Source organism: Deltaproteobacteria bacterium, assembly GCA_016208165.1.
Lineage (GTDB): Bacteria > Desulfobacterota > Desulfarculia > JACQYL01 > JACQYL01 > JACQYL01.
The window spans coordinates 1-57,671 of sequence record JACQYL010000098.1 but is presented as its reverse complement, the minus strand read 5'-3'; the positions used below and the strand labels follow the sequence as shown (position 1 = coordinate 57,671).

Here is a 57,671-nt window from a genome sequence, read left to right as displayed (position 1 = left end):
GCGACGAAACGGCAATCAAGGATATCACTGCCAAAGACAGACATACCATCGGAATATCGCACTCCCGGAATTTCGGCTCTCAATCCGCCTTTTTAAGCGGCATGGAAGTCGCCTCCGGAGACGCCGTGGTGCTTCTCGACGGAGACCTGCAGGATCCGCCGGAGGTCATCCCGGATTTCATTAAGAAATGGGAAGCGGGATACAACATCATCTACGGACAAAGAACCAACCGTGTGGCTCCTTTGCATATGCGCGTTTTCTACAAGCTCTTTTATCGCGCCTTCAAGCTTCTGTCCGATATCCCCGTTCCTGTGGACGCCGGCGACTTTTCTTTGATGGACAGAAAAGCGGTCGATCAGATGCTGAAATTTCCCGAGAAGGATGCCTTTATCCGCGGATTGCGCGCATGGGTGGGATTCCGTCAAGTCGGGATTCCATATGTACGTCCGGAACGCCTCTTCGGGAGAAGTACAAACAGGTTTCTGAAAAACATCTGGTGGGCCAAAAAGGGAATCTTTTCTTTCAGTATGAAGCCTCTTCATCTCATTCAGGGTCTGGGTCTGGCGATGTTTTTCGTATCGGTCGGACTCTCGCTGTTCTATCTGACAGCGTATTTCATTGATCCGCCGAGCGTAAAGGGCGTAACCACGGTGGTTTTGCTGGTGTTAGGCCTGGGGAGCGTTCAGCTTATCTCGCTTAGCGTACTGGGTGATTACATAGGGAAAATCACGGAAGAGGTAAAGAATAGGCCACGGTACATCCGGAGGAAGGTAGTCTTCGGCGGAAATGAGTATGACTCCGTTGAAGCGCTTCGCAGAAAATCGGATAGGGGCGAAGAGGCCGCCGGCTCCGGAAGCGTCCGGGCGCATTCGTGAACATTAGGTACGGAGCGTGCTTGTCAATGTTCCACTTCGGACTGCATTCTCGAAGAAGCGGGCCGGGAACAGGCTGCAAACAACGGATGTTCAAAAAACAAATACAGATGCCTAAAGAAGCCAATATCGATAGGTTCAACCGAGATGTCGCCACGAGCGGGGGATACCTCTACACTCGAAACGACAAATTCTCGGCGTTAACGGCCAACCAGAGAATGTCCAGGGCTGTGCTGGCCTTGACGGATATCAAAGGAAAGCGGCTCATCGACGTCGGCTGTGGGGATGGCAAATACAGCTTGGAGTTATTGGCTGAATCACCGGCCGAGGTGGTCGGAGTGGACGCAGCGCAAAACGCGATCCGGTCGGCTTCTGAAAAGTCCGAGGGCCGAGGCAAGATTTCGTTCCAGGTTCTTAGTATCTACGAGCTCTCGAGCCTGGGTGCGTGTTTTGATGTCGCCGTTGTCCGTGGCGTACTGCACCACCTATACGACGTGGAGCGGGCGGTTGGGGAGATCATGAGCATCGCGAACGAGGTGGTTGTGGTGGAACCGAACGGGTACAGCCCAATTCTCAAGATTTTGGAAAAGGTATCTCCTTATCACCGGCAACACGAGGAGAGGTCTTTTTCACCCCGATTTCTTGTACGTCTGTTTGAGAGACACAACGGCCTATTGGAATCGTCGTTATATTGCGGCCTGGTGCCGGTCTTCTGTCCTGAGCCCGTCGCACGGTTTCTGAAAAAGCTGGAGCCCTTCCTGGAACGAACACCTGGTTTGCGGAAGATGTGTTGCGCGCAATTTGTATTCAAAGTCCGCCGGAGAAGATAATGCCTTTCTTTTCCGAAAGCCGCTTTCCCCGATTATGGGACATATTCCAGTTCTGGATGGGTGGAACAGTGGACAAACGGAAGCTGGCCAAGAGAAAATGGACAACGCAACATAGACACGTCCTTGAAATCGGTTGTGCTACGGGGAACGTGGCTAAAGCCTTCTTTTCCGATCCGTCCGTTTCCTATACGGGTATCGACATCGATTGCGGGGCCATATTCGTGGCAAATAGAAGATACGGCCGACGATCGAACATTCGATTTATATGCGAAGCCGTGGAGCTGTTTGCGAAGTCCGGCGCGGTCTTTGACTACATTCTCTATTGTGGAGTACTCCATCACAACGACGCCGCCACTTGCCTTTCTTTACTTGCCGCCTCCCAGAGCCTTTCGAAAGACGGAACAGATGTGATCATTCTGGAGCCTCTACTTCCAGAGCCGACCGACAAACCTGTCGTCCATTTTTACAGCTTTTTGGAACAGGGCAGGTTTCTCGGAAGCGCAAGGCGACTATGCTCATTTCTGAGTGATATCTCGTTCTTGAGAGTAGTGGATATGGAGATTCATCCTGTTGGAGCGACACCTTTTCGGAGTTGGCCGACATGTGCGCGGTTCGCACTTATACACTGTAGAGTTGCGAAACCGGAGATCTGAGTCGCGGGAGACGGCCGAGCACATGCCATGGGAGCGAAAACGGCTCAGTCCATATTGTTCTTTACACAATCCTGCATCTCGGGTATACGTATTTCAATCACCATAAGACAACGAGGACGGACTCATGGCTGAACAGTCAGGCTCAGGAAGAGGAAAAGGAAGAAAGAACGTAAGCCTGGATGAACATGAGAAAAAGGCCATTTTGGACACCGTTTCCCAATCTGAAAAACCGGTGGCGCAGATTTTGCGCGAACTGGGTCTTTCGAGGTCGACGTATTACAACTGGCTATCCAGGTACGAGGAAGAGGGTCTGGAGGGCCTGAAGGACAAACGGGATTCCGAGAAACCGTTGTCTGCTGAGGAAACACCGATACCCGAGGCCGAAGAGGTAACAACCGGCGCGGGCGAATTAGAAGAAGATAAGCCCACTCGTCCTGAAGCAGAGACGAAACCCCCTGAGATCGCCGAAGTAACCCAACGGGAACAGGTGCGCGGCTCGTCGCCGTATTCGGATACCATTGCTCCTAAAATGCAGGAAACGCCGAGGTGGAAGGCTCCGGAACCCACAGTCCGAGCGCCCGAAGCCACAAAGCCTGAAATGGATGCCGCCAAAGTTCCGAAATCCGGAACTCGCCGGATGGAGTCTCGAGTTGAACCGAAAAAGGAGGAACCCAAGTTGGCTGAGAAAACCATCAAACCGCAAACTCCTAAATCCCCTCCCAGTGATTTGGGCGGTAGCAAACGGCGCTCGACATTTTTCACATTGCTGGTGATCATCGCGGTTATCGCGGGTGTTGTGATCACCATCAGCATGTATAACGCAAGCGGGTACTTTTTCAAATCTTCTGACGGTACGCTCACGCTGTGGAAGGGTAAGTTCGCACCCTTTGGAACAATGGAAGTGTCCGGATTCAAGAGGCTGGATGTAGGATCCATAGACGTTTCCCCCGTGTTGAATCACCGGTATTACGGGGAATGGGAAGCGGTGAATGCGCTTTTCAGTCACATCATGAATCAGGCTGAGCTTTCCATGGAAGAGGCCGATGCTTCTGGTGTCGGGAGCCCCGGTCCGTTTCTTGGCCTGGCCGAGGAACTCGCCAACGGCGGAGAACCGGGAGCCGAGCCGAATCGAAGGAGCCTTTCCTTCAAGTACCGGCTTCTGCAAAAGCGCATCTCTCACATGGAAAAGTCGCTTGCGGCTATGTATCGAGATTTGACAGGGGTTTTGTCCGATTTGAAAGTGCAAAACGTGCCCATACCGGGCAATATCGAACAGATGATCAACGAATCGACCGCCAGAGCCGTCGAGTTGGAGGGCTGGATTTCCCCCGGCGCTTCCGCCGAAACGGCTCAAAAGACCAGCCCGGCCCAACCTCCGACCGAGGAGCCGGCGGCAACCAAAGTTGGCCCCGAAAGCAAAGAGGGTACCGACTAGAACGGTAAATCGACGGTAGAAAGTCGCACACCGGCCCATCGAGATGGATCTCGCTTCCCTCGACACACGGCGCGGGCTCGACATGCGTTTTGAGTGCCGGGAGAGGTATCCCCTACTAGCCACTGGATCCGTGCGTTCCTGTGGCTAATTTTATTTGTTGGATTTCAAGCGGGTCGGTTTTCAGACGAAACCATCGGAATGCTCGTTCGTCTGTCTGCATGCACTGATGTGTAAAGGGAGAAGGGTTTGCAAGCTTCCAAAACAAACACGGTCGTAACGCGTGATGAGTCGTCTTTCGAGCGGATAACCGAGCTTCAGAAGCAGCTTTTGGACCTGACGGGCCAAATAGAGAGGACGTTCGGTTCCGACGATCGGCAGATCAACTCATGGCGGGAATCCTTGTCGGGCGCCGCCAGGGAACTCGAGGAGAGAGACACGCGGATATCCATCGTGGGACCGGTGAAGTCGGGGAAGAGCACCTTCGGCAATTACCTTCTTGGAGAAGACCTTCTCAAGCGAGGCGCGGGGATAATAACCGCTATTGTGACCAGAGTTCGGTTCGGCAACAGCCTTCGGGCGGATCTAACCCTGAAAGGATTGAATGAAATCCAAACGGAAATCAGGGATGCACTCGAGTTCCTGGCCCCGGCCGGCGAAACGGTCTCACCCGGAAAATTTCGAATCGACAACTCAGAAGACCGACGTCTGCTCGATCGATTTCTGACTAGCCTGAATCGGGAGGCGGACGCTTCGGAGGACTTTGTAAAACAGACCAATCTACTCAAAGCGTATCTTGACGGATATGAAGATATTGCTCAATACCTGAAGCCGGAAGAGAGTTCCATCTATCTGTTGGAAGACGAAGCGGCCGCACATCGGGAATACGTGGGGCGTGAGTCAAAGGCCGTATATTTGAAGCAAGCCCTGTTGACGGTTCCCGCCCGAAGCCTGCCGGCCGGTCTCGAGATCGGAGACTGCCAGGGCAGCGACTCTCCCAACCCCGCGCACATGGCTGCCGTCCTGGAATATTTGATGGAAAGCCATTTTGTCATCTATCTCGTGAGTACGCGAACGGGAATCCGGGAAGCGGACGTTCACCTGATTCAGGTCCTGAAGACCCTCAGGATGTTGGATCAGATGTTCATCGTGTTCAACCTGGATCTCGGTGAACATGATGGAAAGTCATCCGTACTCGAACAGGTGGAACGAACCAAGTCCGAGATGCGGCAGTTGGGGGTGGAACCTAAATTATACACCTTTTCGACTTTATATCACCTTCTGGTGCGCGTGGGGGATGATGCGCTCGACAAGAAAGATCAACTCAGACTGGCGCTGTGGGAGCAGGACGAGGAGCTGACTCGATTTTCGGAGGAAGAGAGAGACCGCTTCGAGCAAGACTTCAGGAGGGTTCTGGAAAGAGAACGGTATGGTCTCAAGGTGCAGAGGGGGATCTCCGTCATGTCGCGACTGTCCGACAGGATCGAGGAGTTTCTCGAATTCCGCAGCGCGATCGCTTCAAAAAACAGAGACGAAATCAATCAAGCCACATCGGATCTCGAGGAGAAGCAGAAGACCATCGGTGACACTCTCAAGGTGGTGCGTAACGCGCTCGACGGCGTGCGAATCAAGCTTGACGGCGAATTGAAGCTCGAGGTGGATCGTTTCTTCGATCCAAGGATCGGGAAATCCGTCTCGAGTACGCTGTCTTTCGTGGAGGACTTCGGAAGAGCGTCCGATGCTTCCGAGGCCGCCGGCGGATCGTTGACGGAACTGGCGCGTTTCTACCACAGCCTGAGTGAAGGGCTCCTGCGTCGTATCCAGGAGGAATTCAATCTAAGAATTATAGAATTCACCAATCGTAAAGAAAAGGAACTGCGAAATTATTATGTCCGGCAGGTCGACTCTTATGTGCAACTGCTTCAGCAGTTATTCGAGAACTACGAAAAGAGCATGCAGGACTTGATCCCGGCCGCGCCCAGGCGAACGGTTCAAGCGCTGTCTCCGAATTCCGCGGTCAAGTGGAAGCCGAAGTTGTTCAGCCCTTCCTTTCACTACCACGTGCGCGCCAAGGCCTTGGTGCTTTTGAAAATGGGCTTGGGCAAGACGGTCGAGGGAGTGAAGAAGGTGGCTCAGCGTTTGATGGGGAAAGAAGAATCATCTGCAGCTCAAGAACATGCAAAAACGACGCTCGAAAGTCAGAGCGTCATCCGGAAATGCATATCCGACGAGCTGATTGAACAGATCATGGATTATCGGGAGAATCTTAAGTACACCTATTTTCTCAAAATAAACCAGATGATTTCAGATCGCCTCTTTTCCGAACTTGAAGGATATGTCAACGATCATCTGGTGGATCTGTCCAATATGAGCAGGATAGGGCGAGCGGAGGAACAGCAACGGGTCAAGGAAAGGCTTGAGGTTGAACGTCTGCTGGAACAGGTGCGGTCTTTCCGGCGGCAAATCGATGACCTGAGTACGGTCTGATACGGGTCTGACTTTGGTGAACGACGAGAACGAACCAATTCGTAGTCTCCTGGAATTACTGCCAAGCGTGCGCTTTTCCGGGGGTTCCCAACTCCATGCTCGATTCGTACGCGAACGGGATCGATTCATACCGCAGGTCAGAGCGCTTCTTTTCAAGATCGATTACGAGGATGTTTTGGCGCCTGTGGCCGTTTTCGAGGGCGGTACGGGCACCGGCAAATCTACCATTTTCAATTCTTTGTTGGGCTTCCCGGTCAGCCGAACCGGGGTCCGACGCCCCCAGACATTGAATCCGATCATCCTGTTGCCGCGGCGAATGGAAACCGTGTTTCAAGAAGCGGACCTGTTCCCGGATGTGCTGTGCAGGTGGCGCAACCTCATGCAGGCGCCTCAGGACAAGGATGAGCAACCCCAGGATTTGCTTTTCATTCTTCACGATTTCGCCGCGTGGCAGGACATGATTCTGGTGGACAGCCCTGATGTAGACAGCGTGGTGTCGACCAACAGGACAATGGCTGAAGACCTTTACGGTCTGGCTGACCTGGTTGTTTTTGTCACCAGCCAGGAGAAATACGCCGACAGACTTCCTTTTGAATGGATCAAACAGGCGGAACGCACCGGAAAACCCTATGTTTTGATCTTGAACAAGCTCGAGTCGGATGGAGGATTGGAGGACCTTGAAGCCAAACTTCGTTCGAAAGGGCTTCATCCTTCAGGAAAAATCGTGGCGCTCCCAAGGGTTGGGCGAGACGATGCAAGCCTTTTTCAGACGCGTGAGCTGGCTCCTTTTGCCGCCTTGCTCGAATCGTTTGACAAGGGGAAACTACTTCGAGCCGGAAGACGTTCGTTGATGAAAGCGGCAAGGGAGCGGCTGGATGCTCTGGTTTCGATGGTCGACGATGAACTGAGCATAGCCGCCGGACTTTTCAGGGGTATCGAGTCCGTCTCGAACGAGACGGAGGAGCGTTTACTGAAATCGCTGAAGTTCCAGCTTGGCGAAGAAACCAAATCCAAGATCAAGAATCACGTACGGCAGTTGCTCCGCAAGTACGATTACTTGCGCAGTCCGAGGAAATGGATCCGAAACCTCATCCTCTTTCCACTCGACTTCATCGGATTCAAAAGACGCGATGCGGATGATGAAGAGCAGCCGTTTGAACGGATCCTGCACCGGCTTCCTCTGGAACCGCTGCACGACGCCCAGGCGTTTTTCCAGCAGGGGATAGCGACAGTGATACGGCGCGAGGCGCCGTCTTCGGCCATGTATGCCGAAATGTTCGAGGCCGGCACATTCCTTTCGAGGGAAGAGTTTCAAGTGCACTGCGCCCGCGAACTCGGCGCTATTGACGTTTGGATTCAGGAGCGTTTTGAACAGGTCAGGCATGGACTCTCAAGGACCAAAAAGGCGGGTATTGTTTCCGCGTCCATACTTTCCGGATGTATGCTGCTGCTTCTTGAAACGGTCGTTGGCGGAGGGATCACTCTTCTCGAACTCCTTCTGGATACGGCCATCGTGCCCTTGATCCCAAAGGGGGTATTGGAGGTAGTGGTATACGATGAGATCAAGCAGATCGGGCGCGATTTGGACGAAAGATACAAACGGGCCTATAAGACAGTGTTGGCGGAACAGCGCCAGAGGGTGATGGACTTCTTGATGGATCGATTTCCAAAAGGCTCCGACTCGAGCGATTTGAAACGCGCCGGCGAGTGGATTCGAGCCCGGATAGAAGAGATGGAGTTCGAATCATGAGCGTGCGCTCGGTGGTGGCGGAGCGAATCGAAAGCACTCGGCAGGCGCTTCGCGCCGTTGCGGAATTGCTCCACACCAGAAAACGCATTGCCGGATTTAAGTGCCCCAAGAGGTTTCGCGAGCCTCGGACCGACGACCCCATACGGACCGGATTGTGGTCTACCGCCACAAAGCTCAATCGATAGAGGAAGCGCTTCCGGAGCTGGTGATCCAACCCCATCAGACTCATCAAAACGAGGCGATCCGTGACCTGGTGATCTACGATCTTCCCGACTTTGACAGTGTCCTGCCTGAGAACCGTGTGCGCGTACTTCGGTTTCTCGAACGCCTGGACGTGGCGTGCTGGGTGGTGAGCCCCGAGAAATATGCGGACCAGGCTCTTTATGACATGCTGCGGATCAGCCCTCAGCATCCCGAAAGCTTCATATTCATCTTAAACAAGATCGATCAGTATGTGGACTATGAGGGCCGGTTCGATTTGGAGAAAACAACGGGTGTCCTGGATGACTTCCGACACAAATTGGGTGAGGTGGGTGTCCTGTCGCCGAAGCTATATGCGCTTTCTGCGATGACGGGCGGAACGAACCTCCCCAGCGCCGGGGATTTTCAGAATTTTCGGGATTTATTGTATCGAAAGCGACGGGAAAAAGAGATTCGGTCGATAAAATTAGCCAATATCGAGCACGAATTGAACGGGCTGATTAGCGCCATGAGCCATTATCCCGATCTGGAAGGGTTGACGCGTACAATCGAAGCGCTGCTGAGTCAGGTCAAGAAGGAATTCGATCAGACTCGAACCATTTGCTCCCAAATGATACGATCCGACCTGGACGACTCCAGTCGCATGGTCATGCGACCTCTGTGGCTCAAGCGAGAGAAACGCGGCGGGGTGGTCCTGAGCCTTTTGCGGTGGACCGTAGCTGTCCAGAATCTCCTCGGCTCGAAGAGGCAGGATGGTTTTGAACGGCTTCTCCCCGCGGACAAAGAGGCTGTGGAATCCATGGTTCATAGGATGGATTCCCTCTCGAACCGGGTGAACGCTTCCTTGGCGCGCTTTCCCAAAGCCGAGTTCGTGTGGAGCACCAAACCCGAATTTGCTCGGGTGCATGATAGAATCTCCGCTACGAGAAGGGAATGGATCGGGGAGATTCGAGCCTGGTTTGCGGAAGGAAAGCTTCCCAACGTCGTTTCCGGGTACCGCAGGTTCAAGTATCGAGTAATACTCGCTTTGCCGGTGCCGGCAATGCTCTTTTATCTGGCGGACCCGAGTCTGTTGGCCGTGTTTAGAGAGCATCCCTCGTTCGCGATTGCATCCAGGATCGTGTCAGGCGTACTCTTTGCCTTCTTCCAAAGCAAAGGCCTGGTGGCCATGTTCAGCCTGTTCCTCATCGAGGCGCTGCTGGTGGTGATTCTGGCGCGCCGAGTCTTGGATTGTCTTGACGCCAGGATTGATGATTTCTATGAACAGGTCCGGCATCGATACGAAAAAGCGTTGGAATCCGTGATCGCAGAGTTTGAAGAAGACGTCACTCGATCATTGTTGAAACTGCAGGCAGCCGCTGCTAAGTTGGCGCGCCTGGAGGCGCGGGCCGGAGGTCCGAACGAGGGCGGACGTGACGCCCACGCAGAGGCGTCCGAGTGAGATTCATCATGGGTAATCCGTCAACCCCATCCCATTTTCAAGTCGTTTGATCGGGTTGCGCCGCTCTCCGTCTCGGCCCTCCGTTACCGACGGGTCTCCGGTTGCAGAGGAATGCACCGCAACGCCGCGGGTGTGCATATGTGGGGACGTTTATTCAACGGATGCTACTGGTGCCGCATGACGGCGTCCATCATCTTACTCAGATAACCGCAGCTTCTCCGCTGAAACTCATCGTCAGGGGAGGGTTCGACTTTCAGCGGAACCCGCTCCGTGATGGACAGACCGAACCCTTCCAGACCCGCTATCTCTTTGGTGCTGTTCGTCAACAGCCGCATTTTCCGGATACCCAAATCCACGAGGATCTGGGCGCCGATCCCGAACTCTCTGAAAATAGCTTCGCTCTCCAGTTGGTGTTTCTCTTCCCAATTCTTGCCTTGGTCCTCCATCTCATAGGCTTTCAGTTTGGAGATCAGGTTCTGGTAACGGCCTTCTTTGTGGAGGTAAAGGATAACACCCCGGCCTTCCTCTTGGACTTTGCGCATGGCTGCTTCCAGTTGCTCTCCGCAATCGCAGCGATAGCTTCTGAAAACGTTTCCGGGGATGCATTCTGAATGGACTCGAACGAGGGTCTCCTGATCCGACTTGATTTCACCCTTGACCAGGGCGACGTGTTGCTGCTGGTCCAGTTGGTTTTCATAGGCGATGGCCTCGAACTCTCCATACAGCGTCGGGAGAATGGTGCGCGCGGCCTGAAACACAAAGGATTCCCTGCGCAGGCGATAGTGAATAATATCCGCTATGGATACGATGCGCATCTCGTATTCCCGGGCCAGTTTTTCCAGCTCTTCGAACCGGGCCATTTCTCCTTCGTCATTCATGATGCTGCACATGGCGGCCGCGGGTTTAAGACCGGCGACGCGAATCAGATCCACGGCTCCCTCGGTGTGACCTGTCCGGAAGAGCACACCCCCGCGACGAGCCCGAATGGGAAACACATGCCCCGGTTTCACCAGATCATCCGGCCCGGCGTGTTCAGAAACCGCCGTCAAAATGGTCGTGGCTCGGTCCGCCGCGGAAATCCCCGTGGTCACTCCTTTCCGGGCCTCGATGGACACGGTGAAGGCGGGCTCCGAGTCAGACCGTTTTGCGGTCATCAAAGGCAGCCCGAGTTTTTCGAGCAGCTCCGAAGTACAAGGCATGGTCACAAGGCCTCTGCCGTGCAGAGTCATGAAGTTGATCGCCTGCGGCGTCACCTTTTCCGCCGCCATGACGAGTTCGCCCTCGTTCTTGGGGTTAGGCGCGTCCACAAGGATTACCATCTTGCCGTTTCTAATATCTTCCAGCGCTTCCTCTAAACGAGCGACAAACATATCAATGCTCCTGATGTTACGCTTTAGACAGCGGGGTATGAGGCTCCCATCTCGGCCTGTGGAGTTGGACAAACCCGAGCGCCACCAGGCGCCGTGTGTCCGAACCGAACCCCTTCTTTATATCATTGCCGGGTGGAAAGCAAGCGGCCGGCGTTGGGCCTGCAATGGGCGAGATGTCCGGGAAAAAGCCTTTGACCCGCAGGCGTGTAGGCTCGATGGGTTCTGTAAGGGCTTCCGGATGGGCTACCCGAACCACGAAACCACGACGAGGATCCGGAAACGCTTCAGGTCACGATGAACATTCCGATGGCTTAATCCTATTTATCCGGCGGAAACATAGAAGACTCACGGCCAGGAACAGCAGTAGGAAGCCGATGATGGCGGCGATATAGATGAAGATATCGAAATGCACGGGCAAAGGAGCCGATACCACCCTTTCAATACTGTTTTCCGCGGGCAGGAAATGGGGCCGGGCCGAGATATCCCAAGGAATTTCCATCTTGACCGTCTGGAGACCAAGCAGGAAGAGCCCTGCCAGGCTGAGTGCGCTGCCTGAAAGAATGGATACACAGAGCAGAATCATATTTTCACCGATGAACTGTTTCTTGAGATCAAGAATACGCCAACCGAGCATCCGTAAAATCGCGATTTCCCGTTCCCTTGATTTCACGTTGAAGATGGTCAACAAGCCGAAGGCCACCGCCAGTACACCCCCCAGAATAATGAAGAGCAGTCGGCCCGCCGTCGAAACGATGCCGAGCTGTTCGCTGATTTCCCGAGTAAACGTTTTTTCGCTGAATACGAGGAACTTGTCATCCACTTCCATGATCAGCGTTTCCTTGGCGCCCCGCCAGTCGGGGTTGCCCCTGAGCAGCACGACATTGCCGAAATCACCGTCATCGAGTCGATAGATGTTCTGCATCTCCACTGAATCTCTGACCACCTCCAGGGCATCGGCTAGGTCCATGTAAACGTCGGCCGGAATGATATTACCGCTTATGTTCGGTCGTAGAATAGCGCTGACCACGTAGGCCTTATCTCCGAGGGCTACGGTATCCCCGACGGTCAGTCCATGCTTCTCGCCGAAGGATGCGGTTATGACTATTCTTTTTTGTCCGAGCTGAAGGGCGCCCCGGTCGATGTTTTTCTCAAGGATAGAGAAGAATAGTTGATTTTTTTGATCGACACCCAGGACCGCCTTGAAAAAGGCGGTATCGAAGTACCAGAAGTAAAGGCCCAGATCCGCTTCTTCCACAAAAGGCAGGCCGACGAGCCGGCTGAATTGTTCCTTTGAAACCGGGGCGTTGGAATGGGGAAAAACGGCGCCGACCATCCGGCCGGGTATTTCACCGGTTTTCTGGACTATCGTCTGCACGCCGATTTGCTTGAGCGGCAACCGGGCGATTTCCGGGATGGCGCGGTGCAACGTGGCGGCTATGACCACCAGAGCAAAATAAAAAGCGATGCTCAGGCAAAGCGCCATGGTCTTGATCTTGTTTGCCCGCAAAAACGCGAGAAAATATTCAGTCATCATAATTGAAATCCCTGGTCAAGCAATGGCGCTATCTGCAAATGGGGCAAAACGAGAAAATAGAGAATCACGCAAAAGATTCCGGCGATCAGCAGTCCTCCAGCCAGGAGATAGCCCATGTCCAAAGCATGCCAATAACGCAGATCGCCTTTGGGCCATCCCAGGGTTTTGAGTATGTTGGTCTGCCCCGCAAATTCCAGCCGGTGCATTTTCAACAACCAGAGAAGAAGCAGGAGCGCCAGGGGCATGACCAGCAGCACAAGCAGGCGGCCTCCCTGATAAATCAGGCGATTGAATGCAGACAAGTTTTTATAGAGACTGTCGCGGCTGATCAGGGAAAAACCGGGAAAGACGCGGTTAAGTTCATTGCTTATCCCACCGATATTGGCGGAGGAGCCGAGGGCGATGAAGACCTGGTTGGCAACCCGCTCTTTCTGTTGGGAGAGATTGAGTGCGGTCTCGTAGGGGACAAAGACGGCGGCGTTGCTCAGGTTGCTCTGCTCCATAAAATCAACCAGGCCGACAATGGCGAGGTTGCGACCGGCCAACGGAAAGCGCCCACCAGGTTTATAGCCGAAGAGTATGGCGAAATGACGTTCCAGGATCACTTCATCGGCGCTGCTATTTGAGAAAAAGCGGCTGCCTTCCATGAGAAGGCTTTCGATTTTCCTGAGTCCCACCGGGGGGTCAGCCGGGTCGAGGCCAACCACGGTCAAGGTGTTCTGTGGATCGAATTGCCAGAGAACGAGAGCAGTGGAATATTGATAAATGCCGCTGATCTCCTTTAAACGCCCGCCGGCACTTTCCGTGTTGAAATGGTGCAGATTGAAGGGTTCAACCAGTCCCCTGGTTTTGACCGAGGCCGACTCCTTGGCGCCGGTGTCTCGCTGCATGATCAATTCGGTGTCCAGGGCCGCCAGGGGCCGGTCGGCAAGAATGGTAATGTGGCGGACCAGGAGATACGAAGCCGCCGGAATCAGGATGATCAGGCCGCATAGAAACACAACCGGCAGGGTTTTTTTCCGGTTGAAAACCAGGTTCCGCAGCACGATGCCCGGCAGTTTCATCACTTTTCTCCGGCAAGACCGGCAAGAATCGTCCGCAGGTCGGCATAGTCCCACTCTCCGGTAAACATAGGGACGAAAGAGTCTCCTTTCGGAAAATTCCGCAACCGCAAGGCACGGCCATCAACCGTGAAGCTGTCCTTCCCGTTGATAAAAACGACAACCGGCACGTGTTCAGTCAGGTGATATTTGGCTACCATTTTACGACTGTTCGGATCATCGAAGCTGTATTTGTGCACGGTCACGCCGGCAAATTCTCCTGCAATCTGCAACACTTTGCCGACCACAGTCATGGCCGGCCGGTGGGGAAGATAGAAGATCTCCATTTCGATTTCAGCGGCCCGCGCAGATACGTTCTCAAAAGAAAGAAGGAGGCATATCAGAGCAAGCAGACCGGCCGGCGTCTTCATAATTCGATTCATCACGTCAGAGCTCCGTCTTTTAGCGTTAAGATTTTTTGGGTATGGGCGGCGATGTCCCGGTCATGGGTGATGATTAGAAAGGTGGTATCCATGGATTCATGCAGCTTTTTGAAAAGGATCATGATTTCAGCGGCCGTGGCCGAGTCCAGGTTGCCGGTGGGTTCATCGGCCAGAACCAAACCGGGATGGTTAACCAGGCTTCGGGCGATGGCTACCCGTTGTTTCTCTCCTCCGCTCAGATTGTCGATTGGCTCATTCCGCTTGCCCGCCAAGCCGACCTGTTCGGCAAATTCCCTGACCCGCTTTTCCTTTTCGGCAGTGGCGATATCCCGGCGGGGGTAAATGCCCAGCAGGATATTATCATGCACGGAGAGCGAGGGAATGAGTTTGAAATCCTGAAATATAAAACCGACATGATGGAGTCGGAAGGCTGCCAATTCTTCTTCGTTCAGGTCGCTGATATTGCCGGCGTCATACAGGACCTGCCCGGTGTCCGGCCGGACGAGGCCGGCTATGATGGCAAGCAACGTGCTCTTACCGGCCCCGGATTTTCCCATGATGCTGACCATCTCCCGTTCCCGGACTTCAAAATTGACCTCGGTCAGGACCCGTTGATCCCGGTACGCCTTGGTAACGTTTCTTAACTCAAGCATTATCCCGTGTGTCCTCTTGCCAAAGGTTTTGAAAAGAACGCCAAGCAGGATATCGAGAAGCGCCTCAAAAAGGTATCCCAAGTTTCCCGTTGGTTCTGGAACTCACGACTTCGAGACCATCACATACATACACGGCATCAAGAACAGAGCCACCAAAATTTCCATCCCCAGTCCGCCGATGGCTGCGACGGCCATGGGTTGGAGCATGTCTCCGCCTTCTTCCAGATTCAGCGCCAGGGGAAGAAATCCTATCATAGTCGTCACGGTTGTCATGATCCGGGGGCGCAGGCGTATCTTCGCGGCGTTCAAAACGGCCCGGCGCGGTTTCAAGCCCTCGTGATCCTGAAGGTCGCCGGCATACGTCAGGAGCAAGACACCGTCGTTGACCGTCGCGGCCACAACAACCAGCACCCCGATGATGACCGTGGCGCCTATCGGCAGATGCGTCAAATACATGAGAAACACCACACCGGCCAAACAGACCGGCACGCTGCCCAGTATCAATCCCGGCAACTTGAGACTATTGAACTGCACGGTAAGAACGATGAAGGAAAAGAACAGCGCGAAAGCGAGAATCGCGAATACCGTGTTTTTCATGTCGGCCATCATTTTGGCCCTTCCGCCGAAGTCGAATTCATAACCCGCCGGTCGGTCCAGCCCGGCCAAGGCGTTCTTCAGTTCTTTAACCGCGCCGGCCAAATCGGGACCCGAGATATCCGCTTCGACGGTGATTTGCTTGATCTGGTCTTCCCGGTCGATCTCCACCGATCCTGATGCGGGAACCACGGCGGCTATGTCCCGCAGCCGCAGAGCATCGCCTTGGGCGCAGGTAAGCGATAGATTCTCCACATCTTGGCGAGCGGTCATGCGCTTCTCCGGAACCAAAAGCCTTACGTCGTAGTACTCCCCGCCTTCACGGTACCGGGTCGCCACCGTTCCGGTGATCAGTGAGCGCAGGGATGTCGCCACATCCGAGACCGACACGCCTAGCTCAGCGGCCTTTACCCGATCCACCTTGACCTGGTATTCGGGTTTTGACAGGTCCATGGAGACATACACGTTCTGAAACCGCCCCAATTCATTGATCGTCCGTACGGTTCGGTTGGAAAGATCGGCCAGGGCTTCCATATCTTGGCCCTGAACCTGAACGACAATATCCGACGCACCCATGCCGTGGACGCCTTTGATGGGCATCTGTTTGACCATGGCCTTGCCGCCCGTGGGCTGAAGCTTGCTTACGCGTTTGCGGAGCTGGGCAACGTATGCTTCCGTGCTGATATTTCGAGCGGTCTTAGGAACGAGTTGGATGTCAACCTCTCCTTCATTGGCGATTTCGTAAGTGGTCAGTCCCTTCACTTGTCCGCCCGCGAGCGCGAAGGTATTTTGAATCAGCGAATCGCCCGCAATCTGCTCTTCAATTTTCCGAAGCGCCCGGTCTGTTTCGCTCACGGAAGCGCCGGTCGGCATTTTAACCTTGACCATGATACGACCGTCATCGATCGACGGCAGAAATTCGCCGCCGAGCCGCCCCAACAACCCGAAGGCCGCGAAAACCGCAAGGAGAAAAACCGGCGCGGCGACCCATCGCAGGTGAATAATTCGTTCCAGCACCCAGCCGTAGCCATCGGTGAATCGAGCAAATAGACCTTCAAACCAGCCGGATCCCCGTTTCCGTCGACCTCCGCCAAACAGGGTCGCCATGATCATAGGGGTCACCGACACGGCCACCGCGAGGCTGATGACAACGATGCCCGCAATGACGAGGATCAGTTCGCGAAAGAGCAGGCTCGTCAAACCCGGAACGAGGAGGAACGGCACGAACAGGGCCAGAAACGACAGAGTCGCCGCAACAAGGGCCGAGCCGACCTCGCTCGTTGCATCCACGGCTTGCGCGTCGGCGTCTTTCCCTGGATCCTTGCGCCGCAAGCGCGAAATGTTTTCGACGACAACGATGGAATTATCCAACACCACACCGAGGGCGACGACGAGCCCGCCCAGAGAGAAGATATTGAGAGAGAAACCGGCGAGCTTCATCAAGCCGAAATTAAGCACCAAAGTCAGTGGCAGGGCGATGACCATTACCACGACTTGTCTTATGCTTCCCAGAAACAGGTAGACCACGACAATCAATAACGCCGCCGCCGCTACCGCGGCATTGCGCACGCCCGTGAGCGCCTGCTTCACGTAAACGGCTTGATCTTCCACATAGTCAAGCTCGAGCCCCTTGGGCAATCCCGCTTTCAAGTCGCCCAAAAGCCGTCTCACCGCCTCGGCCACCTGAACGGTGTTGGCTTCAGCTTCTTTCAACACCGAAAGCTTGACGCATTCCCGCCCATTGAAGCGGGTTATTACCCGAGCCTCCTCATGGCCGTCGATGACTTCCGCAATGTCTCGCAGGTAGACTTTTTGGTGGCCATCCCTTGCCACCACAACCGTTCGAATGTCGTCGAGACTTGCGAACTCGCCCGTGGTGCGGGCAATGATTTCCTTGGAACCGACCGTGACACGGCCGCCCGTCTGCTCGATATTCTCGGCTGCGACCCGCTTGATGACTGCGTCCAGAGAAAGCTTGTGCTTTTCCATGGCTGCCGGATCGAGCAGGATCCGAATCTCGCGCTCGAGTCCGCCGACGATTTCCGTCCCGGCCACGCCCCGGACGGCCAGGATGCGATCCTGCAACCAGTTGTCGGCCCAATCCCTCAGCTTCACCGGACTCCATCGGTCGGAGCTGACCGTCAGTTGCATCACCGGAAGCTGGGACGGATCGGCCTTGAATACATATGGAGCTTCAATGTCCCTGGGGAGTTGCTGTTGGGCGCGAGTAAGGGCGGCGAGGACATCCTGAAATGCGATGTCGACATCCGCGCCATACTCGAAGTACACGTTCAGGGCGTACAGCCCCTCGATCGAAGAAGATTCGAGATAATCCAAACGATCCACCGTGGACATGAGTCGTTCGATGGGATCGGCGATATCCGTGTCGATTTCCTCCGGTGTGGCCCCCTGCCATTTGATTTGAACCTTGACCAGCGGGTAGGTGATATTGGGCAGATAATCCACCGGAAGCCGCCAGAGACCATAGAGTCCAAGAACTACAAGCGCGACAACGATGGCGCTGGTGGCCAGCCTGCGATGTATGGCGTAGCGAGTGATCTTCATTTCGCGTCGCCCCCCGCCTTGATCTTTTCACCGGCGGGCGGTTCAGCCATGTTTCGGAGCTTCCCCTTGCCCGACTTCTCGCTTCCCGAAAGACTCACCGCGGCGCCGTCTTTGAGTTTTTCGTTCCCGGCGACGACGACCTTGTCCCCGGGAACGACTCCGGCGATAATCTGAATGCGGTTACCTTCTTCGATGCCGGTTTCGACGGGGCGCCCGATGGCCTTCCCGTCCTCCACCACGAAAACCACCCGGCCCTTCGGCGTTAAAACGAGGGCTTCCGACGGCACGACAACCGCTTCACTCACTGTTTTCAGCAGCACCCTCAATCGGGCGAACATTCCCGGGAGAAGATGAACGGACTTGTCCAGGACGATTTCCATGGTCCGAGTGCGCAACCGTGGGTCGAGATAGGGATAAACCCGCTCGACTCTCCCTTTGAGAACGCCATCAGGGTATGCGTCCAACCGGACATCGACCGGCATGTCGGCCGCGATGTCGGCCGTGTATTTCTCAGGGACCGCCGCGCGTATCACGAGGCTGGACGGATCGTACATTTCCAGCAATGCAGCACGAGGCGCGACGAACTCACCCTCCTTGACAAGTAAGCCGGAGACCACCCCTTCCCAAGGAGCAGTGATGGTATGGTCCTGGGCCGTTTCCTCCGCGTGGATCAGTTGTGCGCGCACATTTTCGCAGGCGGCTCTGGCCTGATCGAGCTGTTCCCCGGGGAGGGCTTCACCGTCCACCAGTTGGCGGGTTCTGCTCAGGTTGTACTCTTCCTTCTTGAGCTCCTCCCGCAGCGAGGCAATCAGCGCATCGATTCCTTTCTTTCGCCCAACGGAAAGCAACTCATCGCCGGTCTTCACGTGGTCGCCTTCACGGACACGAATACCGAGAACCGGCCCCTCGGCGGGCGAAGCCAATCGGGCGACACGATAAGGATCCACCGAGCCGGTAAGCGCCAGCCCAAGGGACAGGGTTGCCTTTGACGCTGAAACCACCTCGACCACCGGCGGCTGCTTCTGTTTTGACGGTTGGCCGGCTTCCGGCTTGTCGGACGTGACGCCGCGAGCAAGGAAGGTCCCGGACACGGCAAGCATGCTCACGATCAGCGTTATCAAGACAGTTCGATTTTTCATTCTTCACCCATCGCCAGTTTAAGTTGGGCCTGAGCGATCTGAAGCTCGGCCAGCACCCGATAGAAGTTGGTCTCTGACTCCAACAAAGCGGCCTGGGCGTCGAGTACATCCACAATGGCCCCCTTACCGAGATCATATTTCTGCCGCTCGATTCGAAGACTTTCCCGGGCCTGTGCAATTGATTTTCGAATGGCCGCCGCCCGTTCACCGGAAGATTCCACGTTGAGAAGAGCGGTTTCGACCTCGAGCCGCACTTGGAGATCGAGGGTGTGGAGCCGCTCCTGCGCAGCGGCGAGATTGGCGCGCTGTTCGTGGATTCTCGCATCCACCTGGCCGCCCACGAAAAGCGGCACATCCAGGACCAGGCCGACACGGCCCACATCACCTTCGTCTCCTGAGCCAGTTGACGGTCCCGCGGCCCAGCGCCCCCCATAGGCGCCTTGAAGGGAAATGGTCGGCCAATGACCGGACTCGGCCACGTCCACGTTGCGGGCCTGGGCCTCTGTCGCCGACCTTGCCGCCAGGTAGTCTCCGCGTCCTCTCCAAGCTGTCGCGAGAGCTGTCTCCAATTGGGGGGCCGGAGCGGTTTCCTGGGGTTCCAATTCCCCCACCGGAGTTATTTCTTCGATGTGACCTCCAATACCTAAGAGACTGGCCAGGGCACGGCGCTGAATGGCCATGAGATTCGCTTCCCGTACCAGTTGTTGATCGACGTCCGCCAACCGGACCTCTGTCCGCATCCGGTCGACCTTGGCGGCCTTTTGCGCCGCAATCAGCTCATCAATTCGTTTCAGATGCTCCGCCAGTGTGCGCCTTGAAAACTCCAGAGATTCGATGACGCGCCGTTGAGCTAGAATGCTGAAAAACACACTGGACACATTAAAGACAAGCTCTTCCCGGCTGCGAGCGAGTCGATGATCAGCCGCGTCCCGGAGAAGTTCGGCGGCGCTTACTTGGCTAACCAACCGCCCACCGGTGAAAAGCGGCAGGGAAAGGACGAGATCGCCGGAAACGATATCCCGGCTGAAGAGCCCAGGCTCCCCCTCCTTGCCGGCGGCGATCAGCCTTTGTCTATCAAGGTGATGGGTATATCCGCCCGCCAGGCCAAGGCTGGGCAGTCGCGCTCCGACAGCCTGGCCTCGCCGTGCCTCGGCCGCTGTGGTGTCCCAGCCCCGCGCAGCGATTTCGGGGTTATTGGCCAGCGCGATCTCGACAGCCTGCTTCAGGGTCATCGGTCCTTCCGGCGCCTTGAGCGGCGATGCCGCCGGCGGGGTCGGCGAAGCGGCGCGACCTCGTAAGTCAATAGGTCCGTACGGATCGGTTGGACGCGTCGAGGCGCATCCTGCAAGCAAGGCAAGAACCATCAAGGCAGGTAGTATCTTCATCCTTATTCCATCTTTTCTTTGTCCATCGATCCATCGAGAACATGTTGTTTGTCCGGCGCTCGCCCCAAACCACTCCCGGTGAGCATGTCCCCGTCGTAGCGGCACTGCTCGCAGAGTGCTTGAATCAGTTTTATGGATTGATTGGGAGACAGAATCTCCTTTTCCTTGAGTAAATGATCCACGACAAGATTTTGCATGCGGCCTTGCCCGGCGAGGATTTCGTCTTGTTTCGTTCTGATGGCCTTTTCATCCACGGGCGCCGCCGCCAGAAGATCCAGGAGCTCTCTTCGAAGGCGCCTGATCTCCTTTCCATGGTTTTCCGCCGTCTTGCGAAACTGGAGGATCAGAGGCTCGATGTGCTCCCACTGCTCGGGGGTGACGCCCAACTCCCGGTGGAGGGAGGATTGCGCGACCGTTCCCTCGATCCGCTCGCGGACTCCGATCAGCGGCGTCATCCAGCCGGGAAAGGCTTGAATCGACCAGGTACCGACAAAAGCGAGATTGAGACCGATCGACAGCGCCAGAATCGCTCCACGTATTTTACTGAACATGGCTCCCCTCATTTGGCATCCTGTAACAGGGCAAGCGTCGCGGCCTCGATCGAGCCGTCGGGTGTCCCGCTGAAGGCGTCAAGGCCATAGACGTCTCGTTGCATCCGAGTGGTTTGGGCCTTCGAGGGATCCGCGAAAAAGACGCGATCCTCTCGCCCGACATCCCACCCCAGAAACGCCCCCGTGGCCAGCCCGACGATGAGCGCCGCAACCGTTGCGGCTCTGAACGCCCATGTCCAAGGCAGAGATGGTTTGTATCGGGGACGATCAATTTCCGGACGAACATCGGCGCGTCGATAACGTGAGCTCGCTTCGGCCATTATCCTCGATGTGAGATTGGAAGGCGGCGCGGGAGCGTCGAGGGAAAGCAAGGCTGATTCCAATCCGCGCATCTCCGCCAAGGCGGCGCGGCAAGCCGGGCACTTCGCCAAATGAGCCGACACCGCCCTGCGCCGTCTCGATTTCAGCTCATCATCCAGGTAAGCCCCCAGACGTTTTCGGTATCCGAAACACGACAGCATTCTATTCACCTCTCATGGAGATTAAACGAACGACGGCCGAAAACCCCCCGCTCAGGAACAAAAAAATTCATCCCGGCCGCCGAGAATAGCTCGGAGGCGCTCCCGGCCATGCGCCAAAAGGCGTTCCACGGCTTTGGGTGTCGTCTCGAGGGCCGAAGCGATATCTTCGTAGTTCAGCTCTTCATAATAGCGAAGCACGATGGCCATACGTTGGTTGGGAGGCAGGACGTCGAGCGCGGCGCGCACGGCGACGGCCGCTTCTTGCAAAACCATCGCGTCCGCCGCGTCGGGGCGAGGATCGGGAGCGTCAGGAATCGTTTCGAGGTACAATGGCTGTTTCTTTTTCGTACGGTCCAGGCAAAGACGGGTGATGATCCGATAGAAATAGGTTCTGAATTTTGCAGTAGGTCGATAACGCCTCGATGCGTCCAGGAGCCGGAGAAACGCTTCCTGGACGATGTCCGCGGCTTCCGGTTCATCCCCGAGGAAGCGATACGCGATCCTCCAGGCCCAGGAATGATGCCGTTGGACGATCTCCCCGAAAGCTTCAAGATCGCCTTTTCCCGCGGCCTGCATCAAAAATTCGTCACGGGCCGCGGGATCAGGCAATCCAGCGCCCCCTGATATTGCGGAGGCTTACCCCAAATAGACCAATGCAGAATGCTGCGAGGATGGCCAGGTCGAGGGAAAAGGGCATGGCGTGTCCGCCATGAACGGCCCCATGGAGCACGTCGGCCCCATACGTCAAGGGAAGCACATAGGAGATGGGCTTCAAAAATATCGGCAGCTTTTCTAAGGGGAAAAAAAGCCCGCAAAGAAAAATCATAGGGAAACGAAAAAAGTTGGAGAAGGTTTGGGCTTCGAACACTTCACTCACCGCCACGGCGATGAACAGGCCCAGAAAGGTCGAAGATACAGCGATCAGGAAAACCGCCGGAACGAACGCTCCCCATGCCAGCCGAGACAAATCGGTGACAAATGCAGCCATGACGATCGGAACGAAGGCGTTGGCCACGCCAAACAGGATGGCGCCGCCGGTCTTGGCCAGCATCAGCAGTTCCAGTGGAATGGGGGCCAACAGGAGTCGCTCGAAGGACCGATTCTTTTTCTCGAAGGTCACCGTGACAGCCAGCATCGATGTGGCGCCGAACAGAATGGAGATCGACACCACTCCAGGAAGCAATGACGGTATACTCCCCAGGCCGCTTCCCGACTTGATAAAAAACATTCCCGTCCATGCCAGCGGGAAGATCAGGCCCCAGCTGACGTTCGGAGGCTTCAGGTAATAGGTGCGCATGTCCTTGACCAGAATATTCCAAAAAGCGATCCAGAGCTTCATTGCCCCCCTCCCACTTTTTCTTTTTCTCTATGCATGTCGTCCGTCTCGATCCCGGTGATTCTTACGAAGATGTCCTCGAGGGTCGGCCGCATCCTGCGGGCTTCGGAGACCTCGGCCCCATGATCTTCCAGAAAGCGAATCAATGGTCCCACACGAATGGGCTGCCCGGCTTCCACCCGAATCACATCATGCTCTGTGATCGTAAAATCAAGGCCGGGAAATGATTCGGAAAGCCGGATGTGTAAACCGCCTGAGCGGTTGGCGCATGAGATTTGCACGATATGTTTTTCCTGGAACGGCTGGAGCAGATTCTCGACCGTGTCGATTCGCACGATGCGGCCGGACACGATGAAGGCGATGCGGTCGCAGAGCCGCTCCGCCTCTTCGATGTAGTGGCTGGTCAGGAAAATGGTGGTCCCGGCCTTGTGGAGGTCGGCGATGAGTTGCCGCAGGTGTCGAGCGCCGGATACGTCTATACCCGTGGTAGGTTCGTCCAGAAACAAAACTTCGGGTTTATGAATGATACCCGCGGCGATGGTGAGTTTCCGTTTCATGCCCTTGGAATAGCCGCCGAATTTTCGGTCCGCTGCTTTGGTCAAACCGAATGCGTCCAGAAGCTCCCGGGCCCGGGTTTGTCGCTCGGCTTTGCCCATTCCGTAAAGCGCCGCGCAGAAACAGAGATTGTCGAAACCGGTGAGCTCCGGGTAGAGGTTGCTTTCGTCCGGAACCACTCCGATGAGGTGCTGGGCCTTCCTGGGATTGGACGTGCAGTCGATGCCGCAAATCCGAAATTTCCCCGAATCCGGTCGCGCCAAACCGGTGAGTATGCTGATGGTCGTGGTTTTGCCAGCGCCGTTGGGGCCGAGAAAGCCGAAGAGTTCGCCCTGTTGGACGCTGAAGGAGATCCCCGCGACCGCTTCCACGGTTTCGAATCGTTTGGCAATATTTTCAACAACCAGGGCTTCAGTCATTTCGTGGTGTTTCTCCATACAACAATTCCCCAAAACCTATACCGAAAGTTTTTGCCGCCTTAGAAGCCGGGCGATTGCCATCCCTGCGATAAACCCTGCAGCCGGGTTGGACGCCGGAGTGAGGCCCGGAATCAACGTCACGACAAAATAGTCCCTGCATGAGCAAGATTTCCGGAATCTGATTGGCGCCCATGGGCGTAGCGACGGCATGAGTCCCAATGACCTTCCTCGGTCGCACCGGGACCGTTATGCCGATTGTCGATTACTCCTGTTCAGGAGCGGAATCCATTTGTGTGCAGGGTTCCGATTTTGTTTCGTCGTGACATCCGCCGATCTGTTCAGGGCTGCGGTTTTTGGGCTGGTCCTCGAAGTTATGGGGCTCCCGACAACAATTTTGACACAGGTCGGCCTCTTCCGCTTTCGGTTCCTTTGCCGGCGTTTCGCTAGTCCGCAGGCAAATGGTTTGGAAAGGTTGGATTCTCGCGGACATCTCGTTCAGTTCCGCCGCAATCCGGGTTAAGGCCTGTCTATCCACTATGTAATGGGTCCAGTAACCGCGTTTTTCCCCTTTGACCAATCCCGTCTTTCGCAATATCCGTAGATGCTGAGAAACGGCCGGCTTTGAAATTCCCAGATGTTTGGCCAAAGCGCCTACGCACAGATCGCCGGTCAGGAGCATTCTTAAGATCTTCAGTCGCTTATCGTCCGCCAACGCTTTTAATGATGTAACTAGGTTCACGGATAAATCCAATTAAGTATGAAGTTAATCAATTTGAACATTACTAAAATGAATCTGTCAATACAAGATATTGAGCCTTGCCCGAGGCCAAATTAGCGATTCTGAAGCCGACTCCACTCCGGCACGATCTTGTGGCTTGACGAAAGTGCTGAAGAAATAGTAAGTTAGCTACAGAAAAACAACGGTTATGAGCGAAATGCAAGCGGAAAAACTGGAAACTGAGATTTGTCGAGAATCGTCGCACGGATCGATTCCCCTTGTCATTCCCCGGGATAGACATCCCATATCCAGAAAAATGATGGATAATGAGGTACTTAAGGTCCTGTATCGCCTTAAGACACAGGGTCATCTCGCCTATCTCTGCGGAGGCGGAGTACGGGATCTCATGGTGGGAAACAAACCCAAAGATTTCGATGTAGCCACGGACGCCCGCCCCGGACGGTTGAAAAAGCTGTTCGCCAACTCGTGGCTGGTGGGAAAACGGTTCCGAATCGTCCACGTTGTGTTCAAGGGGGGCAAGACGGTAGAGGTATCCACATTTCGCCGTGAGTCCGAGTTCAAAGAGACCGTGGGCGACAGCATGATGCTCTGCCGGGACAATACGTTCGGGACACCCGAGGCAGACGCTCTTCGACGGGACTTCACCATCAACGCTCTTTACTATGACGTGTCGGATTTTACGATCATCGACTACGTCGGCGGGATGGAGGATATTCGCAAGCGGGTGATTCGGTGCATCGGGAATCCGGATATCCGATTTCAGGAAGACCCCATTCGCATCCTGCGAGGAATTCGATTTGGTGCAAATCTGGATTTCCAAATCGAGGAAACCACTTGGGATGCGATGAAGGCCCATGCGAACAAGATTCTCCTGTGCCCGGCTTCCCGGATTCAGGAGGATTTGTTGCGCCTGATGCGCAAGTCCGGCATTGAAAAGGGCTACAGGTACCTCGATGAAACCGGGGTTTTGGCCCATATACTGCCCGAGCTTTCGGTGGTACGGGATGGCGAGGGGCGCTTGCCGGATGTTTTTTGGCGTACTCTGGGAGCGATGGATGTATGCAGAGGAGCGCGGAACAGGGAACTGACGGACGCCGTTTTATGGGCCGGCGTATTTTACTGGCCCCTGAGGAAGGAACTGGAACATCTCGCTCCAACGGCTGATTGTTCCGGAGCCGTACATGATTTGCTCAATGTTCCCGGGGTTCGCCTGAACATCCCAAAGGCCGTCAGGAATCAGGTCAAGCGAATTGTTGCAGGCCAATACGTTTTGTCTGCGGAGACGGAGAAGCCGGGGCTTCGGAAGGGCTGGTTGAAGTTGTTCAAGAGCATGGCCCTCGATGAGGCGTTTGATCTAGCGTGGGTCCTCCGGCATGCCCTGGGCTTGAGCGAAGAGCCGCTGCTCGACTTGAGAAACGAGATGGAAAGTAGCGCCGTCGGACCTCCCAAAAGGCGGAGCGGACATCGGAGCCGCCGCAGATCGAACAGGAAAAAGAAGATCACCACCGCGAACTGATGCACCTTTATTGAAGCACGATCGGCCCCCGTACCGGAGAGGTCGAAAAAAAAGCTTGACTTCAAGTCCGGGAAGAACTACCCTTGCGTAAATTCCTAAGAAACGTATTGAGTATAGCATGAACGCTCGAACCAACATCAACATTATCGGCATTATTCCCGTAGTAGGCGTAGTAGTATGCCTACTGCTGCTGGTTGTTCTGCGGAACACACAGAGGAGCCTGGTAATGTAGATTGGTTCAAGAAGCTCAAGAACAAAATCCGTTATCAGGCTCCTGATAACGGATTTTTTTTTGGAGAGTAAGCATGAGCACGAGCATCACCATCTACGACACGACGTTGCGTGACGGGACGCAAGGGGAAATGGTCAATTTTTCGGCGGAGGACAAGGTCCGAATCGTCCGACGTCTGGACGAGATGGGATTCCATTACATTGAAGGCGGATGGCCGGGGTCCAATCCGAAGGACCATCGATTCTTCCAGATGGCAAAATCCATCCCTTTAGAGCGCGCCAAGCTTACGGCCTTCGGCAGCACTAGAAGGCCTCGCACTCGGGTTGAAGACGACGATAACATTCAATCCCTGATCACTTCCGAAACGTCCGCGGTCGCCATTTTCGGCAAGAGTTGGGACCTGCATGTGCTCGAGGTTCTCGAAATCGATCTGAATGAAAACTGTTCCATGATTTCGGATACGGTAAGCTTCTTCAAGGAGCATGGGCGAGAGGTCATATACGATGCGGAGCATTTTTTCGACGGATACCGACGAAATCCCGATTATGCCATGAGAACCCTCGAAGCCGCGGTCCAAGCCGGGGCGGACGTGATCGTTCTCTGCGATACGAACGGGGGCGGCTTGCCCCACCAGATCTCCGAAATCGTGCGAGACGTCCGGTCCGGAATGCAGACTCCGCTGGGAATCCACGCCCATAACGATTGCGGCCTGGCCGTTGCCAACAGTATTGCCGCGGTTAGGGAAGGCGTCTCGATGGTCCACGGAACACTGAATGGATACGGCGAGCGATGCGGAAACGCGGATCTGATCACCCTGATACCGAATTTGCAGCTCAAGATGGACTACTCGTGTATTCCCTCCGAGCGCATGAGCCAGATAACAGAGCTTTCGAGGTACGTGAGCGACCTGGCCAATCGACCGCCCAATAATCAGCGGCCTTATGCCGGACGAAGCGCGTTCGCGCACAAGGGCGGAGTTCATGTGAGCGCGGTCATGAAGAACCCTTCCGCCTACGAGCACTTGGACCCATCTCTAGTGGGAAACCGGCGGCGCGTAATCATATCGGACCTGTCCGGGAAAAGCAACGTCGCTTACAAGGCGAACGAGATGGGAGTCGCTCTGGGTGGAAACGGTATGGACAGCGCCAAAATCGTGCGCGAGGTTAAGAAGCTCGAGGATCTGGGATACCAGTTCGATGCGGCGGAAGGCTCGTTCGAGTTGCTGGTCAAGAAAGCCATCGGCCAGTTTATCGAGCCGTTTTGCCTCGAACATTTCAGGGTTACCATTGAAAAGAACGGAAACGAGGAAGCTACTTCGCACGCGACCATTAAAATCTCGGTAGGCCAGGAACACGAGATCACCGCCGCGGAAGGCGACGGGCCGGTCAGTGCTTTGGACAATGCATTGAGAAAACTCCTCTACATGTTTTTTCCCGAGCTACAGGAAATGTACCTGGTGGACTACAAAGTAAGGGTCATCGAAGGCACTGAAGGCACGGCTGCCCGGGTCAAGGTGCTCATCGAATCGCGGGATTCCAAGGACATCTGGAGCACGATCGGAGTCTCGAGCAACATCATCGACGCAAGCTGGCAGGCGCTGGTAGACAGCATCCAATACAAGTTGAGCAAATCCAAAAATAACCAGACATGAGGCTACAACATGGACAGAGAAACTGTACGCAGGAGGAGAACTGCCGCAGGGCGACTCGATACGAGAAGCCTGCGGCAGGCACTGATGCCGTTCCTTTCGGATGTTCGTTCGTTTGCAGCAAGAAACTATACTTATTGACGAGATAGAAGGAGCACATCATGTCCGAACGCGTATACATTTTCGATACCACTCTCCGCGACGGAGAGCAGTCACCCGGCGCCAGTATGAATACCGCGGAAAAGCTGAGACTGGCTTCCCAGCTCGAGCGGATGGGCGTGGATATCATTGAAGCGGGTTTCCCGGCAGCCTCGGATGGAGATTTTGCCGCGGTCGAGCAGATCGCGCAAAAACTCGGCGTCTGTCAGGTGGCGGGCTTGGCGCGAGCCAATAAGCCGGATCTGGATCGGGCCTGGAACGCCATCAAGGGTGCGGCCCACCCCAGGATTCATACATTCATCGCCACGTCGGATATCCACCTGAAATACAAATTGAAGATCAGCCGAGAACAGGCGTTGAAGGACGCGGTGGAAGCCGTCAAATATGCCAAGTCTTTTACCGGGAACGTCGAGTTTTCCGCTGAAGACGCGACTCGCTCCGACAGGGATTTTTTGTGCAAAATATTTGAAGCGGCCATAGAAGCGGGAGCCGCCACCATCAATATTCCGGACACCGTTGGATATTCGATGCCGCATGAATTCGCGGAAACGGTGGCGTATGTCCGCACCCACGTGCCGAATATACACAAAGCCATTATCAGCGTTCACTGTCACGACGATCTCGGAATGGCGACGGCCAACACCCTCGCCGGGGTCCGGAGCGGAGCACGGCAAATCGAAGTCACCATGAACGGCATTGGGGAACGTGCGGGCAACACTTCGTTGGAAGAGACCGTTATGGCCATCCGCACCCGTAACGATCTGTTGACGTTCGAAACCGGTATCAATACGCAATTGATCTACCCGACAAGCCGGTTGGTCAGCATGATTACGGGCATTATCGTGCAGCCGAACAAAGCGATCGTGGGCGCAAACGCTTTTGCACACGAGGCAGGTATCCATCAGGACGGCATGCTAAAGCATGAGACCACCTATGAGATTATGCGCCCCGCGGACGTGGGACTGGAAAGCAGTTCGCTCGTGTTGGGAAAACACTCGGGGCGCCACGCATTCAAGAAACGGCTCGAGTCCATGGGATACGATCTCTCGAAGCCGGACTTGGATCGTTTGTTCTTTCGTTTCAAGGAGCTGGCGGATAAGCGCAAGGAGATGCTCGATGAAGACATCGAGGCGCTGGTCGCCGAGGAACTCTTGAGAGTGCCGGATCACTACAAGCTCAACTACCTGAATGTGGTAAGCGGTTCGGTGGCGGTTCCCACGGCTACCGTGAAGCTGGAGGTGGATGGAAAAGAATTCACGGGAGCTGAATTCGGAGTCGGCCCCATAGACGCAACGTTCAACGCCATCGCCAAATTGACGAAAACGAGCGCCAAACTCCTTCGATTCTCCGTGAATGCCATAACCGGAGGCATGGACGCTCAGGGGGAGGTTACCGTCCGGTTGCAGGAAAACGGCACCATTGCCCTGGGCAAAGGCGCGGATCCGGATATCATCACGGCCAGTGCGAAAGCGTTTCTGAACGGTCTGAATCGCTTGAGGTATTTGAGTTTGAATCCGGTTGTCAGGCCGGAACTATAGGAAAGAGAGACCGAGATGCCGATGACTATTACCGAGAAGATATTGGCCGATCACGCCGGAAAAGCGTGCGTAACCCCGGGCGAGATTGTGGAAGTCAAAGTTGATTTAGCCTTGGCCAACGACATCACGGCCCCACTGGCGATCAAGGTGTTCAGAGAGATGGGGGCCGACCGTGTGTTCGACCCGTCGAAGGTGGCCCTTATACAGGACCACTTCGTGCCCAACAAAGACATCGAGTCTGCCGAACAGGCTCGGGTTATGAGGGAATTTGCCGGAGAGCAGGGCGTCGTTCACTTCTACGAGCTAGGGGACAGCGGAATCGAACATGTCTTACTGCCGGAAAAGGGACTGGTTCTGCCCGGGGATCTGATCATCGGCGCCGACAGCCACACCTGCACGTACGGAGCTTTGGGAGCCTTCTCCACAGGCGTCGGTTCCACGGATTTGGCCGGCGTCCTGGCCACAGGCGAGATATGGCTGAAAGTACCGTCAACCATCAAAGTGGTCTATCAAGGTCAACTTCGAAAATGGGTACAGGGAAAGGATCTGGTTTTATACACCATCGGGGTCTTGGGTGTGGAAGGTGCCCGATACCGGACGTTGGAGTTTTCCGGACCGGCCATCCAATCCCTGTCCATGGAGGGACGGCTCACCATGGCGAACATGGCCGTCGAGGCGGGAGCCAAGAACGGCATTGTCCCTCCTGACGAAATCACCCGTGCCTATGTGGCGGAAAGATCCCGCCGTTTAGGAGTGTTCTACGGCAGCGACCCGGACGCAGAATACGAACGGGTGGTAACCTTCCATGTGGAAGACATCGAACCCCAGGTGGCCTGTCCGCATTCCCCGGACAACACGAAACCGGTTTCCGAGGTGAGAGATGTGCGCATCGATCAGGCGTTCGTCGGGTCCTGCACCAACGGCCGTATAGAAGACTTGCGGTCTGCGGCCCAGGTGCTGACCGGCAGGAAAGTCCACGAGGGAGTCCGCCTTATCGTCATACCGGGTTCCAGGGACGTGTACAGAAAGGCTCTGTCCGAAGGCCTGTTCGATATCTTTCTGGACGCCGGGGCAGTGATCGGACCGCCCACGTGCGGTCCCTGTCTCGGGGGGCACATGGGCGTTCTGGCCTCCGGAGAAAAAGCCGTGTCCACGAGCAACCGGAACTTTGTCGGACGAATGGGTCATCCGAAAAGCGAGGTATATCTGGCGAACCCGGCGGTAGCGGCGGCGTCTGCGGTCCTGGGACGCGTCGGCCTTCCGGATGAGATCTGAGCCCGGCCCGCAGGGGAAACGTCTAGTTGCAGTTGAGACAAAACGAAATCCGCTTTTGTCATTTCATGATCAAACGCGTCGCATGAGGAGGAGTTACGTGAGCATCGAGGGTACGGCGATCAGGTTTGGAGACAACGTGGACACGGATGTCATAATTCCCGCGCGGTTTCTGACCACTACAGATGAATCGGTTCTGGCCCGGCACTGTTTTGAAGACGCTTACCCGGGATTCGCAAATCGCATTAAGGCCGGAGACATCATCGTCGCCGGCGCTAATTTCGGATGCGGGTCGTCCAGAGAACACGCACCCCTGGCCATAAAGGGGGCCGGGATTTCGTGTATCATAGCGTCCAGTTTCGCTCGGATTTTTTACCGAAACGCGTTCAACATCGGTTTGCCCCTTCTGGAATCGTACGAAGCCGCCAACGCGATTCGACAAGGAGACCGGCTGTTCGTGGATATCGAAGAGGGAGAGATTCGGAATCTGACCAGCGGGAACGTGTTCCGCTCGGCGCCGATTCCTTCGTTTATGCTGGATCTCATCGACGAAGGCGGTTTGGTTCCCTATATCCGGAAGCGCAAGCTGAGCCCCCATCGGGTCGTGTAGTCCGCGTGCAGGATAGTGAGCGTATATTGGTTATCAATCAAAGGAAGTTCATAAGAGGCGGAATGATGAAACTCGCAAGCCCGGATCGGCGCTGGAGAGTTCAGGGCGCTGGGGTTCACCGACGAGGAATTTGGAAGGCCGCTGATCGGCATCGCCAATTCCGCGAACGATATTATTCCCGGACACATGCACCTGGACAAAGTGGTCGAAGCGGTAAAGGCGGGGATATATATGGCCGGCGGAACACCCGTCGCCTTCGGAACCATAGGGGTATGCGACGGTATTGCCATGAACCACGAGGGCATGCGCTATTCTCTGGTAAGCCGGGAGCTGATTGCCGATTCCGTGGAGATCATGGCGTGCGCCCATGCGTTTGACGCCATGGTGATGGTCCCGAATTGCGACAAGATCATTCCAGGGATGCTGATGGCGGCGGCCAGGCTGGATATTCCCATGGTGGTTTTGAGCGGGGGCCCCATGCTGGCGGGATTGTACAAGGGAAGGAAGGTAGACCTGGTTCAGGTCTTTGAAGCGGTCGGAGCGGTCAAGGCGGGACGGATGGAGCCGGGGGATCTGGCTGAATTGGAGGAGCAGGCGTGCCCTACGTGTGGATCGTGCGCGGGCATGTTCACCGCGAATTCCATGAATTGCCTTACCGAAAGTCTGGGCATGGGTTTGCCCGGAAATGGGACCATACCGGCGGTCTACTCGGATCGATTACGCTTGGCCAAACACGCGGGCGTTCAGGCGGTGAGGCTTCTCGAACAGGGGATTACGCCGAGCCGAATCATGACATCGGAAGCTTTTCACAACGCCTTGTCCGTGGATATGGCTTTGGGATGCTCGACCAACACCATCCTCCACCTGTTGGCCATTGCTCACGAGAGGGGCATTCGTATCGATCTCGAGGAGGTCAATAGGATCAGCGAGTCCTGTCCCAAGCTCTGTTCACTAAGTCCCGCGGGAAAACACCATATCGAAGACCTGCATGTGGCCGGAGGAATCCCTTCGGTGATGAAGGAGCTTTCTCTGCTGGGGGTGCTGCGGGAAGAGGCCATGACGGTCACCGGGAAAACCGTTGGAGAGAACCTGTCCGCCGTCCGGGAAGCCGACGGGGAAGTCATCCGTAGCAGACACGAGCCCGTGTCCCGGCAAGGAGGGCTGGCGGTTTTGTTCGGCAACCTGGCTCCGGAGGGATGCGTGGTAAAGCAGTCCGCGGTGGTCGAGTCCATGCTGCGACACAAGGGACCGGCCAGAGTCTTCGACGGAGAAGAGGAAGCGACGGAGGCCATTTTGTCCGGTAGGATAAAACCCGGGGATGTGATTGTCATCCGATACGAAGGCCCCAAAGGGGGGCCGGGTATGCGAGAAATGTTGACTCCAACGTCGGCCATCGCCGGCATGGGATTGGATGATTCCGTGGCTCTGATCACGGACGGACGATTTTCCGGAGCCACCCGAGGCGCGTCCATCGGCCACGTCAGCCCGGAAGCTATGGAAGGGGGCCTTGTCGCCCTCGTTCGAGAGGGTGATACCGTAGAAATAGACGTTCCCGCGAAACGAATCCATCTTCGAGTGGACACCGACGAAATCGCTCGAAGGAAGCAATCATGGAATCCTCCGAAGCCCAAAATTTCCGGTGGCGTTCTGGACAGGTATGCACGATTGGTCACCTCGGCCTCCACCGGGGCGATCGTTCGCTGAGGGGACGGCCAGGCATACGGTATTGAACGAAAAGGAGTCATCGTTGTCACGACACAATGGAAATGGTCCGGGTTCACCCGGCAAAAAGAGAAAAGGCACAAAGCTGACCGGCGCTAAGATACTCTTCGAGGTGTTGAAAGACGAGGGTGTCGAGATCATCTTTGGCTATCCCGGGGGCGCGGTGATCGACATTTACGACACCATGCCCCAGTACGATATTCGACACGTGCTGACACGGCACGAACAGGCGGCGGTTCACGCCGCGGACGCCTATTCCAGGACGTCCGGCAAGGTGGGTGTGTGCCTTGTCACCAGTGGACCTGGGGCGACCAACACGGTTACCGGAATCGCCTCCGCCTACATGGACTCCATCCCACTGGTTGTCTTCACCGGTCAGGTACCCAGCAGTCTCATCGGAAACGACGCTTTCCAGGAAGTGGACATCGTAGGAATCACCAGACCCTGCACAAAACACAATTACCTGGTGAAAGAAGCATCCCGTGTGGCGGAGACGGTGCGGGAAGCGTTCTATCTTGCGCGCTCCGGTCGTCCGGGCCCCGTAGTCGTGGATCTCTGCAAGGACGCCATGGCGGGCGAGGTGGAATTCGTTTTACCGCCGGCGGCCTGCATGAAAGGGTACAGCCCCAAGTACGAGCCCCACAAAGGGCAGGTCAAGAAGGCGGCACAACTGATCGCCAAGTCCAAACGGCCGGTGATTTTCGGGGGTGGCGGAGTAATTCTGTCCGGAGCGTCCGCGGAACTTCGCACGCTTGCGGAGAAAATCACCGCTCCGGTGACCACCACCCTGATGGGTCTGGGAGGCTTTCCCGGAACACACGATCTGTGGCTGGTCATGCTCGGCATGCATGGTACGTTCCGAGCGAATATGGCCATCACCGAGTGTGACCTGTTGATCGGTATCGGCGCCCGCTTCGACGATCGGGTGACCGGCAGAATCGACTCCTTTGCTCCCCATGCGAAAATCATCCATATCGATATCGATCCAACGTCCATCCAGAAGAACGTTCCGGTGAACGTACCGATTGTCGGGGACTGCAAAATCACGCTCCAGCAGTTGAACGCAATGCTGGATCACGAGGATCTGGCCAATGTTTCCGAAAAGAGGAGACCCTGGCTGGATCAAATCCGAGCGTGGAAAGAGACCGCACCCCTGGCGTACACGCAGTGTAAGAACATAAAACCTCAGTTCGTAGTTGAAAAGATTTATGAACTGACTCGGGGAGAGGCCATCATTACCACGGAGGTGGGGCAAAACCAGATGTGGGCCGCGCAATACTACCACTTCGATCGGCCCAACAGCTTCGTTACCTCCGGGGGCTTGGGGTGCATGGGATTTGGCTTGCCTGCGGCCATTGGGGCGCAGACCGCCTGTCCGGGACGTACAGTGGTCGACATCGCCGGAGACGGAAGCATCCAGATGAATATACAGGAACTGGCCACGGCCGTTGAAAACAAGCTGCCGGTAAAGGTGGCCATCCTGAACAACGGCTACCTGGGGATGGTGAGGCAGTGGCAGCAACTGTTCAAGGACCGGCGATACGTGGCCACGGACATGAGCCACGCGCCCGACTTTGTCAAACTGGCCGAAGCCTATGGCGCGGTGGGAATGCGAGCCACCACGCCGGAAGAAGTGGAACCGGTGATAAGAAAGGCTCTGGAACTCGACGCGCCGGTCATTATGGACTTTGTGGTCGAACGCGAAGAATGTGTTTATCCCATGGTACCGGCGGGCGCGGCCATAAAGGACATGCTTCTCGTGTGAGCGCGACGGAAAGCGAAAGGAAGAAGGGAATGAATCAGGAGGAACGGCATACGATCTCGATTTTGGTGGATAACGAGCCGGGGGTGCTGAGCCGGGTGGCGGGCCTTTTCAGTGGCCGCGGGTTCAATATAGCCAGCCTGAATGTGGCGGAGACACTGGAATCCGAGCTATCCCGGATCACTTTGGTCTCGTACGGGGTGGCTCAGATTCAGGAACAGATCAACAAACAGTTGCGTAAGTTGGTAAATGTCGTTAAGGTCACTGATTTTTCGGACAGCGACTGTGTCGAGCGGGAAATGGCGCTTGTCAAGGTGCAGTCCGATGCCGAGCACCGCGCGGAAGTGCTGAGAATCGCGGATATCTTCAGGTGCAAGGTCGTGGACGTCTCGCCAAACGATTATACGATTGAAGTGACTGGAAACAGGGGAAAAATAGAAGCGCTTATAGACCTGCTGAGACCGGTGGGGAGTCTTGAAATCGCTCGGACGGGAGTTATTGCTATGGCGCGAAGCAAAAAGGGGACAAAAAAATGAACATCTTTTATGAAGACAACGCGGATCTCTCATTGTTGAAGGGAATCAAAGTGGCGGTCCTTGGCTTCGGCAGCCAGGGACATGCGCAGGCACAGAACCTCCGGGACAGCGGGGTAGACGTGGTCGTGGGACAGAAGCAGCCCGGGCCCGGTTTCGATCGAGCCAAGAAGCTTGGCTTTGACGTGTTACCCGTTACTGAGGCGGTAGCCATGTCCAAAGTCATCCAGATCCTGGTGCCGGACGAGCGGCAGGCTGCTCTGTACAGAAATGAAATTCTGCCGGGCTTGACCGAAGGGAAGATGCTGATGTTTTCCCATGGCTTCAATATACACTTTGGGCAGATCGATCCGCCTGAGTTTGTGGATGTCGCCATGGTGGCGCCGAAAGGTCCGGGGCACCTGGTCCGAAGGGAATACGAAAGAGGCGCGGGGGTTCCTTCACTGGTAGCCGTTCATCAGGATTTTACCGGCAAGGCGTTGCAGAAGGCGTTGGCCTACGCCAAAGGTATCGGCGCGACTCGAGCCGGCGTCATAGAGACCAGCTTCCGGGATGAGACGGAAACAGACCTCTTTGGTGAACAAGCGGTGCTGTGCGGAGGGGTTTCCAGCCTGATTTGCGCCGGTTTCGAGACTCTAGTGGAAGCGGGCTACGCCCCGGAGATCGCCTACTTCGAATGCCTGCACGAAATGAAACTCATCGTCGACCTTATGTACGAAGGCGGCATCAGCCACATGAGGTACAGCATCAGCGACACGGCGGAATACGGTGACCTGACCCGAGGTAACCGTATCATCGGCCCCGAAGTCCGCGAAGAGATGGAGCTGATTCTCGACGAGATTCAGTCCGGCGAATTCGCAAGGGAATGGATCCTTGAGAACCAGGCAAACAGGCCCGTGATGAATGCCTGGCGCAAGCAGGCGAAAGAACATCCTATCGAAACGATCGGGCGGAAGTTGCGCTCCATGATGGGATGGCTGAAACAGTCCTGACCCACAGAAACCTCCTTTCCGATTCTTTTCTCTGTGCCTACTCCTCACCGGAAACGGATTCCGTTTAAAGAACACTCTTTAAACGCCGTTTTCGGTGACGTGGGTATGTTGGCGGACCCATTGTGTTCAGCAGGGGCGATTGCGCCCCTCACTGGCGCTCGGGAAGTTACGGCGGGGAATGTCGTTCCGGAGCTTGACCGACTCGGAATGAGGTGGCTACTGTGTTCGGGCTTTCGGAATCGAAGCCGCTGGTCGTATGCCGGGCTTTCAGGCAAAACAACGGCGACGACTGAATAGGAATCCGGCAACGGGAATGGAAACACTTGCGCAGGAATGAAATCATGAAGAACGAATACGACATCGCGTTGGTTCCGGGGGACGCTACAGGTCCCGAGGTGGTTGCGGAAGCCGTTAAAGTACTGGAAGCCGTAAGCCGTGTGACGAATGCATCCTTTCGTTTTCAAATATTCGATCTTGGCGGAGAGCGCTACCTGAGAACCGGCGAGTTGCTGTCCAATGGGATCTTAGATGAACTAAGGAGTTTTGATGCCATCCTTTTGGGCGCTATAGGTCATCCGGAGGTGACTCCCGGCATCCTCGAGAAGGAAATACTTCTCAAGATGCGATTTGAAATGGACCTTTACATCAATCTGCGTCCGGTCAAATTGTTTCCCGGCGTGGAGACCCCGCTGAAGAACAAGGGCCCCGAGGATATCGATTTCGTGGTCGTGCGGGAGAACTCGGAAGGGATTTACACCGGAGGCGGGGGCTTTCTACGGAAGGGCACGAAGGACGAGGTGGCGATACAGGAGTCGATAAACACTCGAAAAGGGGTGGATCGGTGCCTTCGCTATGCATTCGAAACGTGCCGCCGCCGGAACGATAGAAAGAAGTTGACGCTGTGCGGAAAAACGAATGTTCTTACGTATGCTTTCGATTTGTGGCAGCGGGCGTTCAATGAGATGGCGCCAGAGTATCCCGACCTGAGCACGGACTACGCCCATGTGGACGCCATCTGCATGTGGATGGTGAAGAATCCGGAGTGGTTTGATGTGATCGTTACGGACAACATGTTCGGAGACATCATAACGGATCTGGGAGCGATCATTCAGGGCGGAATGGGATTGGCGGCCGGGGGAAACATCAATCCCGAGGGCGTCTCCATGTTCGAACCCATCGGTGGTAGCGCTCCGAAGTATGCGGGCAAGAACGAGATCAATCCGATCGCGGCCATCTGTGCGGCCCAGATGATGCTCGAGCACCTGACTTTGCACGAAGGGGCGGATCGAATATCCCGCGCGGTTCGGAAGGCCGTGAGTGAAGACCTCGGGAGCATGAACGCCGGAAAGATGGGCATAGGCACCCGTGAGGTCGGAAGTCTCGTGGCCGGGTACGTGGAGAATCTGTAAGAGATCCCCGTATCGAGCTGTTCAAGCAGTTCAGCGACAGTCGGTCATTCAAGAAATGGTTGCCGAGTCGTGGGAGTAGAATCGGGAATTTCCGTTCATGCTTATGGCAGGGGCGGACCTGCGTGTCCGCCCGGATCTTCTTCCGATCAAAAACGATAGGTCGCATAGACCCGCCAGGTAAGCGGATCTCCCTCAATCAGATCGAAATTCCCGGGCTGCTCGTATTCTTCATTCAACAGGTTATCGATCTTGATACCGGCAACCAGTCCCTCCAGGAGAACATCCTTGACGTACAGGTTCAGGTGAACCAGAAGAACTTCCTCCGCCTTGGGACGCTCGTCCGTTCCCTGGACAATGCGGGCCACTTCGCGGTCACCGAGGTACCGAAGCCGGATCGAAGAGTTCAACGGACCATAGATATTCCAGTAGGCGCCGGCATTAAACATCGTCGATGCTCCCAGATCGTAGCGGTCCTCCCGAAGTCCCTCCAGTTTCACCGGTTCTCCGGTGGATTCAAGGTAGGTAGCGTTGACATACGTGGAAAGGGCGGGGAAGGGGCGATAATGTACTTCCAGCTCGATTCCGTTAATTTTTTCCGTGTCTCTGTTCGAGACCTCGCCTTCGGAATTCTGCTGAATAAGATCTGAAAGCCGATCATGAAAAATGGAGGCCCGAATCTCCGTTTGTTCGGTAATGGACCAGTAGGCCGCCAACTCCGCGCTCTTGATTTCTTCAGCCTTAAGATCCGCAGCCCTCGTCGCCTGGATATTGGCCGGGGTTCTGAAGGCCGTGCCCAATAGTAGTTTAAAGCTCAACATGTCCGTGGCAAACCACGTGGATCCCGCCCGGACGCTGACGTTGTCGTCGTACTCGCTATGAGAATCGAACCGTCCTCCAAACCAGATATCGAAATCTCCCAACCGTTGGCGAAGTTGACCGAACAGCGAATTCAGATTAGAGCTGTAGTCGATTTCAACCGACTTCCGCCCTTGAAACGGGTCCACGGAAACAAACTCCTCCGTGGCGTCGTTGCGTCTGTGGGATGCGCCCACGGTCATCAATCCGTTTCTCCAAAAGGAGCGGTCATAGAGAAGTTCGAGATGGTATGAAAGGTTCTCCTGAGAGAGCTGGTCGGTGCCTTCCTCTTCGTCCAGATCAAAGTGGTTGAGAAATCCATGGAACCTCAAATCGCCTCCAGCCACTTCGTGTTTGAGGTCTGCCTTGAACATGCTGAAAGGGCTTGACCGCTCGCTGGGTTCAACTCGGCCCGCCTGTGTCTCCAACGTATAGTGGTCCTTAAAGTCGGAAAAGCGTCCGGATATGGTGAGTAGATCTTCATAGGAGCAGCGCGCAACCACCTCTGCGTAATGGTCTTTATCAATCGCGCCTTCGAGAAACGGGTTGTCCGGATCATCGCTGCGAGTTCGGTACCGATCGCGAAAGTCGCCCTTCTGAGTGCCGTTCACCGAGACGAACGCGTCCCATCCTTCGTAGGTATCGCCCCATTGGGCGAAACCTCCATATCGATCCGGATTGCCGCCTGAAGAGCCCACCTCGAAACCCTGGAGGTCTTTGCCCTCGAGGGGTACTACGTTCACCACCCCGGAGAATGCGTCGGGACCCCAGAGCACGGAACTTGGACCCCGAACGATCTCGATGCGCTTGACCCATGAAAGGGAAAGCTCATGATCCAGCGGCGGACTTTGGTTCGAAGAATCGTTGCTGAACGGAATGCCGTCATACAGGAACAAGGTGGCGTCACGGACTCCCCTCAAATACGCCCTGCTGCTGCGATCTTCTTGGGCCACATAGAATCCCGGCACAGTGGAGATGGCTTCTCCCAAGGTGTCGTATCCGTAACGTACACGTTCCGAGCGTGTAATCACCGATGCCAAGGCCGGAGCCTCCCGGACACGTTCCTCGCGTTTGGAGGCAATGGAAAGCACCGAAAGGTCCTCACCCACGAACATCAACCGGGTGCTATCCATCTGCCCCCAGGAATCTCCGTTGGACGCACCGACCATGAACACCGCGAATGCGACACCGATGAGCAGGGTTCGAAAATGTGAGAGACCCGGACGAGAAATCACTCTTCTTCATCTCCGCCAATATTCTTGAGTTTCCTTCGAAACTTCGATCGACTGATACCTAACAGCTTCGCCGCAAGCGTCTTGTTATTGTTGGCGGTCGCGAGGGCCTGGCGCACCAAGTCTTTCTCCAACTCTTCAAGACAAATGCCCCCTGTAGGCAGCTCGAAATCGTCCGCAGGTGGACCGCTCGTATCGCGCGCCAAAAACGACAACGTGGATTCGGTGATTTGCGGATCGCTGCCTGCCAGGATCACGGCCCGTTCCATGGCATTAACCAGTTCTCGGACGTTCCCGGGCCAGGAATGCCTCAGTAACAGCCTCTTTGCTCCTTCGGTCAGCTCGGGCTGTGTGTGCATCTCTTGGCGAAACCTTCGGATAAAGTGCTGCGACAGGGGTATGATGGCCTCCGTTCGCTCTCGCAAGGGGGGGATATGAATCGGGAACACATTGATTCGATAGTAAAGGTCTTCCCGGAATTGTTTATCGGCGACCATCCGCGCCAAGTCCTTATTGGTCGCGCAGATTACTCGAACATCCGCAACGATGGGCTTGTTGCCGCCGACCCTCTCGAACGTTTTTTCTTCGAGGGCCCGAAGCACTTTCGCCTGAGCCTCGAATTGAAGGTCTCCGACTTCGTCAAGAAAAAGTGTTCCACCTGAAGCATACTCGAACTTCCCCACTTTTTGGGCGCTGGCGCTGGTGAACGACCCTTTTTCATGGCCGAACAGCTCCGACTCCACGAGGTTGGGAGAAATCGCGGCACAGTTCAAAGCTACGAAGCGATTTCTCGACCGAGGGCTGTTCGCATGAATAAAGCGGGCTACCAGTTCTTTACCTGTACCGGACTCGCCGGTCAACAGGACGGTGGTCTCGGGTTTGCGGGCGACTTTCATTGCGATCTCCATGGTCCTCTTCATGGCTTCCGACACACAGATCAGATCGCTGAGGCCCGCACGTTCCGCGATTTCCTTGCGAAGCCCTTCATTTTCAGACATAAGCTGGGACATTTTCACGACACGTTCGACGGTCATGAGGATGCGGTCTTCTTCAAAAGGTTTCGTGATGTAGTCGATAGCACCTTCTCGCATCATCTCGACAGCCGAATCCACGGACCCAAAAGCGGTGATAAAAACGACCGGATAGGCCGGATCGATCTTCTTGACGTGCCGGTGGAGCGTGATCCCGTCCATTTTCGGCATCTTAAGATCAAGGATCAAGAGATCGTACCGCTTGCTTTGGATTATGGACAAAGCCTCTTCCCCGTCCCTGGCCTGCTCAACAACATGCCCCTTGAGTTCAAGCATAATGGACAGAATATGGCGTACCTTTTCTTCGTCATCAACCACCAAAATCTGAGCCACTCAGTCCTCCATTCTCCGGGGGTTGCTGAGCCAAGGGGAGGGAAATGATAAAAGTGGTACCCTCTTCCGGCTCCGCGGCAACCTCGATTTTTCCACCGTGGGCGGCTATCGCGTTTGATGCGATGGCCAACCCCAAACCGGTGCCCGTAGCTTTTGTTGTATAAAAAGGTTCAAAAATAAGGTCTGCAATTTGAGGAAGCACTCCCGGCCCCCCGTCCGTAATCTCTACAATCCAGTATGCATCTTTGCTGTAAGAACTCAAGGAGACTACACCATCGTCCTTTGATACTTCCACAGCGTTCTTTAAGATATTTTCGACGGCCCTGGTAAACAGGGTTTCATCCAGCAAAACCGCTGACGACTCGTCGGATGCCGTACACGTTATGCGCGGGCCGGCGTTCGCGATGCCCACCCGGAATTTCTCAGCCACTTGTTCCAGCACTCTGTATCCGCAACAGGGTTTCAGATCCGGTCTCTTGGGCTTGGAGAAAAGGAGAAACTCCTCAATCAGCCTGTTGATACGCTGGATTTCTTCCTCTACATACCGCATCATGAGCGCACTCGTCTCGGGAGGAATTCCCGGTTTTTTCAGGATATCCAAGGAACCCTTAATAATGCTCAGCGGATTCTTGAACTCGTGGGTCAGTACCATACTGAATTTACCCACCTCTGCCATGTTCTTCTGTTTAGCCAACTCCTCATAGGTTTCCCGAAGGGCTGTCCTGCTTTCCCGGATCGCTTTCACCATTGAATTGAAGGACTGGGACAGGTGCACGGTCTCCTTTAAATGACCTCCTTCGACAGCCAGATTGAGTTCTCCATTGGCTACACGTTGCGTGGCCACGACTAGATTTCTCAGAGGCGCCAGAATCGAGCGGGCGATGAGCAGCATGAGAAATGCGCCCAGAAGGCACACGCCGACGGCAATAAGGGTGAATTGCGCGTTCAGGGACCTCACCAGGCCTTTGAGGTCTTCATCCGTGTAAAATATGGTGACCTTGCCGAGGATTTTTTCGTTCTGCAGGCCTTCCAGAGGGGAACCGACGCCAAAAATGACGTTCTCCTCGTCCATGCCGGCGCTGGCTACCACGTGGCTCACTTGGTTCGGGGCGGAGTGATTCTTCTTCATCGATTCGGCTATGATGACTCCATTGCTGTTCTCGATGGTCACTTTTACGACGCCTTTTTCCGTCAGGGCATTACTCGTCAGGCGTTCCAGCATGCTTCGTTCGTCAATGAGCAGACCCAATTCGGAGTTGAGGGCGAGGTGCCTGGCCAGGAATTGCATGCGCCCCTCGAAGCGTTCCCGTGCAAATTTTTCTATGATCCGAACTCCCGTATATCCCAATAGCAGCCCTGTCGAGGCTATGAGCAGTAGAACGAAAGACAGCACCCGCGTCAGCAACGATGTCGGACGCCGTGAACCCCTGTTGATACCTTTGATGCTCAAAATACGCTACTCCTCGTCGGATTCTATGATTCGGCCGAGATGGAAACCAAACTTGTCAGCTAGCTTTCTGTTGACTTCTACGGTAACCGGTGGAGGAAGAGGTTTGGATTCCTTGCCACTGAGGATCTCTTTTGCCAGCCGCGCGGTTCTGCGTCCTACTCCCTTATAATCAATGATGAAAGAGAGCAAGGCCCCTTTTTCTGCAAAGAAGCGGTTGTATCCAATGACGGGTACTCCCTTTTTTAAAGCCTCCTTGATGAGAAACGCCACGATGGACTCTGAAACTACCGTGGGGTCCGGTATCATCAGAAGGGCGTCTACGGATTCGAGACGTTCATTCAGCGCGTCCCTGATGTCCTTTTGGGATAGCACCTGCATGGGGACCAAAACCAGATCGTGTTCCCGACCGGCTTTCTGGAATTCATCAATCACTGTCGAGCTGAACTTGGGGTCGTAGAAAACGCCCACTCGACGCACGTCCGGCAAAGCGTTTCTGATGACTTTCGCCTGAAATCGCGCTGGGATATTCAGAGACACGCCGGGTATACCGGCGTCTTTGGGAATAGCGTCTTGAGGATTGAGGACCATGGTGTAGAGGCGGGGTGTATCGCCTGGAATAATGGGCAGTAGACTCAAGGCGTGAGGACCGACGGCTAGAATAAGATCCCATTTTGATTCGAGCAGATCGTCGGGAACGACTCGTTTGGAACGCTGGATCGTTAACTCGATTACCTCGCCGGGCATGAACTCGGAAAAACCTTGTGCAGCCTCAACGTAGGGCCGAATCGATTCCGAAAGGAGAACGGCTGTGCGGATGTCGTCTTCACCGGCAAAGGAGAGCGAAACGATCACCAACAGAAAAATGAGTGTCAATGCCCACTTCAGGGCAAGACATCGCATATTTCTGCGGTTCGGGCACGTCACAGGAGGTTCACTCGTCAGGGCGGAAGATGTTTGCCTATGACCTCGGACTCCTTGATCCCAAGGGGATCCCCCGGCATGATGTTCCCGGGCAGAGTTTGCGGAGGAGCGGCAATCCAGACCCTGTTCATATTAGTATTGCTGCAGTCACTTATCAATCTTCTTACGTCGTACTGCGGTGACCCAAAAAAACAAAAGTGGGTTCAGCGCTTATGCGCCCCCACTTTTGAGAGGAAGGATAAGATTAATGCCCGCCCTGTTCGGATTATTTAGGGCGGTGAGCACGTTCGATATTCTAAAAACCAATAAGCGTGCCACTTAGCGTTTCAGGTAACTCCCCGGATCTCTGGCACTTATGCGCGGCCAGGATTGTGTCTGAACGGTCCGATTCGACCACTGGCGGGCGAAACTAACCACTTCGGGTAACCGGCTCTCTCTTCGCGCCGATTGCGGGTCTTTGGAAATTAACCGGGCGGATGGCAGAGAATGAGGGAACCCGATCATTCGATGTAAAATTCCAGGGTGGATAAGTTCCCAACGGAATTATGCACGTCAACGTCGAAGAACCCTGCTTCTATCCGATACATGCCGGGAGCGTCAAAAGGGGGCTCCGAAGTGGACGGCAGGATGGTGAGTAACTCGCCTGCAAACGTGAACCCTGCAGGGATGTTGACCGACGCAAGCATGGGAGCGGAAGCAGGATGCCATCCCGAGCCGGTCAGATAGTACACTTCGCTCAGCGGCGGAGGAGTGAAAAGATACAAATAGAAGGCTACCTGAATCGATGGTCCCTTGTTTTCGACCCAAGCCGTGATGTGAATCGTATCCGAAGACAAGTAGAAGCTGCGATCCGAAAGTAAAGTCACCCCCGGGCTTGGCAGATTTTGCTCCGCGTAACGCAGGATCGTTCCCGAATCACCCACCGCGAACAGGTCCTGGCGGCTATCGGCCCATACGCTTCTTACGGCAACTGAGGCCGGAAGGATGCTGGGTTGCCAGAGCGCACCGTCATGAAGGTGTCCGCTCCCATCCCTGCCCAGGACAAATAGACTCCTGAGCCCCGTAACACCTACTCCGATCAGGTCGATCGAGAGATTCGAAGGAAACGGCGACCATGTCTTGCCGTCAAACACCAGAATGGTTCCCGAATCGCCTACGGCAACAACATATTGAGAAAGCGCGGAGACTCGGATCCCGGTAATCGCGTTCAGGTCCTCTGAGGTACCAGAGGGTACCTGTTCCCATGAGCGGCCGTCAAACTGAAGAATCAATCCGCCTTGGCCGACTACAAATACCTGACCACGTTCGGATACCCAGACGTCGTTCAGGTCGACGTCTATGCCCATGTCCGGATGATACCATTCAAAACCGTCGTAATAGAGTACAACGCCGTTTTTCCCCACCGCATAGATGGCGTAATAATCCGTAATCGGCGGGCCGTAGACCGCGTTCAAATCCGACGTTACGCCGGATTCCATTGGCGCCCAGCCATTGTCTTGATTGATGAGTATGGTTCCTTCGGCCCCTACGGCGAGGGCGTATTCCCAAGGTGACGCCCAGACCCCGCGCAACTCGAGGTTGACTCCGGACTGCATAGGCGCCCAGGCGCCTCCGTCATAATGAAGAATGACCCCCCCCTTGCCAACGGCGAACACATTTTCCGGGCTGCTGCCGCGAATTGCATTCAAGTCGGATGTGGTAATCACGTTGGTGAGAGGGGACCAGGAACCCTGGTCATAACGATACATATGACCCTGGCTGCCCACGGTCAGAAGACCCGACGCCGGTGTTCCATGAATTGCGTTCGGCGTGAAATCCGGGGGAATGTCGATCCATGACCACGTTCCTTCGTGAAAAGACAGGACTCGATTTTGCCAAACGTCCAATACGGCCAGGGAACCATCCGGCCCTACCGATACCTTTCTGAATTCACTCCATGTGATGTCGCTCAAGCTGGGGTCGTACTTGACGAAACTCCAGGCGGCTCCGTCGTAGTTCAAAACCGTTCCGTCGGATCCAACGGCGTACCCATTGCCGTTCTCGTCGCCTCGTACGTCGAAAAGGGGACTATATGTACCGGTGCTCGATACACTCCATTCCCGCCCGTCATAGTGAAGAATGACGCCGTGGAGAGCTTGATTGCCGTACTGCAGCCCAACGGCCCAAACATCGGAGGGGCCGGTTCCCCAAATGGCGCGCAGTTCGAAGTCTTTCAGTCCGGTCGCCATCTTCAGCCAGTTGGACCCATCATACCTCAATATGACGCCTTCCAATGAATCTTGGGATCGAGATCGACCGACAACGAAGAGATTTTCATCCGAAGATCCCCAAACTCCGGTCAGATCGAAATTGAAGGCCACGGTCGTCATTCGGGACCATGTCTCGCCGTCATAGTGAAGAACCAGGCCTTGCTCCCCCACAGCATAAACGGAATCCGGACGCACTTCCCAAACCGCCGATAGCGTGTTCGAAACTCGTGAATTCCATGAGTTCCACTCGCCGTCCGCATACTGCAGAATCGTCCCCTTCTCTCCAACCAGGAATAAAGAGGATGAGGACGTACCCCCAACGCCGAACAAGGTATTTCCTTGGGGCCAGGGATTAACCCAGCTCCAGGTTCTCCGACCAATGTCGCTGTCGCTCAAATCGCCGAAAACGCTCTGTCCGATGCCCAAACACAGGAAAAGCGCGATGACGGCGTGCAAAAGATGTCTTTTTGTAAGATGCATCGCTCGCCTAATATTCCAATAATGATGGTTGAACGTAAGGGACTAAGAATCAGGCCATGATCCTACTTCGCCGCTTTCGTAATGGATGCAAAAACAATACCAGATCGAAAACCATTAAAAGGCGTTCCAGTAAGGGCGGTTTCAGGGTATGCTCTTTCATCCGGGTCCCGCAGGCGGTCACATCCAACCACTGTCGGCCGAACTCGACCGCTCACAGTTCAATCGCACCCATACCCTGTTTAGATGTACTACAATCAGTTTAACGGATCAAAGCCCTTGTGTAAATTTCATTCGCTTTTAGATGGCCTTTTCCAATCTTCACAACGCGCCGTGAGGCGCGCTCGGCCCCTTCAGATCCAGGGTGCGTCTTAGTCCGGAAGTCGAAGCCTCCCAAGGTGGCGCGGAATCGAGCCTTTCCTGTATGCAGTTCGAGACCGGCGGCATTTAGGCCAATGGTTTTTGGCCTTTAAACCGGATTTCGTTCTTGATATACATGCTATAGAGTGTCCACGGCAGGTTGTAACATAGACTTCTGCATTCCGATTCAAGGCGAGAGACGTATTTTTCGCCTGTTTTGAGCACAAGCGACCAAGAATTCCTATTTGCGTGAATTAGGCGCCGTCTGAGGGAGTAGCGCGGCGCCTTTTTGCTTATTGATGACGACGGAAAACATGGCTCTTCGTGTTGGAACCCTTCTATGGAATCAAGCGCGAAGGGTCTCCTGCGTTCTTGAAGCTTAAACAAGGAGCCCGGGATGACGGCTTTAGTGTTAGTGGTAGCATGCACCATACTTGTTTCCATGCAATGTTCACTTTATGAAGCGGTGTTGTATTCGACCAGAAGAACCGAACTGGAGGCGGCCGTCAAGAGTGACAAACATCCTCGACAGGCGAAAACCCTGATTAAGATGAAACAGACGATAGCGGGCCCTCTGGCCTCGATACTCATTCTGAACACTGTGGCCAACACGGCCGGAGCCACCTTGGCCGGATCCCTGGCGGCCGGTGTTTTAGGACCTCATTGGGTTGTGTCCTTCTCCGTGTGTCTGACCTTGGGCATACTCGTACTTTCTGAGATCCTACCGAAGACCGTGGGAGCCGTGCACTGGCGGAGGCTATGGCCCTATATCGTCACGCCGCTGCAGGCCATGAATATGCTGCTTTTCCCCCTGGTTTGGTTGAGCCTGTCGTTCACACGCTGGTTCACCGGCAAGCAGAAGGGCGCCGTTGTGACAGAGGAGGAAATCCTTGCCATGGTGAGATTGGGCGCCCGACACGGTGAAATCAGCGACATGGAAGGTCGGATGGTGGAAAATATTATCGGCCTTGAAAACAAAAGCGCCAGGGACATAATGACACCTAGAACGGTGATGTTTACACTGGATATTTCCCTATCCGTGGCGAAGGCGTACGAAATGGCCCATGATAAGGGTTTTAACAGGATACCCGTTTATTCGGGAACGGTGGAGAACATACAGGGATACGTTCTCACGAACGAGCTTTCCGGTAGACGCGCGTGGGAACACCCTGAGGAATCGATCAAATCCATCGTAAAGAAGGTTTCGTTTGTTCCGGAAAGCGCCAACTGCCTGGCCCTGCTCAACCAGTTTCTGAGGCGTCGAGAACCGTTGGCCATGGTGGTTGATGAATACGGCGGCATAGCTGGGCTGCTTACCTTGGAAGATCTCATAGAGACCATCATTGGAGAAGAAATCGTGGACGAAACGGACAGAGTGGTGGATCTTCAAGAGCAGGCGCGCAGCCGAGTGAAAGCATTTGCAAGGAAGAAAGATCATTCGAAAACATGAAAGAGAACGCTCACATACATCGGAATGTCTAAGGAGGTTGGCGGATGCATAGAATAAAATTGGCAAACAAAATGATTTTGGGGTTCCTGGTGGTGATTGGACTATGTGCGGGATACGGTTCGGCGGTTTTCTTTCAGGGAACGAATCAGATTATGGCCAGAGTGCCGAATGCGGATGCGGATTTGACGGCGCTAGTCGAAAGACTGCAGACGACGTCGATGGCCGTGGGAGTATTGGGGGCCATCTTGGGATGCCTGGTGTGTTTCTTTCTTGTCAGGCAGGTGGTCTCGCCGATACTGGCGATCAACGCGGCGCTGAAATCCTATTTGGAGAAAGGAAATCCCGTTCGAATCGAAATTCCGAACAAGGATGAATTGGGAATAATGGCATTGTACCTGAACGAGTTGCTGGCGGAAAAGCGGAGAGTTTAGAGCACCAATCGCGCCCGGGCGTCGGGATCGGGCTTGCGGCTTGGGATTGACGCGAAAAGAGGGAGCTTCAGGCGGCGTGCCGGCGCACGGCCGCTTTTCTCGCCAAACACGGCCTCGATTGAAGTGGGTTCTTGCCTTGGGTTGTCCCATATTATACAATGCAATACGAAAGCTTCGCCCAGTCTGTGTGAAGTGACCCGGGATCTGCCGAATCCAACAGCGGCATTAACGTTTTTTCCGAGTTAGGAGTCAGCTCGTGGATACGATCCAAGTAACGTGTTCATGCGGCAAGTCGTATAATCTTCCCGCAAGGTTCGCCGGCCGAAGGGGGAAGTGCCCCGCTTGCGGAAATCCGGTTCAGGTGCCTATGAGCGTTGTCTCTGATGATTCCGAATCCATGGCCGCGGATGCCAAAACATCTCGGCCGTCCCAGGACGTGCGTTCCGGGAAGAAGAGGCCGACGCCGGAGACGGACGCCGAACATGCTGAATCGGCATACGACTCCTCTGGTCAGGCTGAATCCTCGCCTTCGGAACCGGAGGAAGCCGCCAAGGTTAACTCCGGATGGAAGGATTCCCTACTTGCTTCATTTGCCAATCTGAAAGAGGCCGCTTTGGAGAAAGCGGAGTCGCTCCGCGGGTCGGCCCAGGGCAGCTCGAAAGCCGGCTCCCAAGGAGCCAAGAAGGAACCCGACACCAAAAAGCTGGTCCGGAATCTGAAATGGGCCCTGATCGTTCTTCCTGCAATCTGTCTGATCTTTCTGAGTTGGCTCTGGATAAAGGGCTCCCAGGCGGAAAAGGATTACCGGGAAATGATGGCGGCCACCCGGTATCAAGAAAATCTGAGGGTTGTGGAGGGCAAGTACCAAGACTATGTCTCCAAACATCCGAACAGCCGTCATACCGAGGAAATCGGGCAGGCATTGAAGGCACTACCGGATCGCATCGAAAACCGGGAATTCGAAAAGGCCGTGAAGAAGACCGAGGAACTGGGGGAAGATTACGAAGAGCAGGAAAAGACGTTAAAGGACTTCTTGTCCCTTCACCCCAGTGGAAAACATATGAAACAGGTCCGTGAGCTGCTAAAAGAAATCCCGGCAAAGATAGCCAAAAGAGAATTTTTCAGGCTAAAGGGTCAATTGGAACTTCCTATACAGGACCTGAAAAAAGCGGAGAACCTGGTATGGGAATACCTCACCAACTATCCCAAAAGAGGCTTCGAACAGGATGCCAAAGCGTTGCTGGAAGAACTTCCGAGTCGTTACGAGCAGCAGGAATTCAAAAAGCTGAACGAAGAAATCGAGCAGCTTGGGGATCGATACGAAGAAATGGCTCCGCTCTATAGTGCCTATCTTGGAAGGCACATGTATGGAGCGAATTACGCGGAGGTGCAAGAACGTCTGACAAAAATTCCCGATCTCATCGACGACAGGGATTTTCGTACGATTATGGATACGGAATGGGGGAGTCTCGATGCCAAAATGGAAGCCTTACGGGGATATCTGAAAACCCATCCTGAGGGGAAGCATGTTGCTGAGGCCCAAACACTGATTGACCGATATCCCATCGAGTACGCTCAGGAGAAGAAGGCGGAACTGGCCGACCTCGAGGAACGGGGGAGGTTGGAGGAAGCCATCGCACTCTGCCGTGAATTCATGAAAACGTACCCGGATCACCAGGATACTCCCTATTTCAAAAACGCCATCGTACGGTTTGAGCGTTTGCTGATTCCCCAAAGGGCCGGCGGCGACGCTCTGGCCGAGATCAATGCCTATAATTCGTTCATCCGTAGGTACCCTGGCCACGAGGAGACAGAAAAGGCAAAGCAGGAAAGACAGAAGCTCGTGGCTGAATTCGAGGAACGGACCTGGAGTGAGTCGTTGGCTCGGGCGGAGGCTGCATCGGGCGACCCCGCGGCATATAGCCAGGCGCTGAGCGATTACCTGCGTTTGTTTCCAAGTGGCAAATACGTCCAGGAGGCCCGAAACCGGGTGGCAAACGTGGAGGGGAAGGCTCGGACCGCACGCGCTGAGGACGAGTGGGCAAAAACCCTGGCCACGGCAGTGAGCGCAAGTAGTCCCAACGATGGCCTTAAAGTTCTGGAAAATTACTGGGCGACCAATCCCACCGGCGTTCACCGTAAGGAGGCGGAGCAGGAGATCATCCGTATCGAACTCAAGCGCTTTCAGAGCATGGCTCCTTTCGCTTCCGAGGAAGAACCCCAAAAGGTGAATCTAAAAGACGGCTCCAGCTTGACCGGCACGGTGCGCCGGTCGCCCAGCGGCCAAATCGCCCTGACGAGCCTGAGAGGCGATCGTTACTATCTGGGTCCGGATCAGATCAAGGATTTGGAGCTCACGAGCACTGCAAATATGATGCGCCGGTATAATGAAGACTTGAAGCAGTTGACTCTGAAGCGACCGGATGCTTACGCGACGCTGGCGGAATGGTGCGACCGGAATGGATTCAAGGAGAAAGCTCTTTTGTTGAGCGTGATGGCCGCCTATCTTAACCCGGCTGAGAGCGGAGCGGTTCAGCGGTTAAAGGAGGCGAAATTCACGTATGCGAACGGTCGCTGGAAATCATCAGATGGCCTCTGGAGATAGCAGACGCGGGAAGGTCAAGCGCTGAACGGGGTACCTTGACTGTCCTATGTTGAGGTCTACTGCTGTGTATCGCCGATGTGTACTTTTGTCTGTGCCCGGAAGGGAGCCGCTCGAAAGAATGCTGGGGTCGAAGTCTCGGCGGTGGTGAAAAAAAGCCTGCAACCGGTTTGTACCTTTTGAAGGTGCAGGGAGGCGGTTGGCCGAGGGCATTGCATGCCCATGGCGGATGGCTGCGGTTAGCCGAAGTCCGCTATCGCTTGCGGAATACGCTCTGCGTTTCCGGTTCCGAAAACGGAACCCGCTTGGGTCCGGCATTCAGGGGCGCAAAGGCCGTGGTTCAGTGCGAAAATAAGATCTTCCCGGCAGCGTACGGGCTCGGAAAAGTGGGTGACCATTCGACCCAGCTCATCCAGGCTATGGGCGTCGCTGCCGGCGCACTCATGCAAAGAATAGGATTCGCACCAGCGACTTGTTTGTCGGTTTTCCGCATCCAGATTGCGACCGTTGAAAACCTCGATAGCCCGGCACAGCCCCTTACGTACGAGGTACTCTCTGGTGGGCGCAACCTGCCTGCACGGATGAGCGGCCACCGCCGCCCCGCCACAGTCTCCCACCAACCTCAAAAGTGCAGGAGCTGAAAGCCCTGCCGGAAGGCCCTCGAAGGGGCCGAAGAGCAGAAAATGGCCTTCCGGCGTTTCGTATTCCATGCCGAAAATGACGCACAAACCGTCTTCCTGAACTCCTTCTTTGAGATGTCTGCACACTTCCATCGTACCATGATCCGTGATACAGACGCCTTCCAGTCCCATGCTTCTGGCATGACCCAGAATCTCGCTGAACTTAAGCCTGCTGCAGGGAGATATGACGGTATGTACGTGCAGGTCGAATCGCATGCACATATAATGGGTAGTACGGGATCAAAATGCAAATTGATTTTTTCCATACGCTCGTGAGGCTTGGATCGGAAAAACGAATACACATTCACTTTCCATAAAATCCATTGTATAGAATGCTACATCCTGACAGCGCCATAACAGGGTGGACAGACCACGAAAGGATCTCCAATCGGCACCATGGACGAATTATCCCAGATAGACGAAATGGGGGTGATTCACGGCAGGTTTCAAGTCCTGCACAACGATCACCTGAAATATCTGATGGCGGGGTTCCGGCTGTGTCGTCACCTTGTCGTGGGGATCACCAATCCGGACCCATACCTGACCAGGGAAGACAAAGCCGACCCGCTTCGGAGCGATCTTCTGTCCAATCCGCTGACCTATTTCGAGCGGTATCTGATGGTGAAAGCGGTGTTGAGGGAAAAAAGGCTGAGCCCCGAGCGTTTTTCAGTAGTGCCTTTACCCATCAACCTCCCCGAGCTATACAAGTACTATGTCCCCATGGATGCCGTGTTCTTTCTTACGATATACGACGATTGGGGAAGGAAAAAGCTAGAACTCTTCGAGTCATTGGGACTGAAAACACACGTGCTCTGGGAGGTTCCGCCTGAGCGGAAAGGGATCAGCGGCAGAAATCTTCGGTTACGGATGTTGGAAGGACGGTCCTGGGAGCCGCTGATTCCGAAAAGCGTGGCCGATCTGATGAAAGCCTGGGATATCCCTTCCCGACTTCGAATCGGAAAGACATGAGGACGAAACATTTTTTCGAGAAAACCCTTCGCGCATGGCCGCCCGTGAGAGCGCTCATGGATGAACGGGACGAGGCTCGCACCGAGCTGGAGGCTCTGCATGAGTCCCAGGCAAAACTGGCTTTGGAAGTGGATCGCCTGCGGGCCGAACTCCAGCGGATGAAAAACAAATACGAAGGCTTCGTTCCTCCCGGTCACTTCGCGTCCACGATTCCGAACCTCGATGAGATAAAAGAAGCAGAAGATCGGGTGTTTGGAATCCCACCCAGACGCATACCGGGAATTCGTTTGAATGAAGAACAGCAGCTCGAACTTCTTTCCTCGTTTACCGAGTTTTACGAAACAGTCCCATTCCCGAGGAAGCCATCGGAGGGATTCCGCTATTATTTCGATAATCCCGGCTATGGCTATTCGGACGCCATCTTTCTGTATTGCATGATCCGGCACTTGAAACCCAGGCACATCATCGAAGTGGGCTCCGGATATTCGTCCTGTGTTACACTCGATACGAACCGGCTTTTTTTTGACGATTCCATCGATTGCACGTTCATAGAGCCGTACCCTCAGCTCCTGTTATCGCTGATCGACGAGAAAGAGCGGCAGCGGATAAGCATTATTCCCCGGAAGCTTCAAGAGGTTCCGCTGGAGGTTTTCGAAATATTGGAGCCCAATGACATACTGTTCATAGATTCCACGCATATCGTCAAAACGTTCGGCGACGTAAACCGCGTCTTTTTTGAAATTCTTCCGGCCATTGCCTCGGGCGTGTTCGTGCATTTTCACGATATCTGGTATCCTTTCGAATATCCGAAAGAGGCGGTGTATCAGGGTGTGGCGTGGAACGAAATCTACGTGCTTCGGGCGTTTCTGCAGTACAACGAGGCTTTCCGCATCGTGGCGTTCAATACGTTCCTGGAACAACTTTTCCCCGAGCGGTTTCAGGAAAGCCTTCCCATGTGCCTCGAAAACAAAGGCGCCAGCATCTGGATTCAGAAGATGTAACGGCTCTGCGTGCTTACGTTGCCGTTCTCGCAGATCCTTGCAGGCCCCTATCGTCTGTCTGTCCTATCCGAAGAAAGTCATCGTACGTATCCCTGTTCCTCGAGAAACAAAAGGACCTTTTGCGCTGCCTCGATGGGATTGAATTCCCGAGTATCGATGGTGATTTCCGGATTGGCGGGCGGTACGTAGGGATCATCAATGCCGGTGAATCCTTTGATTTTTCCGGCTCTCGCTTTTGCATAGACCCCCTTTGCGTCCCTGAGTTCGCAGGTCTCCAAAGGCGTGGAAAGGTAGACCTCGATATATCCTCCATATTGCGAGATGAGTTCCCGATTATGTCGTCTCGACTCCTCGTAGGGCGCTATGGGTGCGCAGATGGCGATTCCGCCGTTCTTGGTAATCTGGCTTGCCACGAATCCGATCCTTCTGATATTCAAGTCACGGTGTTCTTTGGAGAAATCTAATTCGCTGGACAAGTTCTTCCGTACGATATCGCCATCCAGAAGCGTCACCGGTCGGTCTCGCATTTCCATGAGTTTAACCAGGAGTACTTTGGCCAGAGTCGACTTGCCGGATCCGGAGAGTCCCGTGAGGAAAATCGTGAATCCTTGGGCGGACTTGGGAGGAAATGCGAGCTTGAGTTCCGCCACCACTTCAGGGTAGGTAAACCACTCCGGAAGCTTCAGATCATTTTCCATTCTCCTCAGCAGCTCCGACGGAGACAGCTCGCTCGGCTGCATCTCGGCGCCCAGTTCCTCCGGGGAGACGAACTCCGCTTTTTCCTTCACGTAAACAAACGGTTCGAAGGGGACCATTTTGATCCCTGTCTCGGATTCGTACTCCTCGACCAACTTCCGGGCGGAATGGGGAGGATAAAATCGTTCGGTCCCCGACTGCCCGGCAAAGGGATCGGCGTGATCTCGAGCAACGAGAAAATGGCTGCAGCCAAAATTCTTCCTGACAATGGCCTGCAACAAGGCTTCCCTCGGCCCGGCTTGAATCGAAAACGAGGGCAGAAGCGCCAACATGATAAGATTCTTGGGGAAATTCCTTAGGATTTCGAAGTAACTTCGAACGAGCGCGTAATACCTGGGCTCTCCCGGATCGCCGAGCCCAATGCTGGGATGAATCAGGATACTGCTGTTGGCTTCTCGCGCGGCAGAGAGTATGGCTTCCACGTGAGAGCGATGCAGAAAGTCTTCGGCATGAAATCCGAGCACATTTCGCCATCCGTTTCGCGAAAACCGGCGATGCACTTCCGGCGGTGTGAGCCTGATTTCGTTGAAATCATAGTGAAACGGGAGCTGGATGCCTTCCAGGGAACCGCCCACATACCATGAACCGGTTTCATCGAAGAAGGATCTGACTCCGGGGTGTTTCTCAGGGTCCTCGGTTCCCCAGATACGCAGAGCTTCCTTTCTCAAGTCAGGCTTCCACAGGCTCTTCACCTTCAAGACGGCAAGAATGAACCCTTCTTCATCACGCAGGGCGATCCTCTCGTTCTGGGAAAGCGATTGCGCGCTTTTCTCGGAGATATCCAAACAGATGGGTACCGGCCAGACGGTGTCGTCACTCAGCCTCTGGAAATCCAATACCCGTTCATAATCCTCCTGTGTCAAGTAGCCCGTCAGGGGATAAAAGGCGCGATTGAGCAACAGTTCCAGGTTGCACAACTGTCGCTTGTTTAGATGGATCGAGGGGTACCGCACTGCCTCTGCTTTCAAACTCTCCATGCGCCTGAAATGAACGAGAAGGCTCTCTGAGTGGTTTAGGCTGTCTTTCATGATGCAGGCTTTTGACCTTTCCTGAGGATTCAAGGTTTCCTATTTCTTTATCACATCCCGGATCGGACTAAAATGGTTTAACAATCACCGTCATGAAAAGGGTCGCCGGGAGTTGGCTCTCTGGGTGCTTATTTCTGCGTTGAGGCTTGAACGAGGGGTATGGGAGGGAGTGAAACATACTACAACGATCCACAGTGCAGCGCGGACCTTTGGTCAGGTCGAAAGTGGAATGGCCCTCTGTTTTCTGAGGGCCACAAGCATGTTACGCATCGTCTATCCGGAAGGTCGACTCGCGTGCCGCGGTTCGATTCTCGATAAACCGTTCTATTCCGGTTTCCTGTTCTCTCGTCAGATGCTGAAACTCGAGCCCAGCCCTTCGTGACTCGAGGATAATGCCGTCCGCCAGAGGGGCCAGAGGGATATCATAGACGACCAGGCACTCGAGTTCCCGTACGATGCGCCCCGCACCACTTACGAATAGATCGACCCTAATGACGGCCTTGGAGGTAATGTCGTCATTGAGCGGGAAGTACTCACATCCCAGCCCTCCCCTGCTGATATCCTTAACGATTCCTACGGACTTGAATCCCGGACTCCACATGGCGAGGGTGTCCGCGTCGGGCGGAAAACGGCGCGATCTTCGTTTGTCTGAATTGTCTTGGAGAGAAATCATACCAAACGCTCTACCGGCAATCGGCATCGAGCACCCGCCGCAGGGGTGCTCGCAGACTCTACTCGTGTCGGCGGTAAACAGCCTGCTTACTGTGCGACGTGCCGAGAGCGTTGGGCGGAATTGTTGGTGAGCTACCAGGAAATCAGAAGCCCCCGATCCTTCCCGGCTATTTCAGCCGGCATAAAGCGGGAGCACGCCCGCAATCCGCAGTTTCAAAGGCTAATGTTGGACCTCTCCCCCATGCATCATAACCGGCATCACACACGCTGAATAAACTAAATGTATACTATCCCCAAATGCTTAAATCTGCAATGTTTTTTTTTAACTGTAATACATTTTTCAGAGGCCAAGATCAACATGACCATGCAACCTCGTGGATTCAAACGCATCGATCTTCCTGGATTCGGTGTGCCCGCCCGGAAAACTACACGACCCGAACAAAACCGGGGAGTCAAAGAGCGTAGTCTGCGCATTGGTTCCTTCGCGGCGCGGACAACCGATTGCCCGGGCCGCCTTCCGGCAAACACCATTGATATGTAGCCTGCATCCGGATATAACAGGTGCGTGCCGTGCCGAAATCGAATGAACCTTCAGGGAATCAAAGGACCGTACGACTGGGAAAAGCTCGACTTCCGGAGCTGCACCGAACTACATACGTTGGTGAAACACTCTCTGTAGGATGCGCGAACACTACGATGTTCTTCCCGAAACCTTAACCACGCCTCGCAGGTGGTGCGGTTCATGCTCGAACAGTCTGCGGGAAATCCGGGAATACTCTTTGAAGTCTTCTCGGGAAAGTGGAATTGGGTCTATGGTTAGCCCGTACTGTAACCCTTTGAGCCCACGTTTTTCCCGAACGGTTAACTCGATCCAGTAACGCGGAGTAGATAGATGAGTGGGGATGGACCCTCGGGTGCGGAGTTCGATTTGCTTCCACCTCAAAGAATGATCGATTTCGTAGGAGAAGGCGATTTCAAGGTCGTCGGAGAGACCTTTCTCACCTACTTAAAGAATTTGGCAGGTCTTAAGCCTCATGAAGCCATACTGGATTTAGGATGCGGCTGCGGCCGAATGGCCATACCATTGACTCGATACCTGAATGCAGAAGGCGCCTACCGGGGCTGCGACATCTACAAAGAAGGCGTGGAATGGTGCACTCAACATATCGCTTCGAAGTTCCCGAATTTTCGTTTCGAATGTGTAGATATTTACAACAAAAGATACAATCCCGATGGGAAGGAATCTGCTTCCGTATTTCGGTTTCCCTACA

Annotated in this window: 46 protein-coding genes (1 of these 46 running past the window's edge); 24 read left to right on the top strand and 22 right to left on the bottom strand. The window is 54.8% G+C overall.

The genetic code is table 11. The annotated features are described in order from the left end of the window. The 8 genes from HY788_18540 to HY788_18505 form a co-directional block, all read left to right on the top strand. A protein-coding gene (locus HY788_18540) for an NAD-dependent epimerase/dehydratase family protein (protein ID MBI4776146.1) crosses the window boundary here: on the top strand, positions 1-875 show its final stretch. 1,141 nt of this gene lie to the left of the window's left edge; only the last 875 of its 2,016 coding nucleotides appear in the window; its start codon lies beyond the left edge, outside the window; its stop codon occupies positions 873-875. A gap of 86 nt (positions 876-961) precedes the next feature. Continuing rightward, positions 962-1,702, top strand: coding sequence for a class I SAM-dependent methyltransferase (locus tag HY788_18535; GenBank protein ID MBI4776145.1), 741 nt, complete (start codon positions 962-964; stop codon positions 1,700-1,702). After that, positions 1,702-2,355: a class I SAM-dependent methyltransferase gene (locus HY788_18530; GenBank protein MBI4776144.1), complete on the top strand. Its 654-nt coding sequence runs from the start codon at positions 1,702-1,704 to the stop codon at positions 2,353-2,355. Before HY788_18535 ends, HY788_18530 begins: the two co-directional genes overlap by 1 nt. 124 nt (positions 2,356-2,479) lie before the next feature. Continuing rightward, on the top strand, positions 2,480-3,790 hold the full coding sequence (locus tag HY788_18525; GenBank protein ID MBI4776143.1) for a helix-turn-helix domain-containing protein: 1,311 nt from the start codon (positions 2,480-2,482) through the stop codon (positions 3,788-3,790). A gap of 246 nt (positions 3,791-4,036) precedes the next feature. Continuing rightward, on the top strand, positions 4,037-6,274 hold the full coding sequence (locus HY788_18520) for a dynamin family protein (GenBank protein ID MBI4776142.1): 2,238 nt from the start codon (positions 4,037-4,039) through the stop codon (positions 6,272-6,274). Positions 6,275-6,341: 67 nt separating this feature from the next. Beyond that, positions 6,342-8,024, top strand: a complete 1,683-nt coding sequence (locus tag HY788_18515) for a hypothetical protein (GenBank protein MBI4776141.1) — start codon at positions 6,342-6,344, stop codon at positions 8,022-8,024. Then, a complete protein-coding gene (locus HY788_18510; protein ID MBI4776140.1) occupies positions 8,021-8,209 on the top strand; it encodes a hypothetical protein in 189 nt (62 codons plus the stop codon). Before HY788_18515 ends, HY788_18510 begins: the two co-directional genes overlap by 4 nt. Continuing rightward, complete coding sequence (locus tag HY788_18505) at positions 8,179-9,666, top strand: hypothetical protein (protein MBI4776139.1); 1,488 nt, start codon at positions 8,179-8,181, stop codon at positions 9,664-9,666. The genes HY788_18510 and HY788_18505 overlap by 31 nt, the downstream gene beginning before the upstream one ends. Positions 9,667-9,830: 164 nt before the next feature. Here HY788_18505 and ribB read toward each other — a convergent pair whose 3' ends face one another. The 14 genes from ribB to HY788_18435 form a co-directional block, all read right to left on the bottom strand. After that, on the bottom strand, positions 9,831-11,036 hold the full coding sequence (gene ribB / locus HY788_18500; GenBank protein ID MBI4776138.1) for a 3,4-dihydroxy-2-butanone-4-phosphate synthase: 1,206 nt from the start codon (positions 11,034-11,036) through the stop codon (positions 9,831-9,833). A gap of 289 nt (positions 11,037-11,325) precedes the next feature. Then, a complete protein-coding gene (locus HY788_18495) occupies positions 11,326-12,570 on the bottom strand; it encodes an FtsX-like permease family protein (GenBank protein MBI4776137.1) in 1,245 nt (414 codons plus the stop codon). Continuing rightward, positions 12,567-13,634 carry a hypothetical protein gene (locus HY788_18490; protein ID MBI4776136.1) on the bottom strand — a complete coding sequence of 356 codons (1,068 nt, stop codon included), beginning with the start codon at positions 13,632-13,634 and terminating at the stop codon, positions 12,567-12,569. Before HY788_18490 ends, HY788_18495 begins: the two co-directional genes overlap by 4 nt. Continuing rightward, entirely contained in the window at positions 13,634-14,041 is a 408-nt protein-coding gene (locus tag HY788_18485; GenBank protein MBI4776135.1) for a hypothetical protein, read from the bottom strand. The genes HY788_18490 and HY788_18485 overlap by 1 nt, the downstream gene beginning before the upstream one ends. A gap of 11 nt (positions 14,042-14,052) precedes the next feature. Further along, complete coding sequence (locus HY788_18480) at positions 14,053-14,706, bottom strand: ABC transporter ATP-binding protein (protein ID MBI4776134.1); 654 nt, start codon at positions 14,704-14,706, stop codon at positions 14,053-14,055. A 102-nt stretch (positions 14,707-14,808) separates the two neighbouring features. Continuing rightward, the gene (locus tag HY788_18475) at positions 14,809-17,865 is read right to left on the bottom strand and encodes an efflux RND transporter permease subunit (protein ID MBI4776133.1); all 3,057 of its coding nucleotides are present in this window, start codon (positions 17,863-17,865) and stop codon (positions 14,809-14,811) included. Then, on the bottom strand, positions 17,862-19,004 hold the full coding sequence (locus HY788_18470) for an efflux RND transporter periplasmic adaptor subunit (protein MBI4776132.1): 1,143 nt from the start codon (positions 19,002-19,004) through the stop codon (positions 17,862-17,864). Before HY788_18470 ends, HY788_18475 begins: the two co-directional genes overlap by 4 nt. Then, the gene (locus HY788_18465) at positions 19,001-20,236 is read right to left on the bottom strand and encodes a TolC family protein (protein ID MBI4776131.1); all 1,236 of its coding nucleotides are present in this window, start codon (positions 20,234-20,236) and stop codon (positions 19,001-19,003) included. The genes HY788_18470 and HY788_18465 overlap by 4 nt, the downstream gene beginning before the upstream one ends. Before the next feature lie 155 nt (positions 20,237-20,391). Further along, positions 20,392-20,940 carry a periplasmic heavy metal sensor gene (locus tag HY788_18460; protein ID MBI4776130.1) on the bottom strand — a complete coding sequence of 183 codons (549 nt, stop codon included), beginning with the start codon at positions 20,938-20,940 and terminating at the stop codon, positions 20,392-20,394. Between the two features lie 8 nt (positions 20,941-20,948). Next, on the bottom strand, positions 20,949-21,461 hold the full coding sequence (locus HY788_18455) for a zf-HC2 domain-containing protein (GenBank protein MBI4776129.1): 513 nt from the start codon (positions 21,459-21,461) through the stop codon (positions 20,949-20,951). A gap of 51 nt (positions 21,462-21,512) precedes the next feature. Then, positions 21,513-22,070, bottom strand: a complete 558-nt coding sequence (locus HY788_18450; protein ID MBI4776128.1) for a sigma-70 family RNA polymerase sigma factor — start codon at positions 22,068-22,070, stop codon at positions 21,513-21,515. Next, positions 22,063-22,800, bottom strand: coding sequence for an ABC transporter permease (locus tag HY788_18445; protein ID MBI4776127.1), 738 nt, complete (start codon positions 22,798-22,800; stop codon positions 22,063-22,065). Before HY788_18445 ends, HY788_18450 begins: the two co-directional genes overlap by 8 nt. Continuing rightward, positions 22,797-23,771, bottom strand: a complete 975-nt coding sequence (locus HY788_18440; GenBank protein ID MBI4776126.1) for an ABC transporter ATP-binding protein — start codon at positions 23,769-23,771, stop codon at positions 22,797-22,799. Before HY788_18440 ends, HY788_18445 begins: the two co-directional genes overlap by 4 nt. A 262-nt stretch (positions 23,772-24,033) precedes the next feature. Further along, the gene (locus HY788_18435; GenBank protein MBI4776125.1) at positions 24,034-24,522 is read right to left on the bottom strand and encodes a metalloregulator ArsR/SmtB family transcription factor; all 489 of its coding nucleotides are present in this window, start codon (positions 24,520-24,522) and stop codon (positions 24,034-24,036) included. Between the two features lie 175 nt (positions 24,523-24,697). Between HY788_18435 and HY788_18430 the strand changes: the two genes are divergently transcribed. The 10 genes from HY788_18430 (at position 24,698) to HY788_18385 (ending at position 37,903) form a co-directional block, all read left to right on the top strand. Then, complete coding sequence (locus HY788_18430; GenBank protein ID MBI4776124.1) at positions 24,698-26,026, top strand: polynucleotide adenylyltransferase PcnB; 1,329 nt, start codon at positions 24,698-24,700, stop codon at positions 26,024-26,026. Between the two features lie 305 nt (positions 26,027-26,331). Next, positions 26,332-27,909: a citramalate synthase gene (locus HY788_18425; protein MBI4776123.1), complete on the top strand. Its 1,578-nt coding sequence runs from the start codon at positions 26,332-26,334 to the stop codon at positions 27,907-27,909. 158 nt (positions 27,910-28,067) lie between these two features. Further along, entirely contained in the window at positions 28,068-29,603 is a 1,536-nt protein-coding gene (locus tag HY788_18420) for a 2-isopropylmalate synthase (protein ID MBI4776122.1), read from the top strand. A 15-nt stretch (positions 29,604-29,618) separates the two neighbouring features. Beyond that, positions 29,619-30,878 (top strand): 3-isopropylmalate dehydratase large subunit, encoded by a 1,260-nt coding sequence (leuC, locus tag HY788_18415; protein MBI4776121.1) that lies wholly within the window; start codon positions 29,619-29,621, stop codon positions 30,876-30,878. 82 nt (positions 30,879-30,960) lie between these two features. After that, positions 30,961-31,485: a 3-isopropylmalate dehydratase small subunit gene (locus tag HY788_18410; GenBank protein MBI4776120.1), complete on the top strand. Its 525-nt coding sequence runs from the start codon at positions 30,961-30,963 to the stop codon at positions 31,483-31,485. Positions 31,486-31,569: 84 nt separating this feature from the next. After that, the gene (ilvD, locus tag HY788_18405) at positions 31,570-33,189 is read left to right on the top strand and encodes a dihydroxy-acid dehydratase (protein MBI4776119.1); all 1,620 of its coding nucleotides are present in this window, start codon (positions 31,570-31,572) and stop codon (positions 33,187-33,189) included. Then, on the top strand, positions 33,143-34,972 hold the full coding sequence (gene ilvB / locus HY788_18400; protein MBI4776118.1) for a biosynthetic-type acetolactate synthase large subunit: 1,830 nt from the start codon (positions 33,143-33,145) through the stop codon (positions 34,970-34,972). The genes ilvD and ilvB overlap by 47 nt, the downstream gene beginning before the upstream one ends. A 29-nt stretch (positions 34,973-35,001) precedes the next feature. After that, the gene (gene ilvN, locus HY788_18395; protein MBI4776117.1) at positions 35,002-35,505 is read left to right on the top strand and encodes an acetolactate synthase small subunit; all 504 of its coding nucleotides are present in this window, start codon (positions 35,002-35,004) and stop codon (positions 35,503-35,505) included. After that, entirely contained in the window at positions 35,502-36,494 is a 993-nt protein-coding gene (ilvC, locus tag HY788_18390) for a ketol-acid reductoisomerase (GenBank protein MBI4776116.1), read from the top strand. The genes ilvN and ilvC overlap by 4 nt, the downstream gene beginning before the upstream one ends. A gap of 341 nt (positions 36,495-36,835) precedes the next feature. Continuing rightward, positions 36,836-37,903, top strand: coding sequence for a 3-isopropylmalate dehydrogenase (locus HY788_18385; GenBank protein ID MBI4776115.1), 1,068 nt, complete (start codon positions 36,836-36,838; stop codon positions 37,901-37,903). Positions 37,904-38,049: 146 nt separating this feature from the next. On the opposite strand, the gene HY788_18380 is transcribed toward HY788_18385, so the two are convergent. The 5 genes from HY788_18380 to HY788_18360 all read right to left on the bottom strand — a co-directional run bounded on the left by HY788_18380 (position 38,050) and on the right by HY788_18360 (position 46,454). After that, the gene (locus tag HY788_18380) at positions 38,050-39,993 is read right to left on the bottom strand and encodes a TonB-dependent receptor plug domain-containing protein (GenBank protein ID MBI4776114.1); all 1,944 of its coding nucleotides are present in this window, start codon (positions 39,991-39,993) and stop codon (positions 38,050-38,052) included. Continuing rightward, positions 39,990-41,354, bottom strand: coding sequence for a sigma-54-dependent Fis family transcriptional regulator (locus tag HY788_18375; GenBank protein MBI4776113.1), 1,365 nt, complete (start codon positions 41,352-41,354; stop codon positions 39,990-39,992). The genes HY788_18380 and HY788_18375 overlap by 4 nt, the downstream gene beginning before the upstream one ends. Further along, a complete protein-coding gene (locus tag HY788_18370) occupies positions 41,332-42,804 on the bottom strand; it encodes a HAMP domain-containing protein (protein ID MBI4776112.1) in 1,473 nt (490 codons plus the stop codon). The genes HY788_18375 and HY788_18370 overlap by 23 nt, the downstream gene beginning before the upstream one ends. A 6-nt stretch (positions 42,805-42,810) precedes the next feature. Continuing rightward, entirely contained in the window at positions 42,811-43,704 is an 894-nt protein-coding gene (locus HY788_18365; GenBank protein ID MBI4776111.1) for a hypothetical protein, read from the bottom strand. A 521-nt stretch (positions 43,705-44,225) separates the two neighbouring features. After that, positions 44,226-46,454, bottom strand: a complete 2,229-nt coding sequence (locus tag HY788_18360) for a hypothetical protein (GenBank protein MBI4776110.1) — start codon at positions 46,452-46,454, stop codon at positions 44,226-44,228. Between the two features lie 754 nt (positions 46,455-47,208). On the opposite strand from HY788_18360, the gene HY788_18355 reads away from it, so the two are divergent. The 3 genes from HY788_18355 to HY788_18345 all read left to right on the top strand — a co-directional run bounded on the left by HY788_18355 (position 47,209) and on the right by HY788_18345 (position 51,297). Then, positions 47,209-48,261: an HlyC/CorC family transporter gene (locus HY788_18355; protein MBI4776109.1), complete on the top strand. Its 1,053-nt coding sequence runs from the start codon at positions 47,209-47,211 to the stop codon at positions 48,259-48,261. Positions 48,262-48,305: 44 nt separating this feature from the next. Continuing rightward, on the top strand, positions 48,306-48,692 hold the full coding sequence (locus tag HY788_18350; protein MBI4776108.1) for a methyl-accepting chemotaxis protein: 387 nt from the start codon (positions 48,306-48,308) through the stop codon (positions 48,690-48,692). 367 nt (positions 48,693-49,059) lie between these two features. Beyond that, positions 49,060-51,297, top strand: a complete 2,238-nt coding sequence (locus tag HY788_18345) for a hypothetical protein (GenBank protein ID MBI4776107.1) — start codon at positions 49,060-49,062, stop codon at positions 51,295-51,297. Between the two features lie 236 nt (positions 51,298-51,533). On the opposite strand, the gene HY788_18340 is transcribed toward HY788_18345, so the two are convergent. Next, complete coding sequence (locus HY788_18340; protein ID MBI4776106.1) at positions 51,534-52,190, bottom strand: PHP domain-containing protein; 657 nt, start codon at positions 52,188-52,190, stop codon at positions 51,534-51,536. Positions 52,191-52,370: 180 nt separating this feature from the next. On the opposite strand from HY788_18340, the gene HY788_18335 reads away from it, so the two are divergent. Beyond that, a complete protein-coding gene (locus tag HY788_18335; GenBank protein ID MBI4776105.1) occupies positions 52,371-52,943 on the top strand; it encodes a nicotinate-nucleotide adenylyltransferase in 573 nt (190 codons plus the stop codon). 158 nt (positions 52,944-53,101) lie between these two features. After that, positions 53,102-53,944, top strand: coding sequence for a class I SAM-dependent methyltransferase (locus tag HY788_18330; GenBank protein ID MBI4776104.1), 843 nt, complete (start codon positions 53,102-53,104; stop codon positions 53,942-53,944). A gap of 77 nt (positions 53,945-54,021) precedes the next feature. Here HY788_18330 and HY788_18325 read toward each other — a convergent pair whose 3' ends face one another. Continuing rightward, on the bottom strand, positions 54,022-55,728 hold the full coding sequence (locus HY788_18325) for a bifunctional sulfate adenylyltransferase/adenylylsulfate kinase (protein ID MBI4776103.1): 1,707 nt from the start codon (positions 55,726-55,728) through the stop codon (positions 54,022-54,024). Between the two features lie 262 nt (positions 55,729-55,990). Continuing rightward, positions 55,991-56,401: a PilZ domain-containing protein gene (locus HY788_18320; GenBank protein ID MBI4776102.1), complete on the bottom strand. Its 411-nt coding sequence runs from the start codon at positions 56,399-56,401 to the stop codon at positions 55,991-55,993. Positions 56,402-57,292: 891 nt separating this feature from the next. On the opposite strand from HY788_18320, the gene HY788_18315 reads away from it, so the two are divergent. Further along, the coding region (locus tag HY788_18315; protein ID MBI4776101.1) for a class I SAM-dependent methyltransferase at positions 57,293-57,671 on the top strand (379 nt) is incomplete at its 3' end.

Bases quoted from the DNA above. Each gene is read 5' to 3' on its own strand.
- HY788_18495 (MBI4776137.1), bottom strand. From the start codon at position 12,570: ATGATGACTGAATATTTTCTCGCGTTTTTGCGGGCAAACAAGATCAAG.
- HY788_18470 (MBI4776132.1), bottom strand. From the start codon at position 19,004: ATGAAAAATCGAACTGTCTTGATAACGCTGATCGTGAGCATGCTTGCC.
- HY788_18440 (MBI4776126.1), bottom strand. From the start codon at position 23,771: ATGACTGAAGCCCTGGTTGTTGAAAATATTGCCAAACGATTCGAAACC.
- leuC (MBI4776121.1), top strand. From the start codon at position 29,619: ATGCCGATGACTATTACCGAGAAGATATTGGCCGATCACGCCGGAAAA.
- HY788_18345 (MBI4776107.1), top strand. From the start codon at position 49,060: ATGAGCGTTGTCTCTGATGATTCCGAATCCATGGCCGCGGATGCCAAA.
- HY788_18490 (MBI4776136.1), bottom strand. From the start codon at position 13,634: ATGAAACTGCCGGGCATCGTGCTGCGGAACCTGGTTTTCAACCGGAAA.
- HY788_18480 (MBI4776134.1), bottom strand. From the start codon at position 14,706: ATGCTTGAGTTAAGAAACGTTACCAAGGCGTACCGGGATCAACGGGTC.
- HY788_18430 (MBI4776124.1), top strand. From the start codon at position 24,698: ATGAGCGAAATGCAAGCGGAAAAACTGGAAACTGAGATTTGTCGAGAA.
- HY788_18365 (MBI4776111.1), bottom strand. From the start codon at position 43,704: ATGCGATGTCTTGCCCTGAAGTGGGCATTGACACTCATTTTTCTGTTG.
- HY788_18360 (MBI4776110.1), bottom strand. From the start codon at position 46,454: ATGCATCTTACAAAAAGACATCTTTTGCACGCCGTCATCGCGCTTTTC.
- HY788_18465 (MBI4776131.1), bottom strand. From the start codon at position 20,236: ATGACCCTGAAGCAGGCTGTCGAGATCGCGCTGGCCAATAACCCCGAA.
- HY788_18325 (MBI4776103.1), bottom strand. From the start codon at position 55,728: ATGAAAGACAGCCTAAACCACTCAGAGAGCCTTCTCGTTCATTTCAGG.
- ilvN (MBI4776117.1), top strand. From the start codon at position 35,002: ATGAATCAGGAGGAACGGCATACGATCTCGATTTTGGTGGATAACGAG.
- HY788_18385 (MBI4776115.1), top strand. From the start codon at position 36,836: ATGAAGAACGAATACGACATCGCGTTGGTTCCGGGGGACGCTACAGGT.
- HY788_18485 (MBI4776135.1), bottom strand. From the start codon at position 14,041: ATGAAGACGCCGGCCGGTCTGCTTGCTCTGATATGCCTCCTTCTTTCT.
- HY788_18410 (MBI4776120.1), top strand. From the start codon at position 30,961: ATGAGGAGGAGTTACGTGAGCATCGAGGGTACGGCGATCAGGTTTGGA.
- HY788_18475 (MBI4776133.1), bottom strand. From the start codon at position 17,865: ATGAAGATCACTCGCTACGCCATACATCGCAGGCTGGCCACCAGCGCC.
- HY788_18425 (MBI4776123.1), top strand. From the start codon at position 26,332: ATGAGCACGAGCATCACCATCTACGACACGACGTTGCGTGACGGGACG.
- HY788_18320 (MBI4776102.1), bottom strand. From the start codon at position 56,401: ATGATTTCTCTCCAAGACAATTCAGACAAACGAAGATCGCGCCGTTTT.
- HY788_18525 (MBI4776143.1), top strand. From the start codon at position 2,480: ATGGCTGAACAGTCAGGCTCAGGAAGAGGAAAAGGAAGAAAGAACGTA.
- HY788_18510 (MBI4776140.1), top strand. From the start codon at position 8,021: ATGAGCGTGCGCTCGGTGGTGGCGGAGCGAATCGAAAGCACTCGGCAG.
- ribB (MBI4776138.1), bottom strand. From the start codon at position 11,036: ATGTTTGTCGCTCGTTTAGAGGAAGCGCTGGAAGATATTAGAAACGGC.
- HY788_18535 (MBI4776145.1), top strand. From the start codon at position 962: ATGTTCAAAAAACAAATACAGATGCCTAAAGAAGCCAATATCGATAGG.
- HY788_18350 (MBI4776108.1), top strand. From the start codon at position 48,306: ATGCATAGAATAAAATTGGCAAACAAAATGATTTTGGGGTTCCTGGTG.
- HY788_18335 (MBI4776105.1), top strand. From the start codon at position 52,371: ATGGACGAATTATCCCAGATAGACGAAATGGGGGTGATTCACGGCAGG.
- HY788_18420 (MBI4776122.1), top strand. From the start codon at position 28,068: ATGTCCGAACGCGTATACATTTTCGATACCACTCTCCGCGACGGAGAG.
- HY788_18530 (MBI4776144.1), top strand. From the start codon at position 1,702: ATGCCTTTCTTTTCCGAAAGCCGCTTTCCCCGATTATGGGACATATTC.
- HY788_18355 (MBI4776109.1), top strand. From the start codon at position 47,209: ATGACGGCTTTAGTGTTAGTGGTAGCATGCACCATACTTGTTTCCATG.
- HY788_18340 (MBI4776106.1), bottom strand. From the start codon at position 52,190: ATGCGATTCGACCTGCACGTACATACCGTCATATCTCCCTGCAGCAGG.
- HY788_18445 (MBI4776127.1), bottom strand. From the start codon at position 22,800: ATGAAGCTCTGGATCGCTTTTTGGAATATTCTGGTCAAGGACATGCGC.
- ilvC (MBI4776116.1), top strand. From the start codon at position 35,502: ATGAACATCTTTTATGAAGACAACGCGGATCTCTCATTGTTGAAGGGA.
- HY788_18460 (MBI4776130.1), bottom strand. From the start codon at position 20,940: ATGTTCAGTAAAATACGTGGAGCGATTCTGGCGCTGTCGATCGGTCTC.
- HY788_18455 (MBI4776129.1), bottom strand. From the start codon at position 21,461: ATGCTGTCGTGTTTCGGATACCGAAAACGTCTGGGGGCTTACCTGGAT.
- HY788_18330 (MBI4776104.1), top strand. From the start codon at position 53,102: ATGAAAAACAAATACGAAGGCTTCGTTCCTCCCGGTCACTTCGCGTCC.
- ilvB (MBI4776118.1), top strand. From the start codon at position 33,143: ATGCACGATTGGTCACCTCGGCCTCCACCGGGGCGATCGTTCGCTGAG.